This window comes from Azospirillum lipoferum (assembly GCF_024170005.1).
Taxonomy (GTDB): domain Bacteria; phylum Pseudomonadota; class Alphaproteobacteria; order Azospirillales; family Azospirillaceae; genus Azospirillum; species Azospirillum lipoferum.
Genome location: NZ_JALJXJ010000005.1, coordinates 1 through 56,499, shown reverse-complemented (window position 1 = coordinate 56,499; position 56,499 = coordinate 1). Strand labels below are relative to the sequence as shown.

Here is a 56,499-nt window from a genome sequence, read left to right as displayed (position 1 = left end):
GCTGACGCCCCTTTCGTCGGCCATGATCTCCGAAACGGTCTGGGCGCAGAGCCGACCTTGGCAAGGGCCCATTCCGCAGCGCAGGAAGGTCTTGAGCTGGTTGGGTCCTGGCGGGCCGAGGGCAATCGCCTCGCGCAGCGCACCGGCACGGACTTCCTCGCACCGGCATATGATCGTTTCGGGATCCTGTGGTGCGCGGAACGCACGGGATGGCTGGTACAGCGTGTCGAGGAAGGCCCGCCCGCGCCGATAGAGCGCCTGTTCGCGCAGCAGCGGTTCGAGCGCGCGATCCCGCTCTTCGGCGGATAGCAGGCTGAGGCTTTCCAGCGCGACGATGGCCGCGATCCGACCGGCGACCGCCGCGTGCAGGGCTCCGCCGATGCCGGCTCCGTCGCCTGCCACGTACAGACCGGGCGCGGTGGTCCGTCCGCAGGAATCCGTGTGCGGCTGGAAGGCGCGCTGGGCTTCGTTCCAGACGATCTTGCAGCCGGCGGCGCTGGCGAGGTTGATGGACGGAATCACGCCCTGGTGAAGAAGCACGCAGTCGGCGTCGATGCTCCGCGCGCGGGCGCCCTGCCGGAACGTGATTCGCTTCGTCCGTTCATCCCCGGCGATGGACAGAGCGGTCACGCCGGAGTGTACGCGCACCCGTCGGCGCACCTTGACGAGCAGCGCCAGCCCCTTCGTCAGATAGGGGGAGCGCAGGAAATCCGGCGCGTGCCGGAGCGCCGCCCGGCGCTGCCGGGCGTCTGTGGTGTCAAGGAAGGCCACAATCGTCGCGCCGGCTTGCACCAGCTGCCAAGCGAGCAGATAGAGGAGGGGACCGCTGCCCGCCAGAACGACGCGACCCCGCGGCACAAGCCCTCCCGTCTTCAAGGCGATCTGCGCGGCACCCGCCGTCATTACGCCGGGAAGAGTCCAGCCCGGCACCGGCATGGGCCGTTCCATGGCGCCCGTCGCGAGGATGACCGAGCGCGCCGGAAGGCGGCGGGCGGCTCCGCCCAGGCTGACCCCGACCGTTGGGGTGGACAGCGCGCATCCCGGTTCCAGCCCCCAGACGGTCGCTCCCGGAGCATAGTCAAGGATGGATGCGGCGAACGCGTCGGTCAGTGTCCGTCCCGCCCAGTAGTCCGGCCCCAGACAGTCGTCCGGTCCGGGCTCGCGGCGGGTGATCGCCCGGTAAATCTGCCCCCCGGGCGTTGGATTCTCGTCGAGCAGCAGGACCTGCGCGCCGCCGCGCGCAGCTTCCGTGGCGGCGGAGAGGCCCGCCGGTCCGGCGCCGACCACCACGAGGTCGTAGCGCCCGGCCAGCTCCGCTGCCGTCGTGAGCGTGCGCGCAGTCATGCTCCCGCCTCCGCGCCAACGCGGCGCCGGCCGCGCTGGCTTTCGACCACCATGCCGTCCCGCGCAACGGTCAGGCAGCCATTCCGGTTCTGCGCTCCGTCAACGGTGACGAGACAGTCGAAGCACACGCCCATCAGGCAATAGGGTGCGCGCGGTTCGCCGCCGACGACGCTCGTGCGGACCGTGCGGACGCCGGAGGCCAGCAACGCCACCGCGACCGTCTCTCCTCTCTCGGCGGCGATAACCTGCCCGTCGAACGTGAAACGCACCGGGTCGGCCGGCTCATGCTGTCTGCGAAACATGGGACCTCCTGGGGAATCTCCTGGAATCGAAAACGGCGAGATCCGGAGACAGAGCGCCCGCTGCAATTTGTGGAGCGAGAACCAGCGCGTGGCCGGCGGCCAGGGTCACGCCGGAATGGCAGGCCACCGCAAAAGCGCCTGGATGCGACGCCGACTCTTCATAGACCGGCAGCCCGTCCAGGGTCTTGACGCGGAAACCTGCCCAACTGCGCACGACGTTGACGTCGGCAAGCAGCGGGAACGTGCGAATCGCCCGTTGCGCCAACACGGCGTTGATGTCGGCGCGCGCGGCGATGGATGTGGACGCCGATTCCTCGCTGTCGCCGATCATTACCCCGCCCTCGTCGGTCTGGCGTATGGTGGCGGAGGCGAAGCGGAAGAAGGGCGCGCATTTCTCGGTGACCAGCACCTGGCCCTTGCTGCGCTTCAACGGAACGTCCAAACCGACCTTCGGCGCCAGCGTCTCGTTTCCGATGCCGGCCGCCAGCACCACACGCCGGGCCACCACCGTTCCCCAATCGCCGGACAACCGGAACCCGGCCTTCAAGGGTTCGATGCCCTTCACCGTGTGGCGCGCACGGTAGTCCGCGCCGCCGGCCTTCAAGGCGGCGTGAAGCGCCCGCAGCAGCCGCAGCGAATTGACGTGGCCGTCTGCGGGGGAGTAGACGGCACCGACCACGTCCGGGCCTATGGCGGGCAGGCGATCGCGCAGCTCGTTGTGCCCGAGAATCTCATAAGGGGCCGCAGCACCAGCGGTTTCACCGGCAATTGTTTCCATCTCCGTGTGCCAGCGATCCAACTCGGCCGAGGATAGGGCAAAGGAAAAGGCTCCCCGCTGGCTCAGGGCGACGTCGATTCCCGTGGCGTCCTGTAACAGGGCCGCGAACTGCGGCCAGAGCAACGATGACTGCCGGGACCACAGCGCGTAATGCGGCGCGCCGACTCCCTTCCCTTGCACCCAGACCAGAGCGAAATTCGCCCGGGAGGCGCGAAGATCGAGGTCCTCGCCATCCAGGACCAGCGGCCTCACGCCGCTGCGGCACAGGCCGAAGGCGATGGATGCACCGACCAGCCCGCCGCCGATCACGGCGACGTCGCATTCTAAAAACCGTGACATACCGTGTCCCATTCACGCCGGGAGAGGCGGCGCGGCGTCGGAACGCCGCACCGCGCCGGATACGCTCAACTGCGCGGGCTGACGTCCACCTTGAACCACTTCATGGACAGGTCACGGACCGTGCCGTCCGCGACGGCCGAGGTGATGGCCGCGTCGAACTTGGCCTTCAGTTCCGCGTCCTCCTTGCGCAGGCCGACCGCGATGACGCCGAAGACGCCGCCTGAGAACAGCGGACCGCTCAGCTTTGCGCCCTTCATGTCGGGCTTTTCCAGGGCGGCGGCCAGCACGGTGGCGTTGGCGAGCACCGCGTCCAGGCGACCGTTCATCAGGTCGAAATTATGCTCCTCGGTCGACTTGTACTCCTTCAGGTTCACCACCCCATTGAAGTACGTGTCCATGAAGGTCGAGGCCGTCGTGGAGCCCTGGACGCCGGTCGCCGTGCCCTTCATGACCTTGGCCATTTCGGCGATGCGCGCCTTGGCGGCGGTCTCCTGCGTGTCGAGGGAATAGCTTTCGCCCGTTCCCGGCATATTGGCCAGCGGGCTGTCGGCCAGCACGGCAAAGCCGTTGATGCCGGCGGCGTAGGGCTTGCTGAAGGCGATGACCTCCTGCCGCTTCGGCGTCACGCTCACCGCCGCCATGATCGCGTCGTACTTGCGGGCGGTCAGCGCCGGAATGATCCCATCCCAGTTCTGCGCCACGATCTCGCACCTCACCGACATGCGTTCGCAGAGGACCTTTGCGAGGTCCATTTCGAAACCCTGCAGGGTGCCGTTCGGGGCCGAGAAGTTCCAGGGAGCATAAGCACCTTCCGTGGCGATGCGGACGGTCTGCTCCTCCGCCTGGGCGGTGAAGGAGGTCAAGGCGAGGACCGATGCGGCGATGATCCGTTTCAACGACATGAAGCCACCTTTTCTATTTTGTTTTGGGATGCGGAACGTGGCCCGGTCCGGGATCGTGGCCGGGGACGGGCCTTCCTTGCCGGCGATCACGCGCGGGCGAGGAACTGGCGGAACCGTTCGGAATGTGGCCGTGCGAAGACGTCGGCGGAGGAGCCTTCCTCCTCGATCACTCCCTTGTGCAGGAAAACCGTCCGGGTCGAGACGTCGCGGGCGAACGCCATTTCGTGCGTCACGACCAGCATCGTCCGGCCCTCGGCCGCGAGATCGCGCATCACCTTCAGCACTTCTCCCACCAACTCCGGGTCCAGCGCCGAGGTCGGTTCATCGAACAGCATGATCGCCGGATGCATGGCGAGCGCCCGCGCGATGGCCGCCCGCTGCTGCTGCCCGCCGGACAGGTGCGCCGGGTAGAAATTGCGTTTGGCGGCGATGCCGACGCGCTCCAGCAGCGCTTCCCCCTCCGCGATGCAGTCCTTGCGGTCCCGCCCCTGAACATGCACCGGCGCTTCGATGATGTTTTCGAGGATCGTCAGGTGGGACCAGAGATTGAAGGATTGGAACACCATGGCGGCGCGGGATCGCAGGCGCTGGACCTGTGCGGCGTCGGACGGGCGGGGTGGCCGGCCGGCCCTGCGGTCGATGCGGATTTCCTCGCCCTGGATGGCGACGGTGCCGTCGTTGGGAACCTCCAGCATGTTCACGCACCGCAGCAGCGTCGATTTTCCGGAGCCGGAGGAACCGAGGATGGAGATCACCTCCCCCTCATGCGCGGCGAGCGAAACGCCGTGCAGCACCTCCACCGACCCGTAGCTCTTGCGGATCCCGCTCAATGCGACGGCGGGGACAGGTTCGGGTATCCTCTCAGCCATGCTGCAGCGTCTCCGGGGGCTCGGCTGGACGGTGCGGTGCCGGCTGCCGGCGGTCCGGCGTGACCGCGTGTTCGAAAAGGCTAAAACCGTGGGAGGCAATGAAGGTCAGAAGCAGGTAGATCGCGCCGGCCATCGTGAAGACCTCAATGGGTCGATAGCTCTCCGACACCAGCTTCGCCGCGATTCCGGTAACGTCCATGAGCGTTATGGTCGATGCGAGTGCGGTTGACTTGATCATCAGGATGACTTCGTTGCCGTAAGCCGGCAGCATGTGGCGAAGCGCCTGCGGCAGAACGATCCGGCGGAACATGAGCGCCTGCGACATGCCGCAGGCCCGCGCCGCCTCAACCTGCCCCGCGTTGACGGACAGGATCCCGCCGCGGATGATTTCCGCACTGTAGGCGGCGGTGTTGAGAGCGAGCGCGATGACCGCGCACCAATAGGCTTCGCGCAGGTAGGGCCAGGCGAAACTGTGACGCAGCGCCGGAAACTGGCTCAGACCGTAATAGATGATGTAAATCTGAACCAGCAGCGGGGTGCCGCGATAGACGAAGATGTAGGCACGGGCGCTGAGATCGAGCGCCGCATTGCCGCTGACCCGCATCAGCGCCAGTCCGAACGCCAGAATGGCGCCAACCGACACCGATATCATGGACAACTGGACGGTCAGCGGAATACCCTTGACCAGCGTTGCCAACGAGCTGGCCAGGAATGACGTGTCGATCATGGTCACACCGCCTTGCGAATGCCGCGCGTGGCGCGCGCTTCCAGTGAGCGGAAGGCGATGCCCGACAGGAATGTGATGACGAGGTACAGCGCGGCCGCGGTCAGGAAGAAGCTGAAGGGCTGGCGGGTGGAGCCGGCGCCGATCTGCGCTTGGCGCATCAGCTCGACGAGCCCGATGACCGAGATCAGAGCGGATTCCTTCAGGACAAGCTGCCAGATGTTGCCAGACCCAGGAATCGCGTGGCGCACCGCTTGAGGCAAAACGATCCGGCGAAACAATGTGACCGGTGACATCCCATAGGCTCGTGCTGCTTCGATTTCTCCTCGGGAGAGGGCTTGAACCGCCCCCCGGAAGATTTGCGCCTGATAAGCGCCAGCCACCACGCCGATGGCCAGGACGCCGGTCAGGAAGCTCGGCGCGCCAACGAACCCTCCGGAGCCGCCCGACAGCAGGGCCAAAAGCTGGCTTGAGCCGAAGTAAAAAAGATAAATGACAAGGAGGTCGGGAATGCCACGCAACACCGTCGTGTAGAGGCGTCCGGCGGCGCGGAGTATGGAAAGATGCGACAGGAGGGCCGCGGCTCCCAAGGCGCCGAGCAGGACGCTGGTCAGGAAGCCGCACGCTGCAATCGCCACCGTCAGTCCGGTTGCGGCGAGCATGTCGCGGCCCCACCCACCGGGCGCAAAGCCCATGAGTTGGACGTAGTCGTGCAATTTTGCCTCTCGTTCCGGATGCATGTTGTCCATGCACCTTTTATTGCAGCCATTGCCCGCCGGGACTTTTAGGAATCCCGGAATTCGGAATGGAAAATTTGCTTTCGGCGACTTTAATCCATCGCAAGAAGCCGCTTTTCTGCACCATCACTTGAGCGCATGATGTCTAACGGTCGTGCATGCGGTCAAATGCGAAATCGCTCGTCGTGAATAAGCAGACGTTATGGTGGAAGGATGAATCTTCGACAGGTTGAAGCGTTTCGCGCGGTGATGTTGACCGGTCAGATGACCACGGCGGCGGAGCTGCTATCCATCACCCAGCCCGCCGTCAGTCGCCTGATCCGCGATTTCGAGCATTCGACCCGCCTGCGCCTGTTCGAGCGGCGCGGCAACCAGATCATCCCGACCCAGGAGGCGGTCACGCTGATGAAGGAGGTCACGCGCTCCTTCGTCGGCTTGAACCGGATCGCCGCCGTCGCGGAGGAGATCAGCCGGCAGGCCGCCGGAACCTTGCGGATAGCCGCGATGCCGGCGCTCAGCAACGGCATTCTTCCCCGATTCCTGGCGCGCTTCCTGCGCGACAAATCCAGTCTGTACGCCGCCTTGAACGGGCTCCCCTCGTCCATGGTTATCGAAGCGGTCGCGTCCGGCCAAGCCGATGTCGGCTTCGCGGATGGTCCGCTCGACCGGCCGGGCTTTCTGATCGAAACCCGTCCCTTTGCCGCTGTCGTCGCGATTCCAGCGAACCACCCGCTGGCGCAGAAGGCGCTGATCCATCCGGCCGACCTCGACCGGCAACGGATGATCTCCCTGGAGCCGGGAACCATCTTCGCGTCGAGGGTCGATGTGGCCCTTGCCGGAGTCTCACGCCTGCCCACGCTGGAAGCTCGGCTCTCCCATACGGCGTTGATGCTGGTCAGCGAGGGAGCGGGCATCGCCATCATCGACCCGACCGCCGCTTGGGAGTTCGAAGGGCGCGGCGTTGTCACCCGCCCCTTCAGCGTCTACATCGACGCGAGTTTCCTGGTGATCCGCCCACCGAACCAGGGTGCGTCGGCGATCGTCGACCGCTTCGTCCAGGAGTTCTGGGAATTCCATGATCGCGAGGTGCCGGAGCGCCGTGACTGACTGGGGTTGAAGTCCGCGAGCGCGCGGTTCGGATGATGTTCGAACACAAAGGCGAGCATGCCTCGCGGTGCGTGGCGATCAACCCGACCGCGGCGCTGCTCAGCTGACGCTTATCGCGCTGCCCTCGGTGAGGCAGCCTGTTGCAGCGAGGTGCCGCCGGCCGGAACCTCCCCCCGCCAAAGCCAAGCATCCCGGAAAAAATTCGCATTGACTCCGGCGGCACCACATGAGAGCGTTCTCACATTGAGAGCGCTCTCAGGGCCATGTCCCCGCTCTCGATGAAATTCATCCAAGTTTTGTGGAGTGCGTCGTGTCGTCTGAAAAGACCCTCAACACGGGCCTGCCGTTGCGCCCGATCGAACCCGATTTCGCGCCGACGTTGCGGGGCGTATTGGAAAAGCAAGAAATTGCGCAGCGGATCGCACGCGACGCCATCCGGGACGGCGTTACCGACGTCGTGTTCGTCGGGTGCGGCGGGTCCTATTCCTCGTCGATCCATGCCGCCACTTTTCTGGAGGCGCGTTCGACCAGACTGACGATCCGCAACATCAATGCGGCGGAGTTCCAGGCCCTGCCTCCCGCCCGCCTGGGACCGAAGATGCTGGTCGTGGCGTCTTCGCATTCCGGCGGCACGCCGGAAACCGTGGCCGCCGCCAAATTCGCCCGCGAGCGGGGCGCCCGTCTGGTTGCGGTCAGCCGCGACGACGACAATCCCCTGGTCAACACCTCCCATTATTCGCTGAGCTATGGCAGCGAGCGGACGGTGACCTCATCGAAACAGATCCTGCTGGCCCAGTTGGGGCAGGCGCTGCTCGAGGAAACCGGCGAACCGGTGGACCCTGCCATCCGGACGGCGTTCGAAGTGCTGCCGGCCGCCCTGCTCGCGGCACAGGAACAGGCCGACCCCAAGCTCGCCGGGATCGCCCGGCAGCTCAGCGCCGAGCGGCCGACCTATGTGGTCTCGTCCGGCCCCAACATGGGTGCCGCCTTTTCGCTGTCGCTCTGCTATTTCATGGAAATGCAGTGGATGAACGCGAGCAACATCGACGCCGGCGACTATCTGCACGGGCCGTTCGAGATGCTGACCGACAACGCCTCGCTGATCGTGTTCCAGGGCGAGGACGCGACGCGCCCGCTGACGGAGCGCGTCATCAGGTTCGCGGAGCGTCACGGCACGCACGTGTTCGTCATCGACAGCCGCGAGTTCCCGCTGACCGGGGTTCCGGAGCACCTGCGCGGCGAGATCTCCGCCATCGCGCTGGGCGTGCTGGGCACCCGCCTGGCCGACCATCGGGAAGCGGCGACCGGCCATTCGCTGGACGAGCGCCGGTACATGCACAAGGTCGAGTACTGAGCCATGGCGGTGCGGCTCTGTGGGGTCGGCGACAACGTCGTCGACCGCTACCTTCACCTCGACCTGATGTTCCCCGGAGGCAACGCCCTGAACGTCGCCGTGTTCGCAAGACGGGCGGGCGCCGAGGCCGGTTACATCGGGATCATCGGCGACGACCTGTCCGGAACATTGGTGCGGAACGCGCTGGTCGCCGAGAAGGTCGAGATCACCCGCCTGCGGATCAACGAGAGCTTCAACGCCTTCTCGCAGATCGGCATCGACCAGGACGGCAACCGGTACTTCATCGGGTCGACGCCGCCGCCCTACCGGCTGCGGCTCGACCGGGCGGACCTGGATCATGTCTCCACTTATGACTTCGTCCATACCGGCGACTATGGTCAGGTCGAGGGACAACTGGCCGATCTGTCGGCGGCGGCCCGGCTGTCCTTCGACTTCGGGTCCAAGCCGGCGGACTACGCCGACCCCCTGCTGCCCCATATCCGGATCGCAACCTTCTCCGGTTCCGGCCTGGACGACGCCGGGGTGCTGGCGCTGATCCGCTGGGCCCAGGCCAGGGGGCCCGACACCGTGATCGTGACGCGGGGGGCCGAAGGATCGACGGTCGCAGTCGGCGAGGCGATCCACCATGAACCGGCGGTGCCGGTGACGGTGACGGACAGCCTGGGTGCAGGCGATGCCTATACCGCGACGTTCATCGTGGCGCTGGGCGCTGGTGCATCCCTGCCCGAGGCGGCGCATCGCGCGGCGGCCGCTGCCGGCGAGGTCTGCACACGGTTCGGCGCGTTCGGGCATGAGGCACCGATGGCGCCACTTCCCGTCACGGTGACGACGGGCTGACATCCAAGGATTGGCGAACACCCCAGCGGCAAAGGTGCGAGGGAGACCATGGCTTCATCGATAGAAATCGCGGGACTGAGAAAGAACTACGGCTCGCTGAGCGTCCTCGACGACATCTCCGTCTCGATCAAGGCCGCCGAGTTCCTGACGCTGCTGGGACCCTCCGGTTCGGGTAAGACCACGCTCCTGATGACGATCGCCGGCTTCGTGCGGCCGAACTCCGGCAGCATCAAGGTGGACGGCCGGGAGATCGTGACCCTGGCGCCCCACAAGCGGAACATCGGCATGGTGTTCCAGAACTACGCGCTTTTCCCGCACATGAGCGTGGGGGAGAACGTCGCCTATCCCCTCAAGCTGCGCGGCGTCGGGCGTGCCGAGCGGGATGACAGGGCCAAGCGTGCGCTGATGGCGGTCCGGATGGACCAATATGCCGACCGGCGCATCGACCAGCTTTCCGGTGGACAGCGGCAGCGGGTGGCGGTCGCCCGCGCCATCGTTTTCGAGCCGAACATCATCCTGATGGACGAACCGCTCTCCGCCCTCGACAAGCGGCTGCGCGAGGAAATGCAGGTCGAACTGAAGCGCCTTCACGAAACGCTTGGCCGCACGATCGTCTACGTCACCCACGACCAGAAGGAGGCGCTGACCATGTCCGACCGGGTGGCGGTGCTGAAGGCCGGCCGCATCCACCAGATCGCCTCGCCGCGCGACATCTACGACAAGCCGATCGACCGCTTCGTCGCCGACTTCATCGGCGACAGCGCCTTCGTGCCGCTGACGGCCAGGGAGGGTGGCGTCGATCTCGAATTCTCTGAAGGGTTCCGGGCGGCACATGTCACCGGCAAGGCCGATCCCCTGCTGCTGCTGCGCCCGGAGAAGATCGAGATCGTCCCGTCGTCCTCTGATCGCCAGCCGGACCTGATCCATTTCGATGGGGTGGCGGAGGAGGTGCTGTTCCAGGGCGATCTGGTGGTCGTCCACGCCAAATTGCCCGACGGCACGCGCCTGAAGCTGCAGCGGGGAACGCGCCGGAACACGATGCGCGGCCTTCCCGATATCGGCAGCCGGTTCCGCATGGCGATCCACGAGGAGGACGCCTGGGTGGTCAGCGGGGCTTCAGCCGGAGACCACGCGCGATGACTCTCCCACTGAACGCGCGCCTGCTGTCCGTGCTGGAGGCCCGGAACAGGGCCGAACTGGCGCTGATGGTGCTGCCGGGTCTGATGATCGTGGCGCTGGTGATCGTCCCGGCGATCTGGCTGGGCATTCTGTCCTTCTCGGTCGACGGGGTGCCGTCGCTGGCCCATTACCAGCGCATGATCGACAATTCCAGCTATGCGGCGATCTTCCTGACGACCTTCCAACTGGCCGGGCTGGTGACGGCGATAACGGTGCTGGTCGGCTATCCCGCGACCTACGCGATAACGCTGCTTCCGCCGCGCCTGTCGGCGCTGGCGCTGGCCTGCGTCGCCATTCCGTTCTGGACCTCGCTGCTGGTTCGGACCTACGCCTGGATGGTGATCCTGCAACGGAACGGCATTCTCAACGGCTGGCTGCTGGACGCCGGGCTGATCGAGCGGCCGTTGCGGATGTCCAACAGCTTCTTCGGGACGACGATCGGCATGGTCCACATCATGCTGCCCTTCTTCATCTTTCCGCTCTATGCGTCGATGCGGTCGATCGACGGCAACCTGACACGGGCGGCCTACAGCCTGGGCGCCACGCCGACGCGGGCCTTCTTCGACGTGTTCCTGCCGCTGTCGAAGCAGGGCCTGATCGCCGGAGCCCTGCTGACCTTCGTGCTCTGTCTCGGCTTCTACGTGACCCCGCAGCTTCTGGGCGGCGGCAACGTCACGACCCTGTCGATCAAGATCCAGCAGAACGTCATCGTCTACGCCGACTGGGGCGCCGCCAGCGCGCTGGCCGTCGTGCTGGTCGTGATCGTCGGCCTGATGCTGGTCGCGAGCCGCCTGCTCGGCGGGCGCGGCACCGATTGAGGAGGACGGGAGATGGATTCCACGAACGCCTACCTGCCGCCATGGCGGCGCCTCTGGCTCCACGCGCTGCTGGTGATCGTCCTGTTCTTCCTGCTGGCTCCTGTGCTGGTGGTCGTGCCGATGAGCTTCTCGGCATCCAATTACCTGGAGTTCCCGCCGCGGGAGTGGTCGCTTCGCTGGTACGGGACCTTCTTCGGCTCGTCGGAGTGGCTGCACGCCACCCGCACGTCGCTGATCGTCGCGGGCCTGACGACGCTTCTGGCGACGCCCCTGGGCGTGGCGGCGGCAGCGGCCTTGTCGCGAAGCCGGATCACGACCGCGCAGATCCTGAAGGGGGTGTTCCTGCTGCCTCAGGTCGTGCCGGTCATCATCCTGGGCATCGGTGTCTTCTTCCTCTACATCCGGCTTGGACTGGTCAATTCGCTGCCGGGCATCGTCATGGCCCACACCGCCCTTGCCCTGCCCTTCGTGGTGGTGACCACGCTGTCCGGGCTGAAGACATTCGACCACAACCTTGAAATCGCGGCGCAGAGCCTGGGCGCCCATCCCGTCCGGGCGTTCCTCGGCATCACGCTGCCGCGGATCAAGCTGTCGGTCCTGGCCGGCGCGCTGTTCGCCTTCATCACCTCGCTGGACGAAGTGGTGATTTCACTGTTCATCGCCGGCGGCGACAACACGCTGCTGACGAAGAAGATGTTCCTGTCGCTGCGCGACCAGCTGGATCCGACGATCGCGGCGGTGTCCTCGATCCTGATCGTCATGAGCATCGTCGGCGTGTTCATCTTCATGGTGGCCGCCGGGCCCGGCAAGGATGGGCGGCGGCCCTGAGGGACCGCCGCCACCCAAGCGTCAACCCGGCATCAGCCCGGCATCACGCCGCCAGTGCCGCACGGATACGGTCCACGCACTGGCGGACCGGCGTCAGCGGGTCGAGCGCATAGCGCGAAGCCGAAAACTCGAACGACAGGCAGCCGCCGTAGCCGGCCGCCGCCAGATCGTTCAGATAGGTTTCCATCGGCAGTTTGCCGTCGCCCCAGGCCATGTGACCAGCGGGATTTCCATCGATGAAGTGGACATGGCGGATGTCGTCGCCGAACGCCGCCGTGTAGTCGGTCACGCTCTCCCCGGCCACCGCCATGGCGACGGTGTCGAGCGCGATCTTGAGGTTCGGCGTGCCGGCGTCGGAGCGCATCCGGATCAGGTCCGCCACTGACAGGACAAGGTTGGACTCCCGCGGCTGAAGGGCTTCCAGCACTCCGGTGACGCCCAACGACGCGGCGTGATCGGCGATCTCGCCCAAGGCGTCGGCCGAACGCCGCCATGCCGGTTCACGCGGATGGTCCTGATATCCGGCGCCCGACGTCAGGAACAGGTGGGGGCATTCGAGTTCCGATGCGATCTCCGCCGCGCGGCGGAAGAATGCGATGCTGCGATCCCGCAGCCAATCCTCGGCCGATGCGATGTTGATCGGATAGAGGATCTGCTCCGGCGTGAAGCAGGCCAGCCTGAGGCCGCGCTCTCTCAACTGGCCCTTGATCCGCTTCAGGTCCGCCGATGTCACGTGATCGACATGCAGGTGGGGCGCCACACCCCAGATCTCCACGGTTTGGAGATCGAGCGCCACCATGTCGTCCAGGAAGCGGTCGAACGAGAAGCGGTAGTAGCTGAAATTGGTGCCGCAAAGCTGGCTTGGGCTGAGCTTGGTCAATGGTTTCTCCTGTCTGGATCGAACCCACCCGCTCTGCTCTTTCGACTCCTGCGCAGGATCTGCCTTGACAGGAGCGCCGTCGGGTAAGAACGTTCTCACACACTATGAGAACGATCTCATGACAAAACAAGGCTCACGTTTCCGGGAAAGAGGACCATCATGACAGTGAAATCCCTGCCTACCATTGCCCTGCCGGGGGTCCTGTCCGGCCTCCTGATGGCGGCGGTCCCGCTCGGCGCCGCCGGCGCGCAGCAGCTGACGGTCGCCACCGGGGGCGGCATCATCGCCGACGCGGAGCGCGCCGCTTTCTTCGAACCGACCGCCAAGGCATTGGGCGTGACGTTCAAGGAGGAAACCATCCAGAACGTGCGTGACATCCGGCTTCAGGTCCGCAGCGGGGCCGTCACCTGGGACATTGCGCAGCTCGGCCTGGACGAGTGCCAGCAGGCCGCCAAGGAAGGCATCCTGGAGAAGATCGACCGGAAGATCGTCAACACCGACGGCATCGAGTCCCCGTCGGACATGGATTACTGCATTCCCGCCTACTACTACAGCACGGTCATCGCCTGGAACACCAAGACCGGGCAACCCGGCGGCAAGACGATGAAGAGCTGGGCCGACTTCTTCGACACCAAGGCGTTCCCCGGCGCCCGCTCCGTCTTCAAATATCCGCGCGGCAATCTGGAAATGGCACTGCTGGCCGACGGCGTGGCACCCGACAAGCTTTATCCGCTGGACGTGGACCGGGCATTCAAAAAGCTGGAGCAGATCAAGCCGCAGATCGAAGCCTGGTGGGACTCGGGCGCCCAATCCGCGCAGCTGCTCAAGGACGGCGAGGTCGACTACATCCAGATCTGGAATGGCCGGGCCTCCAGCGTGATGCGCGACGGCGGCAAGGCCGGCTTCACCTTCAACCAGGGCATCCTGACCGGCGACGCCTTCGCCATTCCCAAAGGCGCGCCGCACAAGGACATGGCGATGAAGGCGCTGGCGATGTTCTTCTCGCCCGAGCAGCAGGCGCATTTTCCGCTGACCGTCGACTACGGTCCGTCCAACCTGAAAGCCTTCAAAACCGGGATCCTGTCGCCGGAGCAGATCGCCCGGATCAACACCTCGCCGGAAAACATGAAGACCCAGATCAAGCTGGACGAGGTCTGGTGGGCTGAAAACAACGCCGCCGTGCTGGAGCGCTGGGACAACTTCGTGCAGCGCTGACGAACCGGCCGTTTCGGTCGACCAGCTTGAAAGGACGCGCTTGATGGGTTTGATCGTGGACGACGTGACCGCCGACGCCGATTTCCCGACGGAAACGGCGGTCGTGGTGATCGGCGGCGGCATCGTCGGGGCGAGTACGGCACTCTTCCTCGCCCGCAAGGGCGTTCCGGTCGTGCTTTGTGAGAAGGGCCGTATCGCCGGTGAGCAATCCAGCCGCAACTGGGGCTGGATCATCACCTGCGGACGCGACGATCGGGAAATCCCCATCAGCGTCCTGTCGGCACGCCTGTGGAGCGGGATGACGGCACTGGTCGAAGCCGACATCGGGTACCGGGCCACCGGCATCGCGCGGCTTTACGACAGCGACGCTCCCATCGCGGTCGCCGAGTCCTGGATCCGCAGGGCGGTCCCCCAAGGCCTCGGCGCCCGCATTCTCTCCAGCGCCGAGGTCGCCTCCCTTTTCCCCGGCGCCACCCGGCCGTTCAAGGGCGGGCTGTTCGCCGACGGCGACGCCGTTGCCGAACCGCAACGCGCGGCGCCGGCAATCGCCAGGGCCGCCCAGCGCGACGGCGCCATCATCCTGACCACCTGTGCCGTGCGGGCGCTGGATACCGAAGCCGGCCGCGTTTCCGGCGTGTGGACCGAACGGGGCCGGATCAAGGCGGATGCGGTCGTGCTGGCGGGCGGAGCCTGGAGCCGGCTGTTCTGCGACAGCCTGGACGTCAGGCTGTCGCAGCTGCCGGTGCAGGCGTCGGTCATGAGGACGGCTCCCCTGGCCGGCGGTCCGTTGCCGGCGGCGGTGACGCAACACTACTCGTTCCGGCGCCGGGCGGATGGCGGCTACACCATCGGCGATCCCTTCAACACGCTGGCCCCGATCACGCCGTCCAGCTTCCGGTTCATGCGCGACTTCACGCCGATGCTGCGCATGTCGTGGCGCCGGCTGCGGCCGACCGCCGGTCGTTTCATGACCGAGCTGCGTGATGCGCGCCGCCGTCCCCCGGATGCAGCCTCGGCCTACGAGGGGACCCGCGTCAATGACCCTGACCCAAATCAGCGCTTCATCGACGAGACAAGACGACGGCTTGTCGAACGGTTCCCGATCTTTGGAACCGTGCCGGTCGAGCAGAGCTGGGCCGGACTGCTGGACGTCACCCCCGACGCGATCCCGGTGATCTCCAGCGTTCCGGCCATCCCGGGGTTCCATGTCGGCACCGGCTTCTCGGGCCACGGCTTCACGCTCGGTCCCGGCGCTGGGCATGTGCTGGCGGACCTCGCCACCAACACGAGGCCGTCCGTCGACGTGACGCCCTTCTCGATCACCCGGTTCACCGACGGCTCCCGTCCCGATCCGCAGGTCGGCTTCTAGGCTCCCGATCCGCGAACGGCCCTGGCGATCGGCTTTGCCCGGTTGGGAAAGTTGAGTAGCATGCGTCGCCCGATCCGCTCCGGATGGGGTGCTCCCGGCGATATTGAAACTGAAGAACCTCAAGGCATGGCATCCTCCCCGATGAACACCGAGCGCCGCCGAGCCACCATCGCCGACGTGGCCAGGGAGGCGGGCGTATCCGCCGCGACGGCAGGGCGCGCGCTCGGCGACTATGGCTATGTGCGGGAAGAAATCCGCGAGCGGGTGCGCAAGGCCGCCGAAGCGTTGGGCTACCGGCCGAACAGCCTGGCGCGCAGCATGATCACCGGCCGCACCAACACGATCGGCGTCGTCGGCGCCGACATTGCCAACCCGTTCTTCGCCAGCGCCATGCGGGGAATCGGGGACGTTGCACGGCAAGAAGGCTTCGGCACCATCCTGACCAACAGCGACGAGGATGTGGCCCTGGAACGGGAAGCGGTCGGTCTGCTGCTGCAAAAGCAGGTCGACGGCATCATCGTGTCACCTGCGAGCCCGGTCGAGACCGGCCACCTGATCGAGGCGGCACAGAGCGGCACGCCCGTGGTGCTGCTCGACCGCGATGTCGCGGGACTGACGGCCGACGCGGTCCTGACCGACAGCGTAAGCGCCAGCCGGACCGCGGTCGGCCACCTGCTCGGCCTGGGACACCGGCGGATCGCGATCATCGCGGAGCTTCGCACAGCCCACGACAAGGAATGGCCGAACTGGATCGGCTCCGCAACGGAGCCGGATGTCCAGATGCTGATGCCGAGTGGCGCTCGTCTGCTGGGGTACATCCAGGCGCACGAGGCAGCGGGTGTCCCGATCGACCCGGCTCTGATCCGCGGCACCGGGTCCTACGATCCCGCCACGGCTCGGGAGCAGACGCTGGCGGCGCTGAGGCTCGATCCGCCACCATCGGCGATCTTCACGGTGGACAACGTCATGACTCACGGCGCCTATCAGGCCTGCCGCAGCATGGGTATCCGCATACCGGAAGACCTGTCGTTCGTGGCGTATGACGACATGGAGTGGATGACCTTCGTGGAACCGAACATCACTGCCCTGTCACAACCGGTTTACGAGATGGGCAAGGCGGCCGCCGAAATGCTCATTCGCCGTCTGCGCTCCCCCGACGTCGAGCCCGCCAAGCGCTTTCTCGACACGAAGCTGATCGTGCGGGGGTCGACGACGGCGCCGCGCTGAAGGGATGATGTGGTGGACGGCCCTTCCACCTTCTGGGATCGGTGGCAAGCTGATGCCGTCGAAGAGACCAGCTCAGAGGGGCCGTCGATGGACGAGGGGCTCTGTTGCAAAGTTGGCCGGCACGCGGCGGAATGGCTGGACGCTTGAGGGAGTCAAGCCGTGTCGGACTTTTAAGGGGTGCCACTTCGAGGGTGAGATCGTGCTCTGGGCGGTGCGTGGTACTGCCGATACGGCACGTCTCATGGCTCACGGTGATGCCGCGGGCCGCCACAGCATCTCCTCGACCATACGCAGGCTCAAGGGGAAGCGGAAGTAGAGCCACACCGCTATCGTGATGACCTCGGCGGGGAAGCGGTAGCCGACGTAGCGGGGATCACGGGGCGTCGTCATGGCAACCCTGTACTCGCACCTCTGCCGCTCCGCCACCGTGGACTTGACGGTGCCCTGGCCGCCTGAGGCACCGGTCTCTGGATATCCGTGGCCGAACGGCGCCAGCAACCATGGTCGGTGCCAGCGAGTTGACGGTGCCATCCGGCGAGATGCGGAAGATCAACCGGCTCGTTTGGCCAGCACCTTAAGCGAGCCCTTCTTCTTGCCGCGATCTGCCCGATCAAGGATCTCAGAAATGATCCTCATCACATGCTGGCCGGCATTCGGGATGCTGTTGTTCTGGGTGCTGATCTGCGCACCTTCAAGCATGAAGCTAATCTCTACCGCGGCAGCCTCCGGGTCTGGAATGCCCGCCCCTTCACAAAGCACCGCCACCCGTTGCGCCTGCCTCTTTTTATGGGCTTCAATTAGCAAACGAACGGGATCATTCGGGTCAGGCAGTTCCGCGATTGAGTTGATGAATGGACATCCTCGATGCGACGTCGTTGCCAGGGTATCAGCGATGTGCTTGGCCCAGCCATACAATTGAGCGCGGGGATCTCCCGGGTAGGTCTTCTCAAGGTCGTCCAGAATGGCAGCGTATTGCGCCGTGACAATCCGGATCCATTCGGCGATAAGGTTTTCCTTAGAGCCGAAATGCCGGTAGACCGCAGCTTTGGTCGTTTCGGCTTTGGTGGCAACATCCTCAACCGTTACACGCCGGATGCCCAAGTTGAAGAATAGATCTTCTGCGGCATCTAGAATTCGCTCTCTTGGAGGGAGCCGCATGATTCGGCCTTCGCGCATGTCCATTCCCCCTTCGGTGAGCGTCAGCGAGGAATGTAGTTGGACCGGTCCGTGCAGGCAAACCCAAACGGCATCGTGTGATCGCTCTGAACCGCGTCGGTTTTGTCGGTGACTGTATCCAGGCTGGTGAAGGGGGCGGTTTTATCAGCCTTCGAGCCAGCTTGTTCGACGGCGCAGGGTTGACGTAGAGGATCACCTTCACGCCGGAAGTGACCGATGCGCTGCCCACACTGCTCTTCGACCGCGACGGTCGGGCGTTCGGACCGAACGGTGCAGGGCTATCGGCGGTTTCGCTGCCGAGGATGGCGGAACCGTCCAGCGCTCGGGCGTCGCTCCGCCGCCACCGGCACCGTGGAAAACGCCGGGTCCCACACAAGGTGCGAGATGCGGCCGGCCCATGGATGCTTCCATCACCGACCGCTTAGGCGCCTGATCGAGTGCGTCACCCGCCTTTGTTAAGGCGCCGCGAGGTCAGCGCGACAATGTCAGGAACAGGTTCGGCAGGAGGTCCGCCAAACGCTCGACGTGATCGACTACGGTGCTGTTGCGGACCCCGAACATGCGCGTCAGGTATTTCCGACCGCCGGGATCAAGCCCGATCCCGAAGGCATCGATCCCCTGCGCGGCGAGAGAGAACACGGCCTGCCGCGTATCCTCAACCAGCAGGCGGCGGTCAGCGACATCAATGTCCGAGGGTTCGCCATCGGTCACAACCAGCAGCAGACGGCGATGGCTGGATTGTCGGCCGAGCAGGCGCCCGCCGTGACGCAACGCCGCTCCCAGCCGGGTCGACAGGCCGGGCCTCAAGCTCGCAAGGCGCGCCATGGCCGCGTCGTCGTAAGCCTCCCGAAAGTCCTTCAGCCGGTAATAGCTGACGTCGTTTCTCCCGTTCGACCGGAATGCATGGATGGCGAAGCGATCCCCAATGCGGTCCAGCGCGGTAGCGAAAAGCGCGGCGGCATCCCGTTCCACCTCCAGCACTGGACGGATGCCATCCGGCACCTGATCGCCGGTCGAGGCCGATACGTCCAGCAGCAGAAGCGCCGACAGATCGCGGGTACGGTGCTGCAGCGCGGCGTGTATACGGGGGTCGGGAATCTCGTTGCGGCAGCGGCTCACCATAACCTCTATGCACGCATCCAGGTCCAGCCGATCGCCCTCCAACTGTCTATGCAGGCGCTGCGGCCGCCCGACGCCGGCGGCGCGCACCAGCGCCGCCAGACGATCAGCGACAGCGGCGTGGCGTGTGGCGGCGTTGCGGACCTCGGCGGGATCCCCGACGCCGGGTACCCGTTCGACGACGCGAACCCAGTTCGGCCGCTCCCGGGCGATGCGGTAATCCCATTCGGAGTACAAAGCCGGCGGCGCCGCCATCTCCTCCTCACCGGCGGGACAGCCCGGCGCTTCGGCGACAGGCGCCCGCTCTTCGGCCTCGATGCCCAGCGAGGTGTCGTCGGGCCTGCCATCGTCGCGTTCCTCACGCTCGGTACGGAGGGACTCGTAGGCGGTTTCGCCCTCCGCCGACGCCGGCACGTTGGATTCCCACAGACCAAGGTTGTCGTCGCGATAGGCCGGCTCCACGACGTGCGTCTTGGGATTGAAGGACAGCCTCATCTGGCCAAGGTCGTTGCCCAGAAGTCCGCCGACGCGACGGCTGAACTCATGCGTTTCCCATTCCGCGCGTCCGTCGAAGAACAGGCTTCGGCCCTTGCTCACCCAGGCGTCGCCATCGTCGTAGTCGGGATCGATCAACGCCCGCGCCAGCCGGGCCATCAGGCCCGGAGCGTTTGGAGTGCCCCCACCCTCGGCCACATGGAAGGGACGCCACACCTGGAGCAGTCCCGGATACTCGCGCATGGCCAGATGCTCGACGCGCGCGTCCTCGATCAGCGAGACAAGAGCCACTTGGACGGGCTTCAACGTGCCGACCGGGAACCGTGGGCTGGAAAAGCGAAGATGCGCTCCGGCATGGACCAGGGCGGCGCGATAGAGACCGGCGGCTTGATCGGCATGGATACCGGGCAGGCTGTCTGGAACCCAGATCAACCCGTCGGTCAAGCGAAGGCGGCGGGGCGGCATGCCGTTCGCGTCGGGCCGCATCGGCCGGATCGGTGCGCGCAATCGCCAGAGGGCCACCAGAAAAGCGCTCAGCCGACGCTCGAATGGGGCGAAGGGAACCGGTGGAACAGTTGGGTGCTCGCTCATGCCGGCGCCTCAAGCGGCGGCTACGGCGATGGCCGCGCGAACGGCGTCCCGGAGATCGGCATCGTCCGTGATCGGAAGGACCAGCGCGATGTCGCAGGCCGTCGCGAGCGCCACGCCGCGCGCAACCAATCGGGCCGCGTGGATGAGCATGCGGGTGGAAGCCCCTTCGCGCAGGCCGTGGCCTTTCAGATTGCGCGAGCTGGCGGCGATGCGGACGAGCCGCGCAGCGACCTCTTCCGGCACTTCGGCCTCGGTACAGACGATCCGCGTTTCGGCATCGAACGACGGATGGCCGAACTCGATCGCCGCGAAGCGCTGTTTGGTAGACTCCTTCAGGTCTTTCAGGACGCTCTGGTAACCGGGGTTGTAGGAAATGACGAGCTGGAAGTCGGGATGGGCGGTCACCAACTCGCCCCGCTTCTCCAATGGCAGGACACGGCGGGAGTCGGTCAGTGGATGGATGACGACGGTGGTGTCCTGGCGCGCCTCGACAATTTCATCGAGGTAGCAGATCCCGCCATGCCTCACCGCCTGGGTGAGCGGACCGTCGTGCCATACGGTGCCGCCGGCATCCAAGAGGAAGCGACCGACCAGATCCGACGCGGTCATATCCTCGTGACAGGCGACGGTCACCAGCGGGCGGCCGAGCCGCCACGCCATATGCTCGACGAACCGGGTCTTCCCGCTGCCCGTCGGCCCTTTCAGCATCATCGGCATACGCGCGCTGTACGCGGCTTCGAACAGCGCAATCTCGTTGGCGATCGAGTGGTAGTAGGGTTCCTCGGTGATCCGAAATGCGTTCAGTGCCATCGGCGCGCGTCCTTGTTGTTTCCCGCTTCCCGGGATGGAGCCCGGAGGATGCGGACCGGGGCGGAGCCCCGGCCCCCTGCCACTCCGCCTCAGCGGTGGAGCGCCGTCGCCGCGTTCGGGATACCGTCGATCGGGCATTCCTCGGTGCCGACGGTGCTGCGCGTGAAGGCTTCGACCTGGGCGCGGGTCGCCTCCGGATCGGAGATCCACTGACGGTAGAAGTCGTAGGCGCAGGCAGCCTCGCCCTTGTCGCCCTCACCGGAGTTGATCTTGCCGGTGTAGCCACGGTGGACGAGCTTGAAGAGGTGGTTGTTCGACTGGCCGTTCTTGCGGAAATCCCGGATCAGCGAGGTGGAGAGCTGGGCGTACTGGATGCCGTACTCCTCCGTTCCGCATTCACCGAGCGACCGGCCGTCGAAGCCGACGATCGCCGAGTGGCCGAAGTAGGAGTACACGCCGTCGAAGCCGGCGGCGTTCGCCACGGCGACATAGACGTTGTTGGCCCAGGCCATCGCCTTGGCCATGGTGATCTGCTGCTCCTTGGCCGGATACATGTAGCCCTGGCAGCGCACGATCAGCTCCGCCCCCTTCATGGCGCAGTCGCGCCAGATCTCCGGAAAGTTACCGTCGTCGCAGATGATCAGGCTGATCTTCAGTCCCTTCGGCCCCTCCGAGACGTAGGTGCAGTTTCCGGGGTACCAGCCTTCGATCGGCACCCAGGGCATGATCTTGCGGTATTTCTGTACGATCTCGCCCTGGTCGTTCATCAGGATCAGCGTGTTGTAGGGCGCCTTGTGCGGATGTTCCTCGTGCCGCTCGCCCGTCAGCGAAAATACGCCCCAAACCTTCGCCTTGCGACAGGCCTCGGCGAAGATCTCGGTCTCGTCGCCGGGGATGGTGGAGGCCGTCTCGTACATCTCCTTGGCGTCGTACATGATCCCATGCGTCGAGTATTCCGGGAAGACCACGAGGTCCAGGCCCGGCATTCCGACCTTCATGCCCTGGACCATCTCCGCGATCTTGTAGGCGTTATCCAGAACCTCCTTCCGAGTATGCAGGCGCGGCATCTTGTAGTTGACGACGGCGACGCCGACGGTGTCGTTGCTGCTCGTGATATCACCATGCAACATTTTGTCTCTCCTTGGGGAATGGTAAGTTCTTGATCGGGTTTGGTCCGGCACGGACCAGATGTGCCGGTGAGGGGAACGCGGGGGTGGACTGCTGTGGAGGTGGCGCCGGTCACACCATCATGTGACGGTGCACCAGTTCGTCCGTGAGAAGGGCGGTGTCGCCTTGGGCGGCCACGCGCCCCTTATCGAGCATCAGGAAGTGCTGCGATGCCCGACGGGCGAAGCGCACGTTCTGTTCGACCAGGACGATCGTCAGCCCGTGTTCGCGGTTGAGGGCGACGATGATGTTCTCGATCTGCTCGACGATGTTGGGTTGGATGCCCTCGGTCGGTTCATCGAGCAGCAGGACGGACGGATCGGCGGCCAGGGCGCGCGCGATGGCAAGTTGCTGCTGCTGCCCGCCGGACAGGTCGCCGCCACGGCGGTTGAGATTGTCCCCCAGGTAGGGGAACAGCTCGAACACGAGGGGCGGGATGACGCGCTTGCCATCCGGGCGGGCGAAACTGCCCATCAGAATATTCTCGCGAATGCTGAACCGGCCGATGATCCCCCGCCCTTGCGGGACGTAGGCGATGCCGAGTTCGGCGCGGCGGTGAGTCGGTTCCGCGCGAATGTCGCGGCCGCCCAAGCCGATGGTGCCGGTCGCCCGATCCGTGAGCCCCATGATGGTGCGCATCAGCGTCGTCTTGCCGACGCCGTTGCGTCCGAGCACGCTGAGAACCGCGCCGCGCGGAACCGAGAAGCTGACATTCTGCAGCACCGGGCTGCTGCCGTAGAATGAGGTGACGCCTGTCATGTCAAGCATGGGAGATGCCTCCGCTGCCCAGATAGGCCTCGCGCACCTTGGGATCGTTCTCGATCGCCTGGATCGGGCCCTCGGACAGGCGGCGGCCTTGGTGCAGCACGGTGATGGTCTCGGCGACCTCGCGGACGAACCCCATGTCGTGCTCGACCACGATCAGGGTGTGCCGGCCGCGCAGCCGCTGGAAGATGGCGGAGGTCTTCCCGGTTTCCTGGACGGTCATGCCGGCGGTCGGCTCATCCATCAGTATCAGGGCGCTGTCCTGGACCAGCAGCATGGCAATCTCCAGCCACTGCGTCTGGCCGTGCGACAGATGCGCCGCCTGGGTGTCGAGCGCGTCCTCAAGCCCGACGATCTCCACCACCTCGGCAACCCGCGGGCTCGGTCGGCGGCTTGGGAAGACGCACAGTGTGCGCCACGGCTCCGGGTGCCGGGAGCGCGCGATCTCCAGATTTTCGCGGATGGACAGCTCCTTGAACACGCTGGGAACCTGGAACTTGCGGCCGACACCCAGCCGCGACCGTCGGTATTCCGGATCCTGCGTGATGTCCCGACCGTCGAGCAGGATGCGTCCGCCGGTCGGCTGGGTTCGGCCGCAGATCAGATCCAGAGTTGTGGATTTGCCGGCGCCGTTCGCACCCAGCAGGCAGCGCAATTCACCGCGTTCGATCGACAGGTCCAGGCCGTTGACGGCCTTGAACCCATCAAAGCTGACCTCAAGCCCCTGCAGTTCGAGATAGGCCATGGCTTTTCCCTTTCAGCGGCGGTTGAGCAGGGCAGAAGGCGCCCGGTCGGCAGCCATTCCCCGCAACCGGCCGCTCAGCCGCGCACCGAGGTTGTGGACCAAGCCGGCGAGACCATTGGGCAGGAAGACCACGACGAGGATGAACAGCGCGCCAAGAATGAGCTGCCAACTATTCAGGAAGGCTTCCGACAGGCTGCCCTGGGTACCGTTGACCAGGATGGCGCCCACCGTCGCCCCGAGAAGCGAGCCACGTCCACCGACGGCCGCCCAGATCACCATGGAGAGGCTGAGCGGCACGCCCATGAATGTCGGCGAGGCGAACTCCAGCACCATCGCGTAGAGCATCCCGGCCACGCCGGACATGCCGGCGGAGAGCGAAAAGGCGAGACACTGGTAGGAGGCCATGTCGTACCCGAAGAACAGCACCCGGTCGGTGCCGCCGCGGATCGCCCGCAATACCAGCCCGGCTTTGCTGCGGGTGAAGACCATTCCCAGCATGAGGAAGAACGCGAGCGATCCGGCGGACAGGTAATAGAACGCGGGGCTGTAGGGGTCGAACTCGACGCCGCCCATCTCGAACCAGGCAAGGTCGGTGATGCCGTTGAGCCCACCGGTGTATGCCTGCTGGTCGACGAACACCAGGTTGGTCACCGCCAGCATCGCCAGTGTGATGATGGCGACGTACACGCCGGCGATGCGCGCCCGGAACATGAACCAGCCGAGCAGCGCGGCGACCAGCGCCGGAAGCAGGACGGCGGCGGCGAGCGCGAACAGGCCGGAATGGAAGGGCTGCCAGAACCAGGGCAGATGGTCGAGGTTGTTCCACACCATGAAGTCCGGAAGCCCGGCCGATCCAGTATGGACCGGACTGGTCTTCAGCTTCAGGTGCATCGCCATCGCATAGGCACCCAGACCGAAGCCGACCCCCTGCCCCAGGTTCAGGATGCCGCAATACCCCCAACTGAGCGCCAGCGCCGCCGCCGCCAGCCCCAGGGCCAGATAACGGGCGAACTTGTTGAGAAGAAAGGGATCCGAGACGAAGGACGGGACGGCGAGAATGGCGCCGCAGAACAGGATGTAGGGAAGGAACTGAGCGGCCGAGGTGATGCGCGGCATGGACACTCTCCAGGCGATGGCCGGCCGCGGGACGGGCTCCGCGCGGCGGTCGTGACGATCGGGCAGGCTGGTCACGGCAGGCTCCTCACCGGCGTCCCGTGGCGGCGAACAGCCCTTGCGGCCGGAAGCGGACGAGAACCACGACGCCGAGGAAGACCAGCGCTTTCGCCAGCGTGTCGTTCAGCAGGAACGCGAAGCCGGCCGTCCCTCCGCCGATCAGGCCCGCACTGGCTACGGTGCCGAACAGGCTGCCGACGCCGCCGACCACCACGACCATGAAGGCATCGACGACGAAGTTCGTGCCCATATCCGGCGCCACGCTCTTGATCGGTGCGATCAGCGCTCCGGCGAGGCCGGCAAGTCCCGATCCGAACGCGAAGGTCAGGGTGAAGATACGGGCGCTGTCGATGCCGTAGCAGCTTGCCATCTCGCGGTTCTGCGTCACCGCGCGCAGCTTCATGCCGAATTCGGTGCGCTGCACGACGAACCAGGTCAGCCCGAGCAGGGCGGCGGAGAAGGCCAGGATGAACAGCCGGTAGCTGGGGATGGCGACACCGGCGAGGTCGATGCTGCCTGCGAGCTGATCCGGGGTTTGGACGTAGCGCAGGTCGGCCCCGGCGGCCAGTCGCACCGCCTGCTGCAGCATGATTCCGATGCCCCAGGTGGCGAGGATGGTGTCGAGGGGACGCCGGTAGAGGAAGCGAACGATGGTGCGCTCGACGGCCCATCCGGCGGCGGCCACCATCAGGAAGACCACAAGCAGGCACGGAAGCAGGGTCAGGCCGAGCGTGGATTGCAGAAACCAGGTGGCGTAAGCACCGAGCATGACGAATTCGCCATGCGCGAGGTTGATGACGCCCATGGTGCCGTAGATGATGGCCAGGCCGAGCGCCACCAGGAGCAGCACCGACCCGATGCTGAGGCCGGTGAAGAGCTGGCCGAGGAGAATGTCCATGGAACCTCCTTCGGGCGACGCCGCAGAGCCGGCGGCCTCGCGCCATGCGTTGCGCGCTCAGGTGCCCTTCAAACCGTCCTTGGTGCAGCTCTGGCCTGGATAGGCCCAATAAGGCTCGGGTTTCACCCAGTCGGCGGACTGCTGGATGACCTTGAACTGACCGTTGGACTGGGCCTGACCGATCTTCGGCCAGAGGTAGCAATGCAGGGTGTCGGCATCGACCTTGACCCGGCCCTGCGGCGCCTGGATCTCCAAACCGCTGGCCGCGTCGCGGATGTTGGTCGGCGTGATGTCGCCGATCCCGAGCTTCTCCACGGCCTGCCGGAACAGGTGCACCTGGAAGTAGGCGGCTTCCGAGACAAAATGCGTCACCGAATCCTTGCCGAACCGGCGCTGATAATTTTCGATGAAGGCGGCGTTCTCCGCCGATTCATGACCCATGAAGTATGGGGCCGACGTAAAGTGGCCGGCGGCGTATTCACCTCCCATCGCCGCGATCTCAATCTCGGAGGTGGTGAGGCTGGCCATCGGCATCGTGTCGGGATTGAAGCCGGCCGCCTTGTACTGCTTGTGCAGCGCGATCACGCTGTCGCCGACCACGGTGGAGAAGATGACGTCCGGCTTGGTTTCCCTGAACTTGTTGAGCACCGAGCCGAACTCCGAGTGCCCGAGCGGCACATACTCCTCGCCGACGACCTCGCCGCCCAACTCCTTCAGCAAGATCTTGCAGACATTGTTCTCTTCCTTCGGATAAATGTAGTTGGAGCCGACCAAGTAGAACTTCTTGCCGAAGGTTTTCACCAGCCAAGGAATGAAATCCTTTTGCTGCTGGTTAGGCACTGCGCCAGTGTACATGACGGATTTCGAGCACTCGCGGCCCTCGTACAGGGTCGGATACCAGTAGAGGTTCTTGCGCTTCTCGAACACCGGCAGCACCGCCTTGCGCGACGCGGAGGTGTAGGAACCGAAGACGGTGGCGCAGCGGTCGTTCAGTACCAGCTTGTTGGCCTTTTCCGCGAAGGTTGCCGGATCGGAGGCCGGGTCCTCGATCACGGGAACGACCCGCATCCCATTGATGCCGCCGGACTTATTGACCTCGTCGATGGCCATCAGGGTCGCGTTGTGCAGCGACTTTTCGACGACCGCCGTGGTGCCCGTCAGCGAGAACAGCACGCCGACCTTGATCTCGTTACTTGCCGCCCAGGCGAAGCCGGATTGCTTGGTCCAGATGTGCGGCACTCCCGCCGTACCAGCGGCGCCCAGAATGGCGGCGGATTTCAGGAGGTGTCGTCGGGTAAGCGTCATCTGTCGCTCCTTTCGTTGCGTCTTTCAGTGGTGATTCTTTCGTTTGCACACGCCCCAATAGGTTTCGTGCGAAAGGTGCCCCATCGTGACAATCGCCTGCTGGGCCGTCACTGGCATGCGACGTCACCCGGCGTCATCGGCGGGTGGTCGAGAGAATGGCTCAAGACAAGACCGCGCAGCTGCGCAAATACCGCGCCACTCACACAGTCTTCTGAAAATCAGAAAAAAAGCCCCTGTACTGGTTTTCAAACCATTACGGGGCTTCATTGCCAGCTTGTAAGCCCGGCGACACTGACGGGATCAAGCAAACTTCATCTGTACTTGTAATATGATCGCATAACTGACATGCGGTCAACAGATTTCCGTCAAGGGTATCGACTTTCTCTGGAGAGAATCTCACTCGCGTCTATAACTGCGGAGGCGACGGCTTCGATGGTGGTGCGACGCGCCATGGCCCGCTCCCGCAACAGGCGATATGCTTCGTCCTCGCTGATTCGACGGCTGTCCATCAGGATTGCCTTGGCTTTGGCAACCTTCTTCAGCCCGTCGAGCCGCCGCTCGGCTTTGGCCAGGCGGCGCTGCATTCTGTGCGCGCCGGCTGCCGCATGATGAGCCAGAAACATGGTGGTGAGTAGACCGAACGGGCGCACCGGTTTGCCCACGAAGCCGCGTGCGCCATGCTCGACGAGAGCTTCCAGCACAGTCGGGCTCTCATAGTCGAGCAACGCGATGATGGGAGGGCCGTCTGCGTCCACCGACCAGGAAAGCTTTCCCTGTTCGGAAAGGAGCTTGGTCATGTCGAGGAAGATCAGATCCACACCGGTGAGGCGTTCCTGCGGGGGCGGCCAGTGGACAGATACCTCGCACCCGATGCGCAGCAGCTGGCGCAGCAACTCGTCCATCTCCGTGTCCTTGGGGTGGACCACCGCCACGCGGAAGTTGCGGATGTCGCGGAGCAGATCGATGGTCATGCGTTGTGCGCTCCGGTGCGCGGCCGCGTCATATCAGGCCTCCGCCGGCCAGGGATTCGGCTTTTCCATGGCGCCGCTCACGTCGTGATCGACCCTATAGGGGTCAGGTTTGACCGGAACGTCGGCCGAAGCCACGATTTCAAAACGTCCATCGGCGCCCACACGTCCAACACGCGGCCATAGGTAGGTGTGGTGATTGTCGGGATCGATGCGCACCCTCCCCTGCGGGGCGTCGTACTCCAGTCCAAGCAGCGCCGCGCGGATGCGCTCGGTGTCCATGCATCCGGTGCGCAGCAGAGCCTGCGCCAGGAGATGCATCTGGAAATATGCAGCCTCGCAGGAAGCGTTCGTTCTCTCACCCCCACCGAATCGATGGCGATAACTGGCCGTGAAGCGCCGGTTGGCCTCGCCATCGAGGGATTCGAAATAAGGAGCCGCAGTCAGATGCCCGACCGCCGAAGCTACGCCCATTGCGTCGATCTCGACTTCGGTGGTGGTCAGGCTGGCGATCGGCATCCGGCCTGGGTCGAAGCCCGCCTCGGCATAGGCATGATAGAGATGCGCCGTCGCCTGCCCGACCACAGTAGAGAAAACGACGTCTGGCTGCTTGCGGTGAATGTCACGCATGATCGTGGTGAAGTCGTCAAGCGACGCGTCGAGCGGCACGTACTTCTCGGCCAGTATTTGCCCTGCACGCTTGGCAATCAGGTCCCGCATATTGCGGTTTGCCTCGTGCGGAAAAATATAGTCCGAACCGACCATGTAGACACGCGCTCCATAGTGCTCGACCAGATATTCAACGAGTTGGCGGCCACTCTGGTTCGGCGCGGCGCCGGTGTAGATGGCATTGCGCGAGCATTCGAAGCCCTCATAGAGCGTTGGGTACAACAGCAGGCCGTTGCGCCTCTCGAGCAGCGGCAACACCGCTTTACGCGAGCTCGACATATAGCAGCCGGCGATCACCTCGACCTGCTCCTCGTTAAGCAGGCGCCCGGCCAGAGCGCGAAAGCGCGCCGGGTCGGATGCGGGGTCGAACGCAATTGGTTCGATCGGACGGCCGCCTACTCCGCCGGCAGCATTGATCTCTTCGATCGCCAGAAGGGTGCCGTGCAACTGGGTCCGTTCGATGTCGGCAGTCACCCCCGACTGTGAGAACAGGAGACCGATCCGCCAGGTCAGCTCGGAACTTCCGCCTCGCCGCATGCGCGCTCATTCCCCCGCTTGAGGCAGGCCGCTCGACGGGACCTGCGCAGATGGGGTCGATGCCATGGCGTCGATGCGGGCGCCCCTGACACCACGCGTAATCACACCACGCATAATCGCGGTTTCCAGGGCCGGCATTTTGCGCGCCAAGCTGTCCAGACTGGTCATGGACATGCCGCAGGCTGCGGCGAGGTTCCCGAGAAGCGCCGCCGCCCTATCGAGCAGCGTGAAAGATTTTTCAAGGTTGCTGTCGGTCGACATGCAACATCTCCTACGGCGTGCCTCATGATCCGACGGCATCGCAGCCAAGCCGCGACGCCGCCGGATGGTGGTCAGCCTGCCGGCCGAATGTTCTGGTCAGTTCCCCGCCCAGACCGCCGGTTTGCGCTCGATCCACGGCACCGCTGCTTCAAGCTGGCTGGCCAGGCGGAACAGCAGATCCTCGCGTCCAAATCCGGCTACGAACTGGGCCCCGACTGGCAGGCCGCTGTCGGTGTCCGTGAACAACGGCATGGACATCGCAGGCAGGCCTGCGACATTGGCGAGCGCAGTGAACGGGGAGCGGCGGAACACGCGGTCGACCCACTGCAATCCGTCGAGCGTCTCCTGTCCCTGGTTATACTCGCCGATCGCCGGCGGCAGGTCAGGAACGGTTGGGGTTAGCAGAACATCATATTGTGTAAAGAACCGCCCGATGTGCCGTGTGACGGTGTTGCGAACATTCAGCGCCCCGAGGAAATCAAGACCGGTCACCTTTTGGCCCGACGCGTAGACCGCCAGCGTAGCCGGTTCGAGGATCGAGGGATTGATGGTGCGGCCGGAGACCGACGCGATGAACTCCATCCAGGCCGCCGTATTGGCGGTCCAGAACTGCGCGTTGGCATGGACGAAGCCGTCCCAGCTCACCCCGATGTCGAGGGTGACTTCGTCCACATGATGCCCAAGTCTTTCACACAGACGCGCCGTCCGGCTGGTCGCCGCGGCGACGCCGCCCGCAGTTTTGCTGCCGTTGAGAGGGTGAAGCAGGAGGCCAATCTTCAGCCTGCCGGGATCACGCCCCACTTCGGACAGGTACGGCCGCTCCGGTGGAGTGATGTAATAGGGTTCTCCGACGTCCCCCCCGTGAACGGCATCCAACAGCGCGGCGCTGTCACGGACAGTGCGGCTGACAGCGAACTGAACCGCCAGTCCGCTCCATACCTCGTCCACGGCAGGGCCGTTCGTTACCCGGCCGCGGGTCGGCTTCAGACCGAAGACGCCGACGCTTGCGGCCGGCACACGGATCGAACCGCCGCCATCGGTGGCATGGGCTACCGGCACCATGCCAGAAGCGACAGCCGCCCCGGCTCCGCCGCTTGATCCGCCCGCGCTGCGGCTGGGATCCCAGGGATTGCGAGTAGGGCCGGTGGCCACAGGCTCGGTGGTGGTGCTGATCGCAAATTCCGGCGTCGACGTCCGGCCGAGTGTCACCAAACCGGCGTCGCGGAATCGGCTCATCAGGGATGAATCAAACGGTGCGACAATGGCTTCGGCCAGCCGGCTGCCCAGTTCGTTACGCCGCCCCTCCATGCTGACCGCCAGATCCTTTATCAGAAACGGCACTCCGAAGAAGGGGGGAGTCTGGCTGCCGCCACGCGGTGTTTCGTCGCTCCAACTCTCCACCACCGCGTTCACGGTCGGGTTGACCAGCTCGATGGCCTGGAGAGCGGCCGCTGACACCTCCGCGGCGCTCACCTCCTTGTTCGCGATGAGAGCCGCCAGCCCCAGTGCGTCATGCCTCGTGTAATCCGACAAGTTCATTGGATGCTCCTCCACTTCCCTTCGCATGGGGCCAGGGTGTGCGACGCCGAACGACAATGGCCGGTTTAAGATACTAGTTAGTGCCGTATGGAACCATGCAGTATCTTACGATACCAATCGGTATCTATGTCAAGGACCTTCGGATTGCATGGATGGCAAATCGTCTACAAAAAGTCCGGAGCGCGTCTCCTTGCATCACACACCGCCAGCGTCACAGGTCGACGACCACCCTCCCCCTCACCTTTCCCGCCAGGATTTCAGCGGCGATGCGTGGCACGTCATCAAGCCCGATGTGGCTGGTCATCCTATCAAGCCGGGTAAGGTCCAGATCCCTGGCCAGGCGAGCCCACGCCTCTTCCCGCCGCTGCCGCGGCGCCATGACGGAATCCACACCTGCCAAGGTAACGCCCCGTAGGATGAAGGGCATCACAGTCAAAGGCAAATCCGCGCCTTGAGCCAACCCGCATGCAGCGACGACCCCACCATAACGCGTGCCAGCCACGACATTGGCGAGCGTCCAACTGCCGACCGAATCCACGGCAGCGGCCCAACGCTCTTTCATCAAAGGGCGGCCGGAAACAGCAAGGTCTCGCGTGTCGATTATGTCGGCCGCCCCAAGCATGCGCAGATAGCTCTCCTCCTCGGCGGCTCTACGCGACGCCGCAATCACGCGGTATCCGAGCTTGTCGAGCAGCGCGATCGCAACGCTGCCGACACCCCCAGCGGCCCCCGTCACCAGGACATCGCCGTGATCGGGTACGATTCCACCGCGTTCAAGCGCCATAACGCACAGCGCTGCGGTGTATCCGGCAGTTCCAATCCCCATAGCCTGAGCGGTGGTCACTCCGTCCGGCAGCCTCAGCAGCCAGTCGCCCTTCACGCGCGCTCGCTGGGCGAAGCCCCCGAAGTGAACTTCCCCAACACCAAATCCGTTGAGCACCACCCGGTCGCCCGGCGAGAAACGCTGATCGTCCGAGCGGATCACGCGCCCGGCGAAGTCGATCCCGGGGATCATTGGGAAGCGCCGCAGGATGGGCGACGCACCGGACACCGCCAACCCGTCCTTGTAATTGACGGTGGAATGTTCGACGGCAACAGTCACGTCGCCGTCCATAAGGTCGTCGTCACAAAGAGAAACAAATTGGACGGTTTGATCGCCGCCCTCAGGCTTTGAAACGCAGATGGCTTGAAATGTATGGCTCATGGTCCTGCTCATGCGGTTGGTTCGTGGTGGATGGTTGGACGGAGAGAGAGTCGGCTCACCGACCCGCTAGCCCTGCGTCCATGCAGGATGGCGTCAGCCCCCTTTTCCGCGATCATTATGGTGGGCGAGTTGGTGTTGCCCGAGGTGATGGTCGGCATTACCGATGCATCGATGACGCGTAGGCCCTCTATGCCGCGCACTCGAAGCTCGGGATCGACGACTGCCATATCGTCCAGACCCATACGAGCGGTGCCGACCGGGTGAAAGATCGTTGTGGCGATATCGCCCGCGGCACGGGCGAGATCCGCGTCCGTTTGATAGTCCGGCCCCGGCTTGAACTCCTCCGGCGCATAACGCTGGAGGGGAGCTTGGGCAACGATTCGGCGGGTCAGCCGTATGGATTCCGCCGCGACCAGCCGGTCCCCCTCCGTCGAGAGATAGTTGGGACGGATCGAGGGTGCCGTCCGCGGATCCGGCGATCGGATGTGGATCGATCCGCGGCTTTCCGGGCGCAGGTTACAGACGCTGGCGGTGAAGGCCGGAAATGGATGGAGAGGCTCGCCGAAGCGATCAAGGCTCAGCGGCTGGACATGGTATTGGACGTTCGGCGTGGAGAACCGCTCTGCCGACCGGGTGAACACGCCGAGTTGGCTCGGTGCCATCGACATTGGCCCTGACCGGAAGAGCGCGTACTCCATGGCAATGCCGAGCTTGCCCAGCCAGCTGTTGGCCCGCGTATTGAGGGTCGTCACGCCGCGGACCTTGTAAGCGCATCGGATCTGCAGGTGGTCCTGAAGGTTCTCACCGACCCCCGGCAGGTGATGCTTGACGAGGATCCCGAGATCCCGCAGGCGATCGGCCTGTCCGATGCCGGACAGCTCCAGAATCGCGGGAGAACTGACGGCGCCGGCCGACAGGATCGTTTCACCAGCCCTGGCTATGCAAACGTCCGATGCGATTTCGAACTCGACACCGACGGCTCGGCCGTGCTCGACGATGACACGGCGGACCTGCGCGCCGGTCTGGACGTGGAGGTTGGGCCGGGAGAGCGCCGGGCGCAGGAAGGCCTTGGACGCGTTCCAGCGCCAGCCCCGCTTTTGGTTGACGCGGAAATAACTCGACCCCTCATTGTCTCCCCGGTTGAAATCCTCTACCTTGGGGATGCCGGCTGCTTCCGCCGCATCGCGGAACGCATCAAGGATCTCCCACGAGAGGCGTTGCTCCTCGACCCGCCATTCCCCACCGGAGCCATGCATCTCGCAGGCGCCGGCATGGTAGTCTTCCGACTTGCGGAAATAGGGGAGCACATCGTTCCATCCCCATCCCTCGTTGCCGAGGTCGCGCCAACCATCATAGTCCTGTGCCTGCCCCCGCATGTAGATCATGCCGTTGATTGAGGAGCAGCCTCCCAGCACGCGCCCTCGCGGATAGTTCAGGGCGCGGCCATTCAAACTTGGCTCTCCCTCTGTCCGGAAACCCCAATCCGTGCGCGGGTTACCCATGCAGTAGAGATAGCCGACAGGCACATGGATCCACATGTAGTCGTCCTGGCCTCCCGCCTCGAGGAGGAGCACGCGGTGCGCCGGATCGGCGCTCAGACGGTTGGCGAGCACGCATCCTGCGCTGCCTGCCCCGACGATGATGAAATCGAACGAACCAAACTCGGTCACGCTTTTGGGCCGCATGGCTGCCTTCCGGGGATGCTTGGTGGAGCTGGTGTGGAGCGCGGACGCAGGTGCGATTTCTGTACCCGCGCCAGCGGCGTCCCGGCAGTACGGCTGCTACGAAAGCGTCGGCATGACGAACTGCGATGTGACGCGCTCATCGTCTGGCCAACGGGTCGTCACCGCTTTGAGCCTTGTGTAGAAGCGGATGCCCTCCGGGCCATGGACATGATGGTCGCCGAACAGCGAACGCTTCCATCCGCCAAAGGAATGGTAGGCCACAGGCACTGGGATGGGCACGTTGATGCCGATCATGCCAGCTTGGACGCGATTGGCGAAGGCCCGACCGACGCGGCCATCGCGCGTAAACACGGCGGTGCCGTTCCCGAACTCGTGCTCATTTACCAAGCGCAGCGCCTCCTCAAAGTTGGCGACGCGCACCACCGCTAGCACAGGGCCGAAGATCTCCTCCTTGTAGATCCGCATTTTTGGATTTACGCGGTCGAAGAGGGTAGCGCCCAAGAAGAAGCCCCGCTCATGCCCTGGGACCGCAAGAACACGACCGTCCACCACCAGATCGGCGCCATCTTCAATCCCGGAATCGATGTAGCCGCGAACCTTGTCTCTGTGCTCGCGGGTGATCAGGGGACCCATTTCAGCCGCGGGATCCGTTCCGGGCGCGACCTTGAGGGTGGTGATCCGTCGTGCAAGCTCGGCCACCAGGCGGTCGCCCACCGCGTCGCCGACCGCCACGGCTACCGAAATCGCCATACAGCGTTCGCCGGCTGAACCGTAGGCCGCGCCCATAAGCGCATCAACGGCTTGGTCGACGTTGGCGTCGGGCATAACCACCATGTGGTTCTTAGCCCCACCGAGCGCCTGCACGCGCTTACCGCTTGCAGTGCCACGCGCGTAGACATACTGGGCAATTGGCGTCGATCCGACGAAGCTGACCGCAGCCACGTCTGGATGGTCGAGCAGCGCATCGACCGCCTCCTTGCCGCCGTTGACGACGTTGAACACACCATCGGGCAGCCCGGCCTCCTTGAGCAACGCCGCCAACTCCAGGCACAGGGACGGATCACGCTCGCTGGGCTTCATCACGAACGTGTTGCCGCATGCCAGCGCGACCGGGAACATCCACATCGGCACCATCGCCGGGAAATTGAACGGCGAGATGCCGGCGCAGATGCCGACCGGCTGACGGATCGAATAGGTGTCGATGCCAGTGCCGGCATCCTCGGAGACTTCACCTTTGAGCAGGCCGGGAATGCCGGTCACGTACTCAACCACCTCGAGGCCTCGGACGAGTTCGCCCTTGGCGTCCGAGAGGACCTTGCCATGTTCTTCGGTGATGCGGGCTGCCAAACGGTCGATGTTGCGCTCAAGCAGGTCGCGGAAGCGGAACAGGATGCGCGACCGCCGGATGGGGGTGGTCGCTGCCCATTGCGGCAAGGCAGTCCTTGCAGCGGCGACGGCAGAATCGACATCGCCAACGGAGGCAAGGGCGACGGTGGCGACGCGCTCGCCGGTGGCGGGATTGAAGACCTCGGCGGTACGGCCGGACGTTCCGGGAACGATGGCGCCGTCGATGAAATGGCCGAGGCGGCGAAGTCCCGGCCGGTCGTCGACAGGGTGCAGGATGCTGTCCATTGGTTCTGGTCCTCATCGTGAATTGTGGTCATGCGACGCCCCGCGCCGCAAACGGGCGCCGTGCGGATGACAGAATCGATGGCTGGCGGCACGCCAGCAGGGGGTTAGCGGTTGCGGAAGACCGGTGCGCGTTTCGCCAGAAAGGCGTGCATGCCCTCTTTCTGGCCCTCCGTCGCGAAGGCTGCCTGGAAAAGGCGCCGCTCGTGCATCAAGCCCTCTGCTAGACTGGCTTCGAAGGCCCGATTTACCGCCTCCTTGGCCATGCGGACGGCGGGAGCATTGTACCCAGCAATGGTGTGCGCAGCCTCCAGGGCTGTCTGGAGAAGGTCGCCGGCTGGGACGACCCGCGCGACGATGCCGGCCGCCTTAGCTTCGGTCGCCCCGATCGTCCGTCCGGTGAGGACCAAATCCATAGCCAGCGCCTTGCCCGCGGAGTGGGTGAGCCGCTGCGAGCCGCCGATGCCGGGGAGGATGCCAAGTTTGATTTCCGGTTGGCCGAACTGCGCGTCCTCCGACGCCACGATGAAGTCGCACAACAACGCCAACTCGCAACCGCCCCCGAGAGCGTAGCCGCCAACAGCGGCGATGATCGGCTTTTTAATGAAGCGGACCTGATCCCAATCGGAGAGAATGTCGTCAGCGTTGAGCTCGACGAACGTCTTGTCTACCATTTCGGCGATGTCCGCCCCGGCCGCAAAGGCCCGCATGCTGCCGGTGATCACTATGGCGCCGATGCGATCGTCGGCGTCGAATTCGTGGAGCGCGGCGAGCACCTCGGCCGCTAGCCTGCGATTCAGGGCGTTAAGGCTCTTGGGACGGTTTAGCGTGATCAGTCCGACACGTTCGCGGCGCTCCACGAGGATGGTTGAGCGCGTATCGTCGGACGGCGTCTGAGCGGTTGAGGTATCCTGCTCGAGTTCGGTCGTAGCAGTTTGACGGGTGGTTCTACGGACCGGCGTGAGGTTGGCGCTCATGTCTCTTGCTCCTGAGGCGAAGTGGCATCTAGGCGGCCTGGGTATCGACGGACACGGGCGACTTCGGCCCAGCTTGCTCCCCACCGACGGGAGCCACCGCATAGGCACCGACTCCAGCCATAAGCTCGTGGAGAATGGCTTCCCGGTGTTGGTTCAGCGCCGGCGCACGCAGTGGAACGGCAGGATCGAAGTCGGCATAGCCACCCATCTTTATCGGATTGCCGGCAGTGCGCACCGCGCGATCCCCTTGCCCTTGCACCTGGATGACCATGTTGCGAGAAAGGAGCTGCGGGTGAGAGAACAGACGGTCGATGGTGTTGATGGGCGCGCAGGGCACACCAGCCTCGTTAAGCCGGTCAATCCAGTGCGTGACGGGCATCGTACGCGTCACCGCCTCTATCGCTTCTACAAGTGCGGCGCGGTTATGCACACGCAAATCGTTGGTCACGAAACGTGGATCGAGTGCCAGGCGGGGACTGTCCAACGCATCGGCCATGAGCATGAAGAGCGTATCGTTACCGGCTGCAATGACGAAGCGCTCGTCGCTAGCCGCGAACGTCTCGAAAGGGGCTAAGGATGGATGGCTGTCGCCCGTGCGCGTCGGGATCCTGCCTTCAACATCGTACCGTGCGAGCGCTGTTTCCATCAGAGCCGCCTGACAGTCGAGCATGCCGATGTCGACGCGCGTTCCCTGCGCGTCCCGCGTGCGACTGAATAGGGCGGAAACGATCCCAACCGCCGCGAACAGGGCAGCCCCGAGATCGCCGAAGCTCGTACCAACGCGAGCCGGCGGTCCACCGGGCCAACCGGTAAGGCTCATGACGCCTCCCATCGCCTGAACGACCATGTCGTATCCTGGGAGGTCGGTCATCGGCCCGGAATGGCCGAAGCCCGAAATCGATGCATAGATGATGTGTGGGTGTGTCTTCGCCAAACGCTCAGGTCCGTAGCCCAAGCGATCCATGACGCCCGGCCTGAAATTCTCGACAACCACGTCACAGGTGTCGAGTAGGCACTCCAGCAGTTCCCGATCACGTGGCGACTTGACGTCGAGGACGATGCTTTCCTTATGCCGATTAAAGCACATAAAATAGGCGGACTCCGAGCCGACAAAGGGGCCGAAGGCCCGCGTATCGTCGCCGGTGCCAAACTTCTCGACCTTGATGACACGTGCACCAAGGTCGGCCAGGACCATCGTGCAATAGGGTCCAGCCAGAACGCGGGAAAAATCAAGAACCGTGATGCCGGACAAGGGGCCTTGTCGTGCAACGGATTTCCTTTCGTCGCCCATGTTTGTCCTCCTGTTTGCGGCGATCACCAAGTGTGGACCTGTCTTTGGTGGGGTCAGGGCGTCGTCGCTGCCATACCTTGGTCGCCATAATGATATTTGTCAAACCTATATATGATAGTTTTTTCTCTGGCCACCTGTGAGCCCGAGCCAGGCGCCCCATGTAGGGTGAACCGAACGCATCAATAGCGAGGACCCACCACGCTTGAACGCCACCTCAACACTGCTCACCAATGATACCCTGAAAAAAAATAATATTTGTTTGACAAATATGACATCGTCATGCAGCTTGCGACGTCAAGTGGAGCTATCAGGCTCACCAATCACAGAGCAGGAACTGCCATACACGTCGTTCCGAATTCCTGTAACTGGCGCCGGCCAGCCCGACCTAATATAAACATAGAAGAAATGTTATATTCACTCACAGAAATTCAGAAAATTATGCATTAGTCTGGAAATTTTTGCGTGTCGGTAATATATAATATGATAATTTAATCGCGAAAATATTGTATATTATCTCAATTATATTGATTGGTGTTGGTTTTTTGATCCAAACATCGCTCGAACCGCCTTTCGCGCATATATAAATGTGGGGGAAATCCAATGAGTCTGAATGCGGCCTCCAGCTACGATTTGCTTTTCTCCCGTTCCCTGTCGGACCCCGCGGGGTTCTGGGGCGAGGCGGCGAAGGACATCTCCTGGTTCAAGCCGTGGGACAAGGTGCTGGACGACAGCAACGCGCCCTTCTACCGCTGGTTCACCGGCGGGGAGCTGAACACCTGTTACAACGCGGTGGACCGCCATGTGGAAGGCGGGCGTGGTGCCCAGGCGGCGATCATCTATGACAGCCCGGTCACCCAGACCGTCCAGACCATCACCTATGCCGAGTTGCAGGATCAGGTCGCCCGCTTCGCCGGGGCGTTGCGCGCCCAGGGTGTCGAGAAGGGCGACCGGGTCCTTCTCTATATGCCGATGATCCCGCAGTCGCTGGTCGCCATGCTGGCCTGCGCCCGTCTGGGTGCCGTGCATTCGGTGGTGTTCGGCGGCTTCGCCCCGCATGAGCTGGCGACCCGCATCGACGACGCCAAGCCGAAGGCCATCGTCTCGGCCTCCTGCGGCATCGAGCCGAACCGCGTCGTCAAGTACAAGCCGATGCTGGACGCCGCCATCGAACAGTCGTCGCACAAGCCCACCAGCGTCATCGTCTGGCAGCGCCCGCAGGAAACGGCGACGCTGATCGCCGGCCGCGACATCGATTGGGCCGAGGCGGTCGCGAAGGCCGAACCGGCGGAGTGCGTGCCGGTCAAGGCGACCGACCCGCTCTACATCCTCTACACCTCCGGCACGACCGGTCAGCCCAAGGGCGTGGTGCGCGACAATGGCGGCCATGCGGTGGCTCTGCGCTGGACCATGGCCAACATCTACAACGTCAAGCCGGGCGAGGTGTATTGGGCAGCATCGGACGTGGGCTGGGTCGTCGGTCACTCCTACATCGTCTATGCGCCGCTGCTGACCGGCTGCACCACCGTTGTCTTCGAAGGCAAGCCGGTCGGCACCCCCGATCCGGGCACCTTCTGGCGCGTGATCGAGCAGCACAAGGTCGGCACGCTGTTCACCGCCCCGACCGCCTTCCGCGCCATCAAGCGCGAGGATCCGGACGCCAATTACCTGAAGAAATACGACCTGTCGCACTTCCGTGCCCTGTTCCTGGCCGGCGAGCGGTCGGACCCCGATACGCTGCATTGGGCCGAGGACAATCTGAACGTCCCGGTGATTGACCACTGGTGGCAGACGGAGACCGGCTGGGCGATTTCCGGCAACCCGCTGGGTGTCCACCTGTTCCCCATCAAGTACGGCTCCGCCACCCGCCCGATGCCGGGCTGGGACGTGCGGGTGCTGAACGCCGAGCTGAAGGAGGTTCCGCGCGGCGATATCGGCGCCATCTGCGTCAAGCTGCCGCTGCCTCCGGGCACGCTGCCGACGCTGTGGAACGCCGACGAGCGCTACAGGAAGTCCTACCTCGCCGACTACCCTGGCTATTACCAGACCGGTGACGCCGGCTTCATCGACGATGACGGCTATGTCTATGTCATGGCCCGCACCGACGACATCATCAACGTCGCCGGCCACCGCCTGTCCACCGGCGCCATGGAAGAGGCGCTGTCGAGCCACAAGGACGTCGCCGAATGCGCGGTGATCGGTGTGGCCGACGATTTGAAGGGTCAGGTGCCGCTCGGCTTCGTCTGCCTGAAGGCCGGCGTCACCCGTCCGCATGAGGAGATCGTCAAGGAGGTGGTCCAGCTGGTGCGCGAGCAGATCGGCCCCGTCGCCGATTTCAAGCGCGCGCTGGTGGTCGACCGCCTGCCGAAGACCCGCTCCGGCAAGATCCTGCGCGGCACCATGCAGAAGATCGCCGACAGCCAGGACTACAAGATGCCGGCGACCATCGACGATCCCGGCATCCTGCCGGAGATTGCCGACGCCCTGAAGACGCTCGGCTACGCCGGTGGAGAGATCGCCAAGCGGTGATCGATATAGCCAAACCTGCTTCAGATACCATCTTGCAAGAGTTGCGAACCGCCCAAACTCTTTGGTGTTTCCTACTTTCTGCCAAGGTTGTCCGATAGACCTATTGTCAGTTGATACAACGCTACGGAGTTCTGCCGCTGATGCTTTGGAAAAGATTCCCTACTCTCAATCACAATAAGTGCTCGTCGGATATGTTGTAACTCATCATATAGCGATAAGACATTCTGCGGGACACACGATGAATAGCGTGTTAGTGGGATGGAGCGGCTGTGAGGGCAGGAAGTAAAGGAGCAAGGTGGTGGACTTCGAGAGCGTAGTGACGGTCAGCGCAGCTAAACAAATTGCCGAAAGCATTCGAGCCGCAATTATGGATGGCCGGCTCAAAGTGGATCAGCGGCTTCCAACCGAGGAAGAACTTGCGCTGCGCTTCAAGGTCTCCCGTCCAACAGTACGCGAGGCCCTCAAACGTCTGGCCGCACAGCATTTGATTCGCTCGCGGCGAGGGCCATCGGGGGGAAATTTCGTCGCGAGCCCTGCACCGGAAGAAGCAGCCCAGTCGCTTGCCAATGCGACGACGTTGATGGTTGCAGTCGGAGATATCAGCCTTGACGATATGGCCACAGCCCGTCTTGAGCTACAGATCGTTTGCTGTAGGCTCGCAACGGAGCATAGGACAAACGAGCACCTCGACGCCATGCAGAGAGAGTTGGAGCAACAGCGCGACGCTCTGCTGACCGACGAGGAGTTCTGCGCGTCTGATGTTCGCTTCCATCGTACGCTTGTGGATGCCTGCGGCAACACCTTGTTGCGCTTCCTGATGCACTCTGTTGTTGAAGCATTGCAGCCAGTCAGCAACATGATCATCTTCCGAGTTCGGGACCGCCGCGCGATTGTCGAATTTCATGAACAAATTCTTGCCTCTATACAACTCCGGGACGCTGAATCCGGTTCAAGAGCGCTCACGAACCTTGCAGCTTATACCCGTGAACGCTACCGCGAGGCCTTGGAACGGCGCATTGAACGTACTGGCTAAGGTGGACATTACGTATCACCTACTCCGGTACCATCAACTTGTCGATGTACGCCGGCTACCGCTTCCCTGCCGAGGTGATCAGCTACGCGATGTACCTGTGTTTCCGCTTTCCGCTGAGCCTTCGGATGGTCGAGGAGATGCCGGGGCTGCGTGGTATCACGGTCAGCCATGAAACCGTGCGCCAATGGGGCCTGAAGTTCGGCCGGGAGATCGCCACCCGCATCCGGCAACAGCGCCTTGCGCGAGGCGCCAAGTGGCATTTGGATGAAGTCGTGATCAGCATCGCCGGCAAAAAACACTACCTCTGGCAGGCGGTCGATTAGGACGGCTTTGTTCTCGACGTGCTCGTGCAAAGCCGGCGCGATACGAAGGCGGCCAAACGCTTGGCTCGCGCAAGCTGCTGAAAAAACAGGGCCGGGCGCCGCGCGTGCTGGTCACCGACAAGCTGAAGTCCTACGCCGCCGCCAAGAAGGCCCTGAAGCTGCGCTGCAAGCACCGCCAGCATAAGGGCCTCAACAACCGGGCCGAGAACAGCCATCAGCCGACGCGCCGACGCGAGCGGCAGATGAAGCGCTTCAAGTCACCCCGGCAGGTGCAGCGATTCCTCTCCATTCACGACCCGATCAACAACCTCGTCCACCTCCGCCGCGACCGTCGCCCCGCTGCCGAGTACCGCACCGCCCGAGCCCAGGCCTTCGCCGTCTAGGCCCAGGTGGCCGGCGAGCCCCTGGCCGCGTAATCACTTCTGTCCACCGGACATTCCCGGTCATACCGCGCCCAACACCATCACCGGCGCCGACAAATTGACGGTGCCCGCGAGTGTTCCAACCGAGCCCGTCTTCGTCCGCGCTGCGGCGACCATTACGTGATCGAATGTGGCGCTCGCGGCGAAGAATGCCTCCACCGATGCATCGGCGGTGGCGCTACCGATGCCACCGGATGCGCCGACGATCAGCACGCGAGCATTCTTAAGATCGACGATCATGCATAACTCCTCAAATGTCCCACCCGTGTTGGAAGGAGAGCGGCTGGGACGGCGGCAGGTTCCATGCCGGCCGCCGTCACCATGTTCAGGTGATTGAGCGGACCACGCCGCCATCGACGCGCAGCGCAGAGCCATTGGTCGCGGATGCCTGCTGCGAGCAGACATAGACGACCATGTTCGCGATCTCCTCCGTGGTCGAGAAGCGGCCGAGCAACGATGTCGGTCGATTCTGTTCAAGAAAGCCCTTCTCCACCTGCTCGATGCTCTGCCCGGTCTGCCGAGCGATGCCCTCCAGCACAGCGCCGAACCCTTCCGAACGCGTTGGCCCTGGCAGGACGGAGTTGACCGTGACGCCGGTCCTCGCTGCCAGTTCGGCAACACCGCGAGCGACGGCGAGTTGGGCGGCCTTGGTCATCCCGTAATCGATCATCTCCTTGGGCGGGTTGAGCGCCGATTCGCTGCTGATGAAGACGATGCGCCCCCAGCCACGCTCGACCATGCCGGGCAGGTAGTGCTTTGTCAGACGGACGCCGCTCAGGACGTTGAGCTGGTACATGAACAGCCAGTCCTCGTCGGTCAGATCGTCGAACGACTTGAACAAAGCGGCGCCCACGCTGTTGACGAGGATGTCGGCCTCGGCGGCTCCGGCCGCAAGCTTGGCGGCGCCTTCGGCTGTCCCCAGGTCGGATGCGATCCCGGACAGGATTGCGGCGGGAGCAGCCATGCGGATCGTCGCGATGGCGTTCTGGACGCGCTCCTCGGTCCGGCCGTTCACGACAACCTCTGCGCCGGCCTGGGCAAGCCCGGTGGCTATGGCGAGGCCGATGCCGGCGGTGGATCCGGTGACGACTGCGCGCTTGCCGGTCAGGTCGATTTGCATGGGATCCAGTCCTTTGCTTGGTGTTGATCACCAGAAAATGGATGGTTGCGGCGAGCGGCATAAGGCGCGTGAATGTCCTCGCTTTCGTTCCTGAAATTCGTCAATCTGGGCTCAAAAGGTGTGGATGAGCTATGGGACTGGATCGGCTGGGCAGCATCGCCGCTTTCGTAAAGGTCGCCGAGCAGGGCAGCTTTGCCGCGGCTGGTCGGGCGTTGCGGATTTCTCCATCGGCCGTCAGCAAGAGTGTCTTGAGGCTGGAAGATCGGCTGGGCGTGCGCCTGTTTCAGCGAACGACCCGCTCGCTGTCGCTGACGGAGGATGGTGAGACGTTCCTCGCACGGTGCAGCACGATCCTGGCTGAAATCGAGCAAGCTGAACGTGAGATGCGCGAACGTGCCGCCAAGCCAAGCGGCTTGCTTCGGATCGAAATGCCGACCGCGCTTGGCCGTCTGAAGATCGTGCCGGAGCTTGGCAGACTGACTGCCCGCCATCCGCAACTGCGGATTACGGCAACATTTGCCGATACGTTGACTGATCCTATCGCAGCCAGGCTCGATGCCATTGTGCGCATCGGCTTCCCGCGCGATGAAAGGATGATGGTAAGACGGGTCGGGACGATCCGCTATATCGTCTGTGCTGCTCCGGCCTACATCGCGGCGCATGGCGTGCCGCAAAGCCTTGAAGAGCTGGACCGGCATGATTGCATCCAACGTCTGCCGCAGGATGGCGATTGTGTTGCGTCCTGGTGGTTCCGCAACGCAGAGAACGGCGAAGCCTTCCAGCGGCCGGTGACCGGTACGATGACCTTCAACAACAATGATGCGGTTGTCGAGGCCGGGCTGGCCGGCGCGGGGCTGGTCCAACTTCACACTTACATGGCAGAGCCACATCTGAAGTCGGGCACGCTGGTCCAGGTGCTCGATGCCTATGCTGTCGATGGGCCGCCCATCTCCGTCCTGTTCCCATCGGCGAGGCAACTTTCACCGAAGGTGAGAGCCTTTATCGAGTTCGTGTCCGAAATTCTGGCGAGATGAGACGCACGGCAATGTTACGGCTCTCCATCATGATGCCAATCGCAGGTGACGAACGCTCGTGAAACGTCGAGCCCGCGCTGACGTTGGCGATGGAATTGCGGACTTGCCGGAACGACTGCCGTGCCACTGGCACTGCTTCTCGCCCTCGTCACGGCGCTTACCATTCGAGGATCACGGAACGCCGTGCGGCCTTACCGCCGCTGATGACGGCGCATCAGATCGGATCGAAGGAAGCATCACTATGGTCGAAATCGCAAAAGTCGAGTTGACGCGCCGCGCCTTCGCCGGGGTCGCAGCGACAGGTGCATTCATGGCGACAGCGCCCGCCGCTGCCTTAGTGGCGAGCGGTGAAACAGAACGCGCGGCACCAGCCCCCGAGAAGTCGAGTTCATTCTGGCCCAATGGCGCACGCTTGGCGATCAGCATCTCCTTGATGTTCGAGGGCGGCGGGCAGCCAATATCAGGCGCAGGCGGCGCGCTGCCGGAACCCATCAAGCCCGGCTTTCCCGATCAGCCGACCAACGCCTTCTTCGATTACGGCGTGAACGAAGGCATCCCTCGCGCGCTCGACTTGTTCGACAAGCACGAGATCAAAGTCACGTCGTTCATGATCAGCAAGGCCATTGAAAAGCACCCGGACCTGGCGCGCGAGATCGTCCGCCGCGGTCACGAACCGGGAGCGCACGGCACGACTTGGTCGGCATCCTATGACCTGCCGCGTGAACAGGAAAAGGCGTTTATTAAGGAATCGGCCGATACCATCCGACGGATCACCGGAGTACAACCGGTCGGTTGGAACGCGTACTTCATGCGGAATTCGATAAGTATTTCCGAGACGCTGCAAGACCTCGGATTTCTATACAGCATCGATGAGCCGAGCCGCGACGAACCCTTCATCATCCCGGTGCGCGGCCGTGATTTCGCAATGGTACCTTACACCATCCATATGAATGACATGGTCTTTCCCTTCCAAGGCTATGATCCGCACGCCCATGAACAAGCGCTTCGTGATGAGTTTGACCAACTCTATACCGAGGGTTCAACCAAGCGCCGGATGATGGTGATCGGCATGCATGACCGGCTCAGTGGTCACGCCAATCGAATTCACGCGCTCGACCGCTTTTTTACATACGCAAAGAGCCATGACGGAGTCTGGTTTGCCAGGAAGGATGAGATTGCCCGTTGGGCGTTGTCTCAGCGTCAGTTCACTCCAATCGTACGCCGGGGACCTGCCACCGAAACTGGTCTGCCATGACCCGCTTCGAAAACGCATTATACCAGCGGTCATTGATCATGACCGCTGGTATCCGCGCCGACCGGCGCAGCGGCGGCCCATGCCGTCGAAGGGCGTTGTCACGGGAACGGTGGCGGCGCGCCCGTCACAGCATTATCTTGCTCGGATGCCGCCGCTCCCGTATGCCCGCCATCAGTTCCCGCCCGCGATCATCCGGCACGCGATCTGGCTCTGTTTCCGCTTCACGCTGAGCTACCGGGATGTCGAGGAGCTGCTGGCCGGACGCGGCGTGGAGGTGTCCTACGAGAGCGTCCGCCGCTGGGTCCTGAAGTTTGGGCCGGCCATCGCCGTCGACCTGCGGCGATTGCGTCCCAGGCCCAGCCCACCACGCTGGCATCTGGACGAGATGGTGATCAGGGTCAGCGGAAAGCTGATGTACTTGTGGCGGGCTGTCGATGATGAAGGCGAGGTGCTGGAGGTGCTCGTCCAGCGCCCGCGCGATAAGGCCGCAGCCCGCAAGCTGATGCGTAAACTGCTGAAGAAGCATGGTTTCTCGCCGACCCAGCTCACCACCGACAAGCTCCGGTCCTACGGGGCCGCCTTCCGCGAACTCGGTCTGGCCGCCCATCATGAACAAGGGCGGCGAACGAACAACCGCGCCGAGGTCTCACACCAGCCGCTCCGGCGACGAGAGGGCAAGATGCAGCGGTTCAAATCATCGGGTTCCGCCCATCGCTTCGTCTCTCTGCATGCCGCCGTCTACAATACCTTCAACCTCCAGCGCCACCTGGTCTCCCGCCACACTCTGCGTACCTTCCGGGCACAGGCCGTGGCCGACTGGCGGGCCGCCACCGCCACGGCGTGAACCAGTTGCCAAGTTCGCAAGCTCTACTTGCCGACTCAGTTGCCGTGACAAAGCCCTAGGCGGTCTTGTTCCGCAGAAGGGCGCCCAGACGGCGCAGTCCCGGGTCGATCCGGTGAGTGGCGATGGAGGTGAAGCCAAGCCGGAAAAAACGGCGGCCCTCTGCCGGATCGAGGAAGAAGATGTCGCCGGCCTCGATCAGAACGCCCTGGTCACGCGCCCTGCGGACCAGATCGCGACTGTCCAGGTCGGGCGGACCTTCGATCCAGAAGCTTTTCGCGCCGAAATCGCGGCGAAAGCGGCAGCCGGGCAGAAGCTCCGGCAGCAGGTCGGCGATCCGCGCGGCCCGCTCCTCCAGCACGGTGGCGGTCCGGCGCAGATGCTGTCGGTAATGGCCGAGCTGGATGAAGGTGGCGAGGCTGCGCTGGTTGTTGGTCGGCGGGTGGCGCAGCATCAGCCGTCGCAGGACGCGCAGTTCGTCGATCACCGGCTTCGGCGCCACGATGTAGCCGATGCGCAGGCCCGGCGCCAGAATCTTGGAGAAGCTGCCGGTGTAGATCACCCGGTCGGCCCGATCGAGGCTCTTCAGGCAGGGCAGATCGGCATCGCCTTCCACCGACAGGTCGGATTCGTAATCGTCCTCGACCAGGACGACGTCGTGGCGGGCGGCAGCGTCCAGCAGGGCGCGCCGCCGTCCGATCGGCATGACGGCCGTGGTCGGGCATTGGTGTCCCACCGTCACGAAGGCAATCCGGCAGCTTGCGAACACCGCATCCGGCACGACGCCGAGACCGTCGCTGGTCAGCGGGCGCATGTCCGCCGTCGCGATGCCGACCATGTGGCGCACATCGGGATAGCCCGGATTCTCGACGCCGACCGGCGTGTCACGGCCGACCAGCAGTTGGACCAGCATCGACAACGCATGCTGCGAACCGATGGTGACGATGATCTCCCCCGGGCCGGCGAAAATACCGCGGCGAGGCAGCACCTTGTGACGCAGCTGGTCCAGCAGGTCGGGGTCGTCGTCGTCGATCATGTCGCGGGCCCAGCGGGTGATCTCCTGCACGCTGGAGGCCGCCTTCACGCTCTCCCGCCACGGGTTGGTCGGGAACAGGCTGGGATCGAACTGCCCGAACAGGAAGGGATAGGGATAATCCATCCAGTTGCGCGGCTTGGTGATCTGCGGCATCCGCGATGGCCGGATGGCGAAGCGCGCTGCCCAGCCGCCGGCCTTGTCCACTGTAACGCCGGCGTCCGTATGCGACGACGCCCGCCGGTCGTCGGACGAGGCGACGAAGCATCCGCTGCGCTCCCGCGCGACCAGCATGCCGTCATCGATCAGATGCTGATAGGCGGCGTTGACGGTGTTGCGCGAGATGCCCAGCGCCTCGGCAAGGCTGCGGCTGGAGGGAACCCGCATGTCGGGAGCCAACAGGCCGGTCTCGATGGCTTCCGCGATGATGCCACGGACACGTGCGCTCAGCCCCTGCGCATCGCGCTCCATTCCGCCGAAAAGCATCCGCCAGGCGGTGTCGATCTGCATGGTGCAACCGTCCTTCTTCCCCGGGCCATCGCGTGAGGCTACCTGCCCTGGTATGCGGAAAAGCAAGAAGGGTGCCGACGGCTGAAGGGCCGAACGGCGTCGGATATGGCGGGTGGAATGGTTGTCAGGCGGGCGTCTGCCCAAACGGGCGCCACATGGCGCGGGATGGGGCAGCGGATCGGGCGCCGGACCAGTCGCTGCCGCAAACCAGGGGAATCTGGACCTTTCGGCGGGGACGGTGGCTGGGTCCTAATGGCCGCATCGAATTGACCGGCCTCGACGGAGACCCTGCCATGATCTTCAGCAAGACCCTGCTCGCCACCGCCTTCGTAGCATTCGGCGCGCTGTTCGGGGCCTCCGCCCCGGCTGTGGCCGCGGAGAAGACCGTCACCTTCGCCTATCAGGACATGATGACGCCCATCCGCGTCCTGATGGAAAGCGGCGAGCTGGAGAAGAAGACCGGCTATGCCGTGAAATGGGTGAAGTTCGGCGGCGGCGGCGACGTGATCCGCGCCATGTCGTCGGGCAACGTCGACATCGGCGAGGCCGGCTCCTCCCCCATCGCGGCGGCGGCTTCGCAGGGGCTTCCCATCACGCTGTTCTGGATCCTGGACGACATTGCCAATGCCGAACAGCTGGTCGCCCGCAATGGCAGCGGCATCAAGTCCATCGCCGACCTGAAAGGCAAGACGGTGGCCGTGCCTTTCGTTTCGACCTCCCACTACCAGCTGATGTATGCGCTGCAGGAGGCCGGGCTGTCGGGCAAGGACGTCAAGCTGCTGAACATGCGTCCGCCGGAAATCGCCGCGGCGTGGGAGCGCGGCGACATCGACGCCACCTTCATCTGGGCGCCGGTCCTGACCACCGCGAAGAAGAACGGCACCGTCATCGCCAGCGCCGGCGATTTCGCCAGGAAGGGCAAGGCGACTTTCGACGGCATCGTCGCCACCAAGGCCTTCATGGCTGCCAACCCCGACTTCATGACGACCTTCGTCAAGCTGCTGGCCGCCGCTGACGCCGATTACGCCAAGACTGGCGCCGGCTGGACCGCGACGTCGCCGCAGGCCGCCGCCATCGCCAAATGGACGGGTGCGGCCCCGGCCGACGTGCCGGACGGGCTAGCCGCCTACCGCTTCCCGACCCTGGAGGAGCAGGCGTCCAAGGAGTGGCTGGGCGGCGGCGCCGCCGAGGCGCTGAAATCGACCGCCGAGTTCCTGAAGAGCCAGGGGCGCGTCACCGAACTGGCCCCCGACTACGGCCCCTTCGTGACCGCCGACGTGGTCAAGGCGGCGGCCAAGTAACGCACTACCCTCTCCCCTCCCTCAAGCCGGGAAACCAGCCATGCTCGAAGTCCGCAATGTCAGCGTCCAGTATGGCGGCGGGGAAAGCGCTACCGTCGCCTTGTCCTGGGTCGATCTGACCATCGAACCGGGGGAATTCGTTGTGGCGCTCGGCGCGTCGGGCTGCGGCAAGACGACCCTGCTGTCCTGCATCGCCGGCTTCCTGCCGCCGACGGACGGGGAAATCCTGCTGGACGGCAAGCCGATCACCGGACCGGGGGCCGATCGCGGCGTGGTGTTCCAGCACCACGCCCTGATGCCCTGGCTCAGCGTGGTCGACAATGTCGCCTTCGGCCTGAAGATGCAGGGCATGGGCAAGGCGGAACGCAGCCGGCGCGCCCGCAGCATGCTGGAGCTGGTCGGGCTGGCGTCCTTCGCCGACAAGCGGATCTACGAGCTGTCCGGCGGCATGCAGCAGCGCGTCGGCATCGCCCGCGCGCTGGCGGCCGACCCGCGCATGCTGCTGATGGACGAACCGCTGGGCGCGCTCGACGCCTTCACCCGCGAACAGATCCAGGAACTGATCCTGCGGGTGTGGGCGGAGACGCAAAAGATGGCCTTCTTCATCACTCATGAGGTGGAAGAGGCGATCTTCCTGGCGACCAAGCTGATCATCATGACCCCGCGCCCCGGCCGGATCGCCGAAACGATCCCGCTGGATTTCAGCCGGCGCTTCCTGGCCGGTCAGGATGCGCGGTCGGTCAAATCCTCCCCCGATTTCATCGCGATGCGCGAGCGGGTGCTGGGCTTCATCCACGAGCGCAGCGACCAAGGCCACGAACGCAGCGACAGCGGCAGCGCCGCTACCACAGGAGAGGCCGCATGAAACCCAGCGTCACCGAGCAGCCGCAATCCACCAAACGCCTCGGCACCGGCCTTACGGGCATCCCCACCGGACTGGTGCCGCTGAGCCGGCTGCGCCGCCGGATGCAGGGTTTCCACTCCCAGCCGGCGCTGATCAGCCTGGCAGCCATCCTGGCGGCGCTGGCCCTGTGGGCGGCGCTCACGAGCCAGGGCGTTGTGAAGCCGCTGTTCCTGCCGAAGATCGGGACGGTCTTCCAGGCCTTCCTCGACGCGGTGGACGGGCGGATCGACGGCGCGCCGCTGACCGAACATATCGCCATGAGCCTGCTGCGCGTGGTCAGCGCCTTTCTGCTGGCGGCGCTGATCGGCATTCCGGTCGGGTTGGCGACCGGGCTCAGCCCGGCCCTGCGCGCCGCACTCGATCCCTTCATCGAGTTCTACCGGCCGCTGCCGCCGCTGGCCTATCTGCCGCTGGTCATCATCTGGTTCGGCATCGGCGAGACGTCGAAGATCCTGCTGATCTTCTTCGCCTGCTTCGCCCCGGTTGCGCTGGCCGCCCGGGCCGGCGTGTCGGCGGCGGCGGCCGACCAGGTCAACGCCGCCCGCGCGCTGGGCGCCAGCCGATGGCAGGTGGTGGTGCATGTGGTGCTGCCCGCGGCATTGCCCGACATCCTGGTCGGCCTGCGGATCGGCATGGGGGTGGGCTGGACGACGCTGGTCGCCGCCGAGATGGTCGCCGCCTCCACCGGAATCGGGCAGATGGTGTTGAACGCCTCCAACTTCCTGCGCACCGACATCGTGCTGATGGGGATTTTCGTGATCGGCGCCTTCGCCGCCCTGTTCGAGTTCGGCATGCGCTGGCTGGAACGCCGTCTGGTGCCCTGGAAGGGCAAGGTCTGAAGCCGCTCCGGGAAGGTCGCAAGCCAGATGTCCATGATCCTCTTCGGGGGCGTGACCTTCCTCGCCGCCGCCTTTCGCGGGGTGACGGGGTTCGGATATGCCCTGATCGCGGCGCTGGGGCTGTTGTTCCTGCCGTCGCCCGCCGCCGGCATTCCCTTCATCCTGGTCAGCGATCTGCTGCTGACCTGTTTCCTGCTGCTGGACCGCGAACAGGGGGCGGTCGATTGGGCGGTGGCGTGGCTGATGCTGGCAATGGGCTTCGCCGGTGCGCTGTGCGGCAGCCTGATCGCCGCCGGCCTCGACGACGGGACCTCGCGGCTGCTGGTGGCGGTGACGGTCTTCGGGGCGGCCTGCGTCGCCTTGGTGCGGAAGCCGCCGCACTGGCTGGGGCACCGGGCAATCGGCGGCGCCATCGCCTTCGTCGTCGGCGTGCTGCTGGCCGCCTTCGCCGTCGGCGGACCGTTGATTGCGGCGTGGCTGCTGGCGGGTGGGCGTGACCGGCGGACCATCAAGGGGACGCTGGCGGTGTTCTTCGGCGCGGTCGATGCGATCAGCCTCGCCGGCCGCGCCATGGTCGGAGCCATCGACCCCAACGTGGTCGGACTGCTGGCAACTTATCTGGGACCGACGCTGGCCGGCTTCGCCGCCGGCCGGCTGCTGTCCGCCCGCCTCGGCGTCGACGGCTGGCGGCGGCTGGCGTCCGGGGGACTTTTCGCCGTGGCGGTGGCCGGGCTGATCCAGACCGCCGTCACCCTCGGCCTGAGCTTTGCACCGTCATGAGGAAAGATTGCACGATGTCGACAATAGCCCCGAAGAGCACCACGGCCAAAACGGCGATCGTCACCGGCGCCACCTCCGGATTCGGCGACGCCATCGCCCGGCGGCTGGTTGCGGAGGGCTGGCGGATCGTCGCAACCGGCCGGCGCCAGGATCGCTTGGATGCCTTGGTGGAGGCGCTGGGCGGGCCGTCGGTGGTCCATCCGCTGTGCTTCGACATCCGGAATGAGGAGGCGACCCGCGCCGCCTTGGACAGTCTGCCGGAGGCGTTCACCGACATCTCGGTCCTGGTCAACAATGCCGGGCTGGCGCTGGGCACCGGGGTGGCGCAGGACTGCGACCTGGAACAGTGGCGGACGATGATCGACACCAACGTCACCGGGCTGGTCACCATCACCCGGCTGCTGCTGGACCGGCTGATCGCCCGGCGCGGGCTGATCGTCAACTTGGCGTCGGTCGCCTCCAACTGGCCCTATCCCGGCGGCAACGTCTATGGCGGCACCAAGGCCTTCGTGAAGCAGTTCTCGCTCGGCCTGCGCAGTGACCTATCGGCCCAGGGCGTGCGCGTCACCTCCATCGAGCCGGGCCTGTCGGAAAGCGAATTCACCCTGGTGCGCACCGGCGGCGACAAGGCCGCCTATGATGCGCTCTACGGCGGCGCCAACCCGCTTCAGCCCGACGACATCGCCGAGACGGTGCGCTGGGTGGTCTCGCTGCCGCCGCACGTCAACATCAACAGCGTCGAGATCATGCCGGTCAGCCAGTCCTGGGCGCCGTTCAAGATCCACCGCGATACGCCCGCCTGATCCCGCCCTGAGCGGCACCGCCTTCCAGCCCTAGGAGATGACCGATGGATGACGTCCTTCGGACCGACCTGTCACGCACAAACGACATCCGCCACATCATCGAGGCCGACCGCGCCCATGTCTGGCACCATCTGACCCAGCACAAGGGGTTCGAGACGACCGATCCGCGCATCTTCGTCGAAGGCAAGGGGATGCGGGTGTGGGACGCCGCCGGGCGCGAGTATCTCGACGCCGTGTCGGGCGGCGTGTGGACGGTCAATGTCGGCTATGGCCGGGCCAGCATCGCCGACGCGGTGCGCGACCAGCTGGTGAGACTCAACTATTTCGCCAATTCCGCCGGATCGATTGCCGGCGCCCGCTTCGCCGAGAAGCTGGTCGGCAAGATGCCGGGGATGAGCCGGGTCTATTATTCGAACTCCGGTTCGGAAGCGAACGAGAAGGTGTTCAAGATGGTGCGCCAGATCGCGCACCGGCACCATGGCGGTCGCAAATCCAAGATCCTCTACCGCGAGCGCGACTATCATGGCACCACGCTCGGCACGCTGGCGGCGGCCGGGCAGGCGCAGCGGCGCGCGCAGTTCGGCCCCTTCCCCGACGGCTTCGTCGAGGTGCCGCATTGCCTGGAATACCGCAGCCAGTACGGTGCCGTGGAGAATTACGGTGAACTGGCCGCCGATGCCATCGAGGCGGTGATCCTGCGCGAGGGGCCGGACACGGTTGGCGCACTCTGCCTGGAACCGATCACCGCCGGCGGCGGCGTCATCACACCGCCGAAGGGCTATTGGGAGAAGGTACAGGACATCTGCCGACGCCACGAGGTGCTTCTGCACATCGACGAGGTGGTGTGCGGAGTAGGCCGTACCGGCACGTGGTTCGGCTACCAGCATTACGGGGTGCAGCCGGATTTCGTCACCATGGCGAAGGGCGTGGCGTCGGGCTATGCCGCGATCTCCTGCACCGTGACAACCGAGCGTATCTTCGAGCTGTTCAAGGACGATCCGGCCGATCCGATGTCCTTCTTCCGTGACATCTCGACCTTCGGCGGCTGCGTCGCCGGGCCGGCGGCGGCGCTGGAGAACATGCGGATCATCGAGGACGAGGATCTCATCGCCAACACCCGGGCGATGGGCGAGCGGCTGATGTCCGGCCTATGGGAGCTGTCGGAGCGTCACCGTGCCGTCGGCGACGTGCGCGGCAAAGGCCTGTTCTGCGGCGTCGAGCTGGTGCAGGACCGGACGACGAAGGAACCGGCGGAGGAAAGGCTGGTGCAGGCGGTGGTGGCCGACTGCATGGCGAACGGCGTCATCATCGGCGCCACCAACCGCTCGCTGCCCGGACTGAACAACACGCTGTGCCTCAGCCCGGCGCTGATCGCCACGGCCGAGGATATCGACCGCATCGTCGCGGCCATCGACAACTCTCTCTCCCGCGTTTTCCACTGACGGACATCTCTAAGACGCCGTAAAGGGTCTTGCGGCGTTGTCACGGGATCGGTGGCGGCGCGCCTATCGCGGCATTATCCTCCTCGAATGTCGCCGCTCTCGTTTGTCCGCCATCAGTTCCCGCCCGCGATCATCCGGCACGCGATCTGGCTCTATTTCCGCTTCACGCTGAGCTACCGGGATGTCGAGGAGGCCTGGTGCAGTTCACCGCGCTTCAACCAGTGAGGCAAAGTAGGAGGCTCCAAAGGGCAACGCTTCGTCGTTGAAATCGTACCATGCGCTGTGGAGTATGCGCCCATTGTCGTCTGGTCCGTTGCCGATCCAGCCGTAGCATCCAGGTCGATCCTGAAGCATAAAAGCAAAATCTTCGACAATCATTGTTTGCGGTGGATTCGTCTCGACCTTATTGAACACAGTCATTCCTGCAGCTTCTGCCAATCGAACAGCGGATTGTTCGTTGATGAGCGTCGGATATTGCTGACTGTAGGAAACCTTGCACTGTGCGCCGGTGGACATCCCAATGCCTTCCGCGATGCGCCGCACTGCAGGCTCGGCCGCCATGCGCGCGCTGGGAGAAAAGGCTCTCACAGTGCCTCGAATGGTGACTTTATTCGGCAGCACATTGTAAGCGTCACCGCCATGAATCTGAGTTGCACTCACGACAATTGCATCCAGAGGGTCGGTGTTTCGCGCGGAAATCTGTTGAAGTGCGACGAGGATATGCCCGGCCGTCAGAACAACGTCAGCTCCTTTCTGCGGCTGGGCTGCATGCATTCCGGTGGAAAAAACCTCGATCTCGAAGCTGTCGCCCGACGCCATCATCGGTCCCGCTTTCACGGCGAAGGTTCCGACGTCCATGCCCGGCCAATTGTGCACACCGTAAATTTCGTCGCAGTGGAATTTCTCGAACAGCCCCTCCCGGATCATGCGAGCCGACCCGCCGTCTTCACCCCCCATCTCCTCGGCGGGCTGGAAGATGAAAACAACACGGCCCGCAAAACGTCTGGTCTCGGCAAGGTAGCGGGCGGCACCAAGAAGCATGGCGGTGTGCCCGTCATGCCCGCAAGCGTGCATGATGCCTTTGCTCACCGAACGGTGCGTGAACTCATTGCGCTCTTCGATCGCAAGCGCGTCCATGTCCGCCCGAAGCCCAATGGAGCGCTCGCCTTTCCTGTTCCCATAAAGGACACCGACAACACCCGTACCGCCCACACCCTCGGTTACCTCGATCCCAAAAGAGCGCAGTTTTTTGGCAACGAATTGGGCTGTTTTTTCTTCCCTGTAGGAAAGTTCGGGGTTGGCATGAAGGTGATGCCGCCACTGAGTCATCTCGTCATGAAACGCGCCGATCCTGTTTATGATGGGCATGTCTATTCCTCCCAATTCCGTATGTCATGGCGGGCAAGTTGCAAATGCTCGCGCAGCATTGAAACAGCACCAACTTCATCGCCATTTTGGCAAGCCTGAAGCAGTTTTCGATGTTCGCTAGACGATTTCTCAGAACGGACAGCAATGGAACTCGCCATCACCTCCGCGAAAGCCGATGCCTTGTTTAGTTGTTCGATGGTCCTCAGCAGTGTCTGCCGGTTCGATGGACGGTAAAGGGCATAATGAAAATCCCAGTTTAGTTCTGCCAGCTTTGCCAAATCCTGTTCGGCGTCGGCTGCGTCCAAAGCCATCTCGGCTTTGGCAAAATCCAGTTTCGTGTGATGCCGAAGGGCAGATCTGAGGGCAAGCGGTTCCAGTAAGAGACGCATGTCAAATAGATCGCTGACCATTCCTTGATCGAGTTCTTTGACCCGCGCGCCCTTGTAGCCGGTAATCTCAACCAACCCATCCTCGGCAAGTGACTGGAGCGCGTGCCGCAACGGTGTGCGGCTGACTCCAAGCTGCTCCGACAGCGCCTCCTGCCGCAGCGGCTGACCAGGATGAAAAGTCCCGTTCAGGATCAGCGCCCGGATTTTTCCCGCAACCGCGTCTGCCTGAGTCTCTTGTGTATCCGATTTCATAATTGTATCCAATACCTCATGCTGAGCACGTTGTCAAACGTGCTGTCGTACTAGAGAAGGCGGTCACGCATGGTACGTCGGGGTATTGTCACATCAGCGATGGGCGCTTGGCGGCTATGACGGCCTACTCACCGATTTTGGCCGCTCTCGCTTGCCCACCATCAGTTCACGCCCGTGATCGTCCAGCAGGCGATCGGCGCTCTGTCTCCGGTTCACGCCGAGATCATCAGCGAAGCGGTGTGGCTGTATCCCTGTTTCAGCTTGAGCCTGCGCGAGGTCGAGCTGATCCTGGCGGCGCGCGGCATTGAGGTCAGCTACGAGACCATCCGGGAGTGGAGTCTGTGCTTCGGACGGGAGTTCGCCACCACGCTCAAGCGCCGCCGGCCCAAGCCGGGTGAACTGAACCGCTCCGGGTTTCCCGGCAACTGTATTCAGGCTGCTTCCGGTGGTTCGTAATCGGTGCCCGTCGCAATCATCGCGTTGAGGGTGACGAGGAGCTTCCGAGCCGTGG

General features: G+C 64.2%; 52 protein-coding genes and 3 pseudogenes (1 of these 55 only partly in view). 23 read left to right on the top strand and 32 right to left on the bottom strand.

Features of this window, described 5'->3' with window-relative positions; genetic code table 11:
- From J2848_RS12710 to J2848_RS12680, 7 genes are all read right to left on the bottom strand, one after another.
- Positions 1 to 1,344, bottom strand: the 5' portion of a protein-coding gene (locus J2848_RS12710; RefSeq protein WP_149231379.1) for an NAD(P)/FAD-dependent oxidoreductase. Its footprint begins 135 nt before the window's first position; the window shows 1,344 of its 1,479 coding nt (coding positions 1–1,344); its start codon is at positions 1,342 to 1,344; its stop codon lies off the left edge, out of view.
- The gene (locus J2848_RS12705; protein ID WP_149231378.1) at positions 1,341 to 1,646 is read right to left on the bottom strand and encodes a (2Fe-2S)-binding protein; all 306 of its coding nucleotides are present in this window, start codon (positions 1,644 to 1,646) and stop codon (positions 1,341 to 1,343) included. Before J2848_RS12705 ends, J2848_RS12710 begins: the two co-directional genes overlap by 4 nt.
- Entirely contained in the window at positions 1,627 to 2,763 is a 1,137-nt protein-coding gene (locus tag J2848_RS12700) for an NAD(P)/FAD-dependent oxidoreductase (RefSeq protein WP_149231377.1), read from the bottom strand. Before J2848_RS12700 ends, J2848_RS12705 begins: the two co-directional genes overlap by 20 nt.
- Positions 2,764 to 2,828: 65 nt before the next feature.
- A complete protein-coding gene (locus J2848_RS12695; RefSeq protein ID WP_149231376.1) occupies positions 2,829 to 3,665 on the bottom strand; it encodes a lysine/arginine/ornithine ABC transporter substrate-binding protein in 837 nt (278 codons plus the stop codon).
- 86 nt (positions 3,666 to 3,751) lie between these two features.
- A complete protein-coding gene (locus J2848_RS12690) occupies positions 3,752 to 4,534 on the bottom strand; it encodes an ABC transporter ATP-binding protein (protein WP_149231375.1) in 783 nt (260 codons plus the stop codon).
- A complete protein-coding gene (locus J2848_RS12685; protein WP_211103105.1) occupies positions 4,527 to 5,261 on the bottom strand; it encodes an ABC transporter permease in 735 nt (244 codons plus the stop codon). The genes J2848_RS12690 and J2848_RS12685 overlap by 8 nt, the downstream gene beginning before the upstream one ends.
- Before the next feature lie 2 nt (positions 5,262 to 5,263).
- Entirely contained in the window at positions 5,264 to 6,007 is a 744-nt protein-coding gene (locus J2848_RS12680) for an ABC transporter permease (protein WP_281288566.1), read from the bottom strand.
- Between the two features lie 201 nt (positions 6,008 to 6,208).
- On the opposite strand from J2848_RS12680, the gene J2848_RS12675 reads away from it, so the two are divergent.
- The 6 genes from J2848_RS12675 (at position 6,209) to J2848_RS12650 (ending at position 12,118) form a co-directional block, all read left to right on the top strand.
- Positions 6,209 to 7,102, top strand: a complete 894-nt coding sequence (locus J2848_RS12675; protein ID WP_149231374.1) for a LysR substrate-binding domain-containing protein — start codon at positions 6,209 to 6,211, stop codon at positions 7,100 to 7,102.
- A 310-nt stretch (positions 7,103 to 7,412) separates the two neighbouring features.
- Positions 7,413 to 8,456 carry an SIS domain-containing protein gene (locus J2848_RS12670; protein WP_170307029.1) on the top strand — a complete coding sequence of 348 codons (1,044 nt, stop codon included), beginning with the start codon at positions 7,413 to 7,415 and terminating at the stop codon, positions 8,454 to 8,456.
- A gap of 3 nt (positions 8,457 to 8,459) precedes the next feature.
- On the top strand, positions 8,460 to 9,293 hold the full coding sequence (locus J2848_RS12665) for a PfkB family carbohydrate kinase (RefSeq protein ID WP_246193847.1): 834 nt from the start codon (positions 8,460 to 8,462) through the stop codon (positions 9,291 to 9,293).
- A 48-nt stretch (positions 9,294 to 9,341) separates the two neighbouring features.
- A complete protein-coding gene (locus J2848_RS12660; RefSeq protein WP_149231372.1) occupies positions 9,342 to 10,433 on the top strand; it encodes an ABC transporter ATP-binding protein in 1,092 nt (363 codons plus the stop codon).
- Entirely contained in the window at positions 10,430 to 11,290 is an 861-nt protein-coding gene (locus tag J2848_RS12655; RefSeq protein ID WP_149231371.1) for an ABC transporter permease, read from the top strand. Before J2848_RS12660 ends, J2848_RS12655 begins: the two co-directional genes overlap by 4 nt.
- A gap of 12 nt (positions 11,291 to 11,302) precedes the next feature.
- Positions 11,303 to 12,118 (top strand): ABC transporter permease, encoded by an 816-nt coding sequence (locus tag J2848_RS12650; protein WP_149231370.1) that lies wholly within the window; start codon positions 11,303 to 11,305, stop codon positions 12,116 to 12,118.
- A gap of 43 nt (positions 12,119 to 12,161) precedes the next feature.
- Here the strand turns inward: J2848_RS12650 and J2848_RS12645 are convergent, their stop codons facing one another.
- A complete protein-coding gene (locus J2848_RS12645) occupies positions 12,162 to 12,998 on the bottom strand; it encodes a sugar phosphate isomerase/epimerase family protein (protein WP_211103103.1) in 837 nt (278 codons plus the stop codon).
- 159 nt (positions 12,999 to 13,157) lie between these two features.
- Here J2848_RS12645 and J2848_RS12640 point away from each other — a divergent pair, with 159 nt between their 5' ends.
- The 3 genes from J2848_RS12640 to J2848_RS12630 are packed head-to-tail and all read left to right on the top strand — an operon-like array spanning position 13,158 to position 16,809.
- A complete protein-coding gene (locus J2848_RS12640; RefSeq protein WP_149231369.1) occupies positions 13,158 to 14,213 on the top strand; it encodes an ABC transporter substrate-binding protein in 1,056 nt (351 codons plus the stop codon).
- A 43-nt stretch (positions 14,214 to 14,256) separates the two neighbouring features.
- Positions 14,257 to 15,582, top strand: a complete 1,326-nt coding sequence (locus J2848_RS12635; protein ID WP_149231368.1) for an NAD(P)/FAD-dependent oxidoreductase — start codon at positions 14,257 to 14,259, stop codon at positions 15,580 to 15,582.
- Positions 15,583 to 15,642: 60 nt separating this feature from the next.
- On the top strand, positions 15,643 to 16,809 hold the full coding sequence (locus J2848_RS12630) for a LacI family DNA-binding transcriptional regulator (protein ID WP_149231367.1): 1,167 nt from the start codon (positions 15,643 to 15,645) through the stop codon (positions 16,807 to 16,809).
- A 229-nt stretch (positions 16,810 to 17,038) separates the two neighbouring features.
- Here the strand turns inward: J2848_RS12630 and J2848_RS12625 are convergent.
- The 19 genes and pseudogenes from J2848_RS12625 to J2848_RS12535 form a co-directional block, all read right to left on the bottom strand.
- A pseudogene (locus J2848_RS12625) lies at positions 17,039 to 17,199 on the bottom strand (IS6 family transposase); the annotation flags it as partial.
- A gap of 159 nt (positions 17,200 to 17,358) precedes the next feature.
- Positions 17,359 to 17,991 (bottom strand): TetR/AcrR family transcriptional regulator, encoded by a 633-nt coding sequence (locus tag J2848_RS12620; RefSeq protein WP_149231366.1) that lies wholly within the window; start codon positions 17,989 to 17,991, stop codon positions 17,359 to 17,361.
- A 465-nt stretch (positions 17,992 to 18,456) separates the two neighbouring features.
- Positions 18,457 to 20,190 (bottom strand): nitric oxide reductase activation protein NorD, encoded by a 1,734-nt coding sequence (locus J2848_RS12615; protein WP_149231365.1) that lies wholly within the window; start codon positions 20,188 to 20,190, stop codon positions 18,457 to 18,459.
- Between the two features lie 9 nt (positions 20,191 to 20,199).
- Positions 20,200 to 21,000, bottom strand: coding sequence for a CbbQ/NirQ/NorQ/GpvN family protein (locus tag J2848_RS12610; protein ID WP_149231364.1), 801 nt, complete (start codon positions 20,998 to 21,000; stop codon positions 20,200 to 20,202).
- Positions 21,001 to 21,089: 89 nt separating this feature from the next.
- The gene (locus J2848_RS12605; RefSeq protein WP_149231363.1) at positions 21,090 to 22,130 is read right to left on the bottom strand and encodes an aliphatic amidase; all 1,041 of its coding nucleotides are present in this window, start codon (positions 22,128 to 22,130) and stop codon (positions 21,090 to 21,092) included.
- Between the two features lie 109 nt (positions 22,131 to 22,239).
- The gene (gene urtE, locus J2848_RS12600) at positions 22,240 to 22,935 is read right to left on the bottom strand and encodes an urea ABC transporter ATP-binding subunit UrtE (protein WP_149231362.1); all 696 of its coding nucleotides are present in this window, start codon (positions 22,933 to 22,935) and stop codon (positions 22,240 to 22,242) included.
- On the bottom strand, positions 22,928 to 23,677 hold the full coding sequence (gene urtD, locus J2848_RS12595) for an urea ABC transporter ATP-binding protein UrtD (RefSeq protein ID WP_149231361.1): 750 nt from the start codon (positions 23,675 to 23,677) through the stop codon (positions 22,928 to 22,930). The genes urtE and urtD overlap by 8 nt, the downstream gene beginning before the upstream one ends.
- Before the next feature lie 12 nt (positions 23,678 to 23,689).
- A complete protein-coding gene (gene urtC / locus J2848_RS12590; RefSeq protein WP_253568644.1) occupies positions 23,690 to 24,868 on the bottom strand; it encodes an urea ABC transporter permease subunit UrtC in 1,179 nt (392 codons plus the stop codon).
- Positions 24,869 to 24,878: 10 nt separating this feature from the next.
- On the bottom strand, positions 24,879 to 25,748 hold the full coding sequence (gene urtB, locus J2848_RS12585) for an urea ABC transporter permease subunit UrtB (protein ID WP_149231360.1): 870 nt from the start codon (positions 25,746 to 25,748) through the stop codon (positions 24,879 to 24,881).
- A 57-nt stretch (positions 25,749 to 25,805) separates the two neighbouring features.
- Positions 25,806 to 27,053, bottom strand: a complete 1,248-nt coding sequence (locus J2848_RS12580; protein ID WP_149231359.1) for a transporter substrate-binding domain-containing protein — start codon at positions 27,051 to 27,053, stop codon at positions 25,806 to 25,808.
- Positions 27,054 to 27,418: 365 nt separating this feature from the next.
- On the bottom strand, positions 27,419 to 28,024 hold the full coding sequence (locus J2848_RS12575; RefSeq protein WP_149231358.1) for an ANTAR domain-containing response regulator: 606 nt from the start codon (positions 28,022 to 28,024) through the stop codon (positions 27,419 to 27,421).
- A 33-nt stretch (positions 28,025 to 28,057) separates the two neighbouring features.
- Complete coding sequence (locus J2848_RS12570; protein ID WP_149231357.1) at positions 28,058 to 29,227, bottom strand: transporter substrate-binding domain-containing protein; 1,170 nt, start codon at positions 29,225 to 29,227, stop codon at positions 28,058 to 28,060.
- 6 nt (positions 29,228 to 29,233) lie between these two features.
- Positions 29,234 to 29,488, bottom strand: coding sequence for a hypothetical protein (locus tag J2848_RS12565; RefSeq protein WP_149231356.1), 255 nt, complete (start codon positions 29,486 to 29,488; stop codon positions 29,234 to 29,236).
- A 96-nt stretch (positions 29,489 to 29,584) separates the two neighbouring features.
- Positions 29,585 to 31,027 carry an amidase gene (locus tag J2848_RS12560; protein WP_149231355.1) on the bottom strand — a complete coding sequence of 481 codons (1,443 nt, stop codon included), beginning with the start codon at positions 31,025 to 31,027 and terminating at the stop codon, positions 29,585 to 29,587.
- 211 nt (positions 31,028 to 31,238) lie between these two features.
- On the bottom strand, positions 31,239 to 32,243 hold the full coding sequence (acuI, locus tag J2848_RS12555; protein ID WP_412505491.1) for an acrylyl-CoA reductase (NADPH): 1,005 nt from the start codon (positions 32,241 to 32,243) through the stop codon (positions 31,239 to 31,241).
- Positions 32,240 to 33,916 (bottom strand): GMC family oxidoreductase, encoded by a 1,677-nt coding sequence (locus tag J2848_RS12550; protein WP_211103102.1) that lies wholly within the window; start codon positions 33,914 to 33,916, stop codon positions 32,240 to 32,242. Before J2848_RS12550 ends, acuI begins: the two co-directional genes overlap by 4 nt.
- Before the next feature lie 96 nt (positions 33,917 to 34,012).
- Positions 34,013 to 35,548 (bottom strand): CoA-acylating methylmalonate-semialdehyde dehydrogenase, encoded by a 1,536-nt coding sequence (locus J2848_RS12545; RefSeq protein WP_149231354.1) that lies wholly within the window; start codon positions 35,546 to 35,548, stop codon positions 34,013 to 34,015.
- A 104-nt stretch (positions 35,549 to 35,652) separates the two neighbouring features.
- The gene (locus J2848_RS12540; RefSeq protein ID WP_149231353.1) at positions 35,653 to 36,522 is read right to left on the bottom strand and encodes an enoyl-CoA hydratase-related protein; all 870 of its coding nucleotides are present in this window, start codon (positions 36,520 to 36,522) and stop codon (positions 35,653 to 35,655) included.
- A gap of 28 nt (positions 36,523 to 36,550) precedes the next feature.
- Positions 36,551 to 37,813, bottom strand: coding sequence for a CaiB/BaiF CoA transferase family protein (locus tag J2848_RS12535; RefSeq protein WP_149231352.1), 1,263 nt, complete (start codon positions 37,811 to 37,813; stop codon positions 36,551 to 36,553).
- Positions 37,814 to 38,413: 600 nt separating this feature from the next.
- Here J2848_RS12535 and J2848_RS12530 point away from each other — a divergent pair.
- The 3 genes and pseudogenes from J2848_RS12530 (at position 38,414) to J2848_RS12520 (ending at position 42,078) form a co-directional block, all read left to right on the top strand.
- Positions 38,414 to 40,339 carry a propionyl-CoA synthetase gene (locus J2848_RS12530; protein WP_149231351.1) on the top strand — a complete coding sequence of 642 codons (1,926 nt, stop codon included), beginning with the start codon at positions 38,414 to 38,416 and terminating at the stop codon, positions 40,337 to 40,339.
- Positions 40,340 to 40,637: 298 nt separating this feature from the next.
- Positions 40,638 to 41,372 (top strand): FadR/GntR family transcriptional regulator, encoded by a 735-nt coding sequence (locus J2848_RS36110; RefSeq protein WP_246193845.1) that lies wholly within the window; start codon positions 40,638 to 40,640, stop codon positions 41,370 to 41,372.
- A gap of 44 nt (positions 41,373 to 41,416) precedes the next feature.
- Positions 41,417 to 42,078 (top strand): annotated as a pseudogene (locus J2848_RS12520) (IS6 family transposase).
- A gap of 60 nt (positions 42,079 to 42,138) precedes the next feature.
- Here J2848_RS12520 and J2848_RS12515 read toward each other — a convergent pair.
- Both J2848_RS12515 and J2848_RS12510 read right to left on the bottom strand, forming a co-directional pair.
- On the bottom strand, positions 42,139 to 42,357 hold the full coding sequence (locus tag J2848_RS12515) for a hypothetical protein (protein ID WP_149231350.1): 219 nt from the start codon (positions 42,355 to 42,357) through the stop codon (positions 42,139 to 42,141).
- Positions 42,358 to 42,442: 85 nt separating this feature from the next.
- On the bottom strand, positions 42,443 to 43,237 hold the full coding sequence (locus J2848_RS12510; protein ID WP_149231349.1) for an SDR family NAD(P)-dependent oxidoreductase: 795 nt from the start codon (positions 43,235 to 43,237) through the stop codon (positions 42,443 to 42,445).
- Between the two features lie 131 nt (positions 43,238 to 43,368).
- Between J2848_RS12510 and J2848_RS12505 the strand changes: the two genes are divergently transcribed.
- The 3 genes from J2848_RS12505 to J2848_RS12495 all read left to right on the top strand — a co-directional run bounded on the left by J2848_RS12505 (position 43,369) and on the right by J2848_RS12495 (position 46,370).
- The gene (locus J2848_RS12505) at positions 43,369 to 44,271 is read left to right on the top strand and encodes a LysR family transcriptional regulator (protein ID WP_149231348.1); all 903 of its coding nucleotides are present in this window, start codon (positions 43,369 to 43,371) and stop codon (positions 44,269 to 44,271) included.
- 241 nt (positions 44,272 to 44,512) lie between these two features.
- Positions 44,513 to 45,526, top strand: coding sequence for a polysaccharide deacetylase family protein (locus J2848_RS12500; RefSeq protein WP_211103101.1), 1,014 nt, complete (start codon positions 44,513 to 44,515; stop codon positions 45,524 to 45,526).
- 145 nt (positions 45,527 to 45,671) lie between these two features.
- Positions 45,672 to 46,370 (top strand): IS6 family transposase, encoded by a 699-nt coding sequence (locus J2848_RS12495; RefSeq protein ID WP_149231676.1) that lies wholly within the window; start codon positions 45,672 to 45,674, stop codon positions 46,368 to 46,370.
- A gap of 55 nt (positions 46,371 to 46,425) precedes the next feature.
- On the opposite strand, the gene J2848_RS12490 is transcribed toward J2848_RS12495, so the two are convergent.
- Entirely contained in the window at positions 46,426 to 47,910 is a 1,485-nt protein-coding gene (locus J2848_RS12490; protein WP_149231347.1) for an aminotransferase-like domain-containing protein, read from the bottom strand.
- Between the two features lie 293 nt (positions 47,911 to 48,203).
- Between J2848_RS12490 and tauA the strand changes: the two genes are divergently transcribed.
- From tauA to J2848_RS12455, 7 genes are all read left to right on the top strand, one after another.
- Positions 48,204 to 49,211 carry a taurine ABC transporter substrate-binding protein gene (gene tauA / locus J2848_RS12485; RefSeq protein WP_149231346.1) on the top strand — a complete coding sequence of 336 codons (1,008 nt, stop codon included), beginning with the start codon at positions 48,204 to 48,206 and terminating at the stop codon, positions 49,209 to 49,211.
- Positions 49,212 to 49,251: 40 nt separating this feature from the next.
- Entirely contained in the window at positions 49,252 to 50,076 is an 825-nt protein-coding gene (gene tauB / locus J2848_RS12480) for a taurine ABC transporter ATP-binding subunit (protein ID WP_149231345.1), read from the top strand.
- Positions 50,073 to 50,954 carry an ABC transporter permease subunit gene (locus tag J2848_RS12475; protein ID WP_149231344.1) on the top strand — a complete coding sequence of 294 codons (882 nt, stop codon included), beginning with the start codon at positions 50,073 to 50,075 and terminating at the stop codon, positions 50,952 to 50,954. The genes tauB and J2848_RS12475 overlap by 4 nt, the downstream gene beginning before the upstream one ends.
- 27 nt (positions 50,955 to 50,981) lie before the next feature.
- On the top strand, positions 50,982 to 51,734 hold the full coding sequence (locus tag J2848_RS12470) for a sulfite exporter TauE/SafE family protein (protein ID WP_149231343.1): 753 nt from the start codon (positions 50,982 to 50,984) through the stop codon (positions 51,732 to 51,734).
- A 14-nt stretch (positions 51,735 to 51,748) separates the two neighbouring features.
- On the top strand, positions 51,749 to 52,537 hold the full coding sequence (locus tag J2848_RS12465; protein ID WP_149231342.1) for an SDR family NAD(P)-dependent oxidoreductase: 789 nt from the start codon (positions 51,749 to 51,751) through the stop codon (positions 52,535 to 52,537).
- 44 nt (positions 52,538 to 52,581) lie between these two features.
- Positions 52,582 to 53,979, top strand: coding sequence for an aminotransferase family protein (locus tag J2848_RS12460; RefSeq protein ID WP_149231341.1), 1,398 nt, complete (start codon positions 52,582 to 52,584; stop codon positions 53,977 to 53,979).
- Between the two features lie 87 nt (positions 53,980 to 54,066).
- Positions 54,067 to 54,204, top strand: coding sequence for a hypothetical protein (locus tag J2848_RS12455; protein ID WP_376992704.1), 138 nt, complete (start codon positions 54,067 to 54,069; stop codon positions 54,202 to 54,204).
- Here the strand turns inward: J2848_RS12455 and J2848_RS12450 are convergent.
- Positions 54,184 to 55,347 (bottom strand): amidohydrolase, encoded by a 1,164-nt coding sequence (locus J2848_RS12450; RefSeq protein ID WP_149231340.1) that lies wholly within the window; start codon positions 55,345 to 55,347, stop codon positions 54,184 to 54,186. The genes J2848_RS12455 and J2848_RS12450 overlap by 21 nt on opposite strands.
- A gap of 2 nt (positions 55,348 to 55,349) precedes the next feature.
- Complete coding sequence (locus J2848_RS12445) at positions 55,350 to 55,988, bottom strand: GntR family transcriptional regulator (protein ID WP_149231339.1); 639 nt, start codon at positions 55,986 to 55,988, stop codon at positions 55,350 to 55,352.
- 174 nt (positions 55,989 to 56,162) lie between these two features.
- Here J2848_RS12445 and J2848_RS12440 point away from each other — a divergent pair.
- Positions 56,163 to 56,369, top strand: a pseudogene (locus J2848_RS12440) (hypothetical protein); the annotation flags it as partial.
- Positions 56,370 to 56,499: the final 130 nt, after the last annotated feature.

Bases quoted from the DNA above. Each gene is read 5' to 3' on its own strand.
- J2848_RS12705 (WP_149231378.1), bottom strand. From the start codon at position 1,646: ATGTTTCGCAGACAGCATGAGCCGGCCGACCCGGTGCGTTTCACGTTC.
- J2848_RS12610 (WP_149231364.1), bottom strand. From the start codon at position 21,000: ATGGCACTGAACGCATTTCGGATCACCGAGGAACCCTACTACCACTCG.
- J2848_RS12475 (WP_149231344.1), top strand. From the start codon at position 50,073: ATGAAACCCAGCGTCACCGAGCAGCCGCAATCCACCAAACGCCTCGGC.
- J2848_RS12460 (WP_149231341.1), top strand. From the start codon at position 52,582: ATGGATGACGTCCTTCGGACCGACCTGTCACGCACAAACGACATCCGC.
- J2848_RS12500 (WP_211103101.1), top strand. From the start codon at position 44,513: ATGGTCGAAATCGCAAAAGTCGAGTTGACGCGCCGCGCCTTCGCCGGG.
- J2848_RS12505 (WP_149231348.1), top strand. From the start codon at position 43,369: ATGGGACTGGATCGGCTGGGCAGCATCGCCGCTTTCGTAAAGGTCGCC.
- tauA (WP_149231346.1), top strand. From the start codon at position 48,204: ATGATCTTCAGCAAGACCCTGCTCGCCACCGCCTTCGTAGCATTCGGC.
- J2848_RS12615 (WP_149231365.1), bottom strand. From the start codon at position 20,190: ATGAGCGAGCACCCAACTGTTCCACCGGTTCCCTTCGCCCCATTCGAG.
- J2848_RS12470 (WP_149231343.1), top strand. From the start codon at position 50,982: ATGTCCATGATCCTCTTCGGGGGCGTGACCTTCCTCGCCGCCGCCTTT.
- J2848_RS12450 (WP_149231340.1), bottom strand. From the start codon at position 55,347: ATGCCCATCATAAACAGGATCGGCGCGTTTCATGACGAGATGACTCAG.
- J2848_RS12445 (WP_149231339.1), bottom strand. From the start codon at position 55,988: ATGAAATCGGATACACAAGAGACTCAGGCAGACGCGGTTGCGGGAAAA.
- J2848_RS12685 (WP_211103105.1), bottom strand. From the start codon at position 5,261: ATGATCGACACGTCATTCCTGGCCAGCTCGTTGGCAACGCTGGTCAAG.
- J2848_RS12580 (WP_149231359.1), bottom strand. From the start codon at position 27,053: ATGACGCTTACCCGACGACACCTCCTGAAATCCGCCGCCATTCTGGGC.
- J2848_RS12650 (WP_149231370.1), top strand. From the start codon at position 11,303: ATGGATTCCACGAACGCCTACCTGCCGCCATGGCGGCGCCTCTGGCTC.
- J2848_RS12575 (WP_149231358.1), bottom strand. From the start codon at position 28,024: ATGACCATCGATCTGCTCCGCGACATCCGCAACTTCCGCGTGGCGGTG.
- J2848_RS12550 (WP_211103102.1), bottom strand. From the start codon at position 33,916: ATGCGGCCCAAAAGCGTGACCGAGTTTGGTTCGTTCGATTTCATCATC.
- tauB (WP_149231345.1), top strand. From the start codon at position 49,252: ATGCTCGAAGTCCGCAATGTCAGCGTCCAGTATGGCGGCGGGGAAAGC.
- J2848_RS12570 (WP_149231357.1), bottom strand. From the start codon at position 29,227: ATGCGGCGAGGCGGAAGTTCCGAGCTGACCTGGCGGATCGGTCTCCTG.
- J2848_RS12690 (WP_149231375.1), bottom strand. From the start codon at position 4,534: ATGGCTGAGAGGATACCCGAACCTGTCCCCGCCGTCGCATTGAGCGGG.
- J2848_RS12665 (WP_246193847.1), top strand. From the start codon at position 8,460: ATGGCGGTGCGGCTCTGTGGGGTCGGCGACAACGTCGTCGACCGCTAC.
- J2848_RS12655 (WP_149231371.1), top strand. From the start codon at position 10,430: ATGACTCTCCCACTGAACGCGCGCCTGCTGTCCGTGCTGGAGGCCCGG.
- J2848_RS12660 (WP_149231372.1), top strand. From the start codon at position 9,342: ATGGCTTCATCGATAGAAATCGCGGGACTGAGAAAGAACTACGGCTCG.
- J2848_RS12530 (WP_149231351.1), top strand. From the start codon at position 38,414: ATGAGTCTGAATGCGGCCTCCAGCTACGATTTGCTTTTCTCCCGTTCC.
- J2848_RS12605 (WP_149231363.1), bottom strand. From the start codon at position 22,130: ATGTTGCATGGTGATATCACGAGCAGCAACGACACCGTCGGCGTCGCC.
- J2848_RS12635 (WP_149231368.1), top strand. From the start codon at position 14,257: ATGGGTTTGATCGTGGACGACGTGACCGCCGACGCCGATTTCCCGACG.
- J2848_RS12495 (WP_149231676.1), top strand. From the start codon at position 45,672: ATGCCGCCGCTCCCGTATGCCCGCCATCAGTTCCCGCCCGCGATCATC.
- J2848_RS12565 (WP_149231356.1), bottom strand. From the start codon at position 29,488: ATGTCGACCGACAGCAACCTTGAAAAATCTTTCACGCTGCTCGATAGG.
- urtE (WP_149231362.1), bottom strand. From the start codon at position 22,935: ATGCTTGACATGACAGGCGTCACCTCATTCTACGGCAGCAGCCCGGTG.
- acuI (WP_412505491.1), bottom strand. From the start codon at position 32,243: ATGAGCAGGACCATGAGCCATACATTTCAAGCCATCTGCGTTTCAAAG.
- J2848_RS12680 (WP_281288566.1), bottom strand. From the start codon at position 6,007: ATGGACAACATGCATCCGGAACGAGAGGCAAAATTGCACGACTACGTC.
- J2848_RS12455 (WP_376992704.1), top strand. From the start codon at position 54,067: ATGTCGCCGCTCTCGTTTGTCCGCCATCAGTTCCCGCCCGCGATCATC.
- J2848_RS12620 (WP_149231366.1), bottom strand. From the start codon at position 17,991: ATGGACATGCGCGAAGGCCGAATCATGCGGCTCCCTCCAAGAGAGCGA.
- J2848_RS12640 (WP_149231369.1), top strand. From the start codon at position 13,158: ATGACAGTGAAATCCCTGCCTACCATTGCCCTGCCGGGGGTCCTGTCC.
- J2848_RS12490 (WP_149231347.1), bottom strand. From the start codon at position 47,910: ATGCAGATCGACACCGCCTGGCGGATGCTTTTCGGCGGAATGGAGCGC.
- J2848_RS12465 (WP_149231342.1), top strand. From the start codon at position 51,749: ATGTCGACAATAGCCCCGAAGAGCACCACGGCCAAAACGGCGATCGTC.
- J2848_RS12535 (WP_149231352.1), bottom strand. From the start codon at position 37,813: ATGGGCGACGAAAGGAAATCCGTTGCACGACAAGGCCCCTTGTCCGGC.
- J2848_RS12695 (WP_149231376.1), bottom strand. From the start codon at position 3,665: ATGTCGTTGAAACGGATCATCGCCGCATCGGTCCTCGCCTTGACCTCC.
- urtD (WP_149231361.1), bottom strand. From the start codon at position 23,677: ATGGCCTATCTCGAACTGCAGGGGCTTGAGGTCAGCTTTGATGGGTTC.
- J2848_RS12675 (WP_149231374.1), top strand. From the start codon at position 6,209: ATGAATCTTCGACAGGTTGAAGCGTTTCGCGCGGTGATGTTGACCGGT.
- J2848_RS12540 (WP_149231353.1), bottom strand. From the start codon at position 36,522: ATGAGCGCCAACCTCACGCCGGTCCGTAGAACCACCCGTCAAACTGCT.
- J2848_RS12545 (WP_149231354.1), bottom strand. From the start codon at position 35,548: ATGGACAGCATCCTGCACCCTGTCGACGACCGGCCGGGACTTCGCCGC.
- J2848_RS12515 (WP_149231350.1), bottom strand. From the start codon at position 42,357: ATGATCGTCGATCTTAAGAATGCTCGCGTGCTGATCGTCGGCGCATCC.
- J2848_RS12510 (WP_149231349.1), bottom strand. From the start codon at position 43,237: ATGCAAATCGACCTGACCGGCAAGCGCGCAGTCGTCACCGGATCCACC.
- J2848_RS12560 (WP_149231355.1), bottom strand. From the start codon at position 31,027: ATGAACTTGTCGGATTACACGAGGCATGACGCACTGGGGCTGGCGGCT.
- J2848_RS12630 (WP_149231367.1), top strand. From the start codon at position 15,643: ATGCGTCGCCCGATCCGCTCCGGATGGGGTGCTCCCGGCGATATTGAA.
- J2848_RS12700 (WP_149231377.1), bottom strand. From the start codon at position 2,763: ATGTCACGGTTTTTAGAATGCGACGTCGCCGTGATCGGCGGCGGGCTG.
- urtB (WP_149231360.1), bottom strand. From the start codon at position 25,748: ATGGACATTCTCCTCGGCCAGCTCTTCACCGGCCTCAGCATCGGGTCG.